Source organism: Halosimplex litoreum (genome assembly GCF_016065055.1).
Taxonomy (GTDB): domain Archaea; phylum Halobacteriota; class Halobacteria; order Halobacteriales; family Haloarculaceae; genus Halosimplex; species Halosimplex litoreum.
On record NZ_CP065856.1, the window covers coordinates 2343523 to 2399087 of the forward strand.

A 55565-nucleotide genomic window follows, 5' to 3' on the forward strand; every position below is an offset into this window, starting at 1 on the left:
CGGGGAACCACTCGGCGGCGTCGCCGAGGACGAGGAACCGTGCGTCGGCGGCGGTCTCGGCGGCCGCCCACTCGGCGGTCGCGACAGACTCGTCGTCGAGGAACGAGGGGGTCGTCGGGTCGGTCGTCGACGTGGTCTCCGCGGCCAGCGCCGTCCCGCCGGCGACGGTCGCCAGGAGGACGAGCGCCGCGGCGGCGGCGGCGCGGCGCTCGGGCGACGCGAGCGCGCTGCCCTCCCGTCGAGCGAGGCGGGCGGCGACGCCGAGACCGACGACCGCCGCGGCCAGCGCGGCGACGGCGTAGGCGAACCGGACCTGGAAGAACAGCAGCGTCGCCACGACGACCCAGGCCGCCACCGTCGCGTCCCGCCGGAGCGCCAGCGTCGCGGCGGCGACCGACAGCGGGAGAAGTCTGACCCACGAGGGACCGGCGAGCAGGGCGTCGAGCCCGCCGCCGAGGCCGCCGTGAGTCCCGGCGGCTGCGGTGAACACGCCGGGGCCGTGGGTCGCGACCACCCAGCCGAGCCAGGGGCTCGCCAGCGCGAGCGCGCCGCTGCCGACGGCCAGCCCGCGCGCGAGTCCTCCGACCGAGCGGTCGAGGCCGCCCCAGAGGACGAGGTAGCTCGCGACGACGAACAGCGCGTAGGTCGGGTGAGTGAGGCCGGTCAGCGCGACCGCGACCGCACCCCCCACCACTGCTCGCCGACCGCCGCCGCTGAAGACGTGATAGCCGGCGTATATCGCGGTCAGGGCGTACAGGAAGGCGAACCCGCGGACGACGCCGCCGGCGGAGACGTGCCACTCGACGACCTGCGGGTTCAGCGCGACCATCGCGGCCGTCGCGGTCCCGGCCGGGCGCGACCCGGTGTAGTCGCGGCCGAGCAGGTACGCCGGGAGCAGGCCAGCGACGACGGCGACGGAGGGCAGAAATCGGGTGACGGCCACGGGGTCGAACCCCAGATCGAGGAGTGCGGCGAAGACGTAGAACTGCAGCGGCGGGTACGCGAAGGGGACGGTGACGGCGTAGCCGTCGACCGTCGCGGGCGGCGCGTAGCCGTTGGCGGCGATCGCGGCGGCGATCTGCGCGTACAGCCCGCCGCCGTAGGCGGGGTAGGGGTTCGTCGCCAGGTAGACGCCGACGGCGACGACCCCCGGGACGAGCGCCAGGCCGAGCCAGCCCGCGTCGCGCCCGTCGAGCGGCGCTGCGCGTCGCAGTCGGGCGGCCAGTGCGAGCGAGCGGTCGCGGCCGACGGCGTCGGTCGCCGTCATTCTCGCTCGACTCGGAGCGGGTTCCGAACTCCGACGGACACGTTCGACCAGCGGTACTCCAGCCGAATCCAGAGCGGAACGGCGACGAGGAGCGCGACGACGGCGACCCCTTCGAGCGGGCCGACCCAGCGCGGGAAGGCGTAGGCGATGCCGTTGGCGATCGACGGCGGCAGCGACGCCAGCACGCTGCCCGAGACCGAGCGGTCCGCCGCGGTCGGCTCGCGGTCCGGCAGGTCGAGCGCGGCCGCGCTCTCCCCGCCCGCGCTCTCCTCGCCGGTCCCCAGCCGCTCGGCCTCGTAGGGGAACCCGATGGTGGCGCTCCACACCACTTCGCCCGTGCGGTCGACCTCCAGCACGCGGTCGCCGTTCGAATCGGTGACGAGCGTGTGGCCGTTGGGCAGGCGGTCGGCATCTCGCGGCCAGCCCAGACGGGCGTCGCTCCAGGTCCACGACCGGTTCCAGCTCCCGTCCTCGCGCTGGTACTCGACGACCCGACCGTTCTCGGAGTCGGCGACCAGCAGCGCCGGTCCGCCCCGCTCGGGCGGGATGTAGTCGGGGTTGTGCTGCTCGTAGAGGGTGTCGTGGTCGCCGTCCTCGCCGAGCGTCCAGTTCTCCATCAGTCCGCGCTCGAAGTCCACGAAGGCGACCTGGTCGTGGTTGCGGAGGCTGACCATCGCGGCGTCGCGGCCCTCGATCTCGACGTGTTCCACGTCGTTGAGGTGGGTCCAGTCGGCGGGGAAGGGGCCGCCGCTGTGGACGTCGAAGGCGGCCTGAGCGCCCCACTCCCAGGTGATCAGGTCGGTGGTCGTGTTGACGACGAAGACGCGGTCGCGGTCGATGTCGGCGACGAGCAGGCGGTGGTCGTCGATCCGGTCGACGTCGTGCCACCGGGTCGAGTGCTTGCCGGGCGTGACGCGGCTGAACACGTCGGTCGACTCGCCGGTGGTGAGGTTGACGCGTTCGACGCCGTTTCGCGTGCAGACCGATCCGTCGCAGGCCTCGGGCGTGAGATGGTCGGCGTAGACGAACTCGACGGTCGAGTTCGTCCCGGCGACGGGGTCGACGTCCCAGTAGCGGGTGTGGTCGTTCTCGTGGTAGTAGATCCCTCCGTCGGCGGCGAAGGCCACGAGTTCGGCTTGCGCACGCGGGCCGTCGTTCTCGTCGGCGACGAAGGCGTTGGAGTCGGTCGCGACCACGGTCCGGCCGTCCCGCGGGTCGACGACCGGCGACAGGTCACCCGAGCGCAGCGCCTGTTCGACCGAGGGGTCGCCGACGACGCGGTCGCTCGACCGCTCGGCCTCGACGTACCCGACCGCGACGATCCCGCTCGCGAGGACGACGACGAGCGCCAGCGACACTCGGAGAGTCCGGCGGTCGAGCATGCCCGGGGTGACGGGGGCGACCCACTAAGAGCGATCCCCGGCGATACCGTGGTCGTGCCCCGCCGCCCGCCGCCCGTCGCGGAGTCCGGTGGACTCGTCGCTCGCAGGCCGAAGGGACTTGACCGTCGCCACCCAACCGACGGGGGAGATGGGGGAGTCATTCGAACCGGCTTCGAGCCGACGCCGTACCCTCCTCCGGTCGCTGGCCGTCGGGGGGAGCCTGGCGACCGTCGGGTGCATGCGCCGACTGCGCGCGGCGTCGGGCTGGGAGTCGGTGTCGCCGGTGTCGATCGGGATCGCGACGCTCCCGGCGGACGCCGACCCCTACGCGTTGCGGGTCGCCCAGTCGGTCGCCGGGTGGTTCCGCGCGGCGGGCCTGCGAGTGACCGTCACGCCAGTCGCGCCAGAGGAGCTGTACCGCCGGGTGCTCATCCGCAACGACTTCGACGCCTTCGTCGGCCGCGTCCCCGCTCGCCTCCGCGAGGCCGACGGGCTCTACGCGCTGTTGCACTCGCGTTTTGGCTCCGAGCCGGGCTGGCAGAACCCCTTCGGCTACGCGAACCTCGACGTCGACGAGCGGCTGACCGAAGCGCGGTCCGCCACCGGCGAGGCCCACAGAGAGGCGATCGCCGCCGTCCAGCGCACCGTCGCCCGGACGCAGCCGTTCGCGCTGGTCGCGTTCCCAGACGCCGTCAGGGCCGTCCGCGGCGACCGCTTCGCCGGGTGGACCCGCCGCGACTACCGGTCGCCGCTGGGCTATCTCGCGCTCGACGCGTCGCCGGCGCGGGGCGACCGGCCGGGCGACGCGGGCGCGACTACCGGACCGACCCCCGACGGGCCGGCGGCCACACCGACCGACCGACCGACCGTCGCGGACGACCGGGCGACCACTCGGGCCGCCCCGGCGACGCTTCGCGTCGTCGTCACCGACCGGCGGCCGACGGAGAACCTCAACCCCCTGGCCGCGGAGTTTCGGTGGAGCGGCGCCCTGACGGGGCTGCTGTACGACCGGCTGGGACGCGAGACGGGCGACGGACGGATCGAACCGTGGCTGGCCGACGGCTGGGAGTTCGAGACCGTCGACGGTCGCCCGCGAGCGCGCGTCCGCCTCCGCGACGACTGCTCGTGGCACGACGACGAACCGGTGACGGCCGCCGACGCGGCGTTCACCTACGCGCTGCTCGCCGACGTGACGCTCGGCCGGACCGACGAATCGACCGAGACGCCGACCGAGAGCGACGCGGCCGTGGCCGCCCCCCGCTTTCGCGGCCGGAGCAGCCTCGTCGCCGACGCCGAGGCGATCGATTCGCGGACGGTCGAGATCCGGTTCGTCGAGTGCACTGCCGAAGTCGCGACGCGCGCGCTCGCGGTTCCGGTGTTGCCCGAACACGTCTGGCGTGACCGGACCGGCCCGGCGTCGGTCGGCGGCGTCGATTTCGGCGCCGCCTCGGAGGCGCTCGTCACGAACAACGTCCCGCCCGTCGGCAGCGGCCCGTTCAGATTCGAGCGCAACGTCCCCGGCGACCGTCTCGTACTCGAACGCGACGACGACCACTTCCTCGCCGACGCCGCACCCGCCGAGCTACCGGGCGACGCGGGCGGACTCCCACCGTACGAACAGATCGACGTGACCGTCGTCGGCGCCGACGAGACGGCCGTCTCGATGGTCACGAACGGCGACGCCGACGTGACCGGCACCGCGGTCGGCGCCGACACCATCCCACGGATCGGCCGGGCGGACGGCGTCGACCTGGTCGTCGGTCGGTCGCCCTCACCGTACGTCGTCGGCTACAACGCCCGCCGGCCGCCGCTGACGAACCCGCGGTTCCGGAACACGCTCGGCCACCTCGTGGACCGCCGGGTGCTGGTCGAGGACGTGTTCGACGGGTACGCCTGGCCCGCGGCGAGCCCGCTTTCCGGGACCGGCTCGGTCCCCCAGGACCTCCGGTTCGGGGACGACCATCCCGTGACGCCCTTTCTCGGCTCGGACGGCACCCTCGACGCCGCCGCCGCGCGGGCGACGTTCCGTGAGGCCGGCTACGAGTACGACGACGGCACCCTCGTGGAGCGCGACTGATGGGGCTCGCGACCGTCCTCGCCCAGCTGGCCACCGTCGTCGTCGCACTCCACCTCCTCGGACTGGCGGCGGTCGTCGGCCGTGACGGGCTGGCTGGCGCCCCGAGCCGGATTCAGGCGAACCTCCGGCGAGTCGCGCCCACGCTCGGCCTGCTCGTCGTCGTCCTCGCCGTCAACGGTATCGTTCGCGACGTGGGCGTCGAGATCTCGTGGCTCATCGGCGTCAACGTCACCGGCGCCATCCACGCGATCGAGGGGGGGTTCGTCGCCCGCCTCCAGTCGGTCGCCGCTCCGCCGCTGACCGCCTACTTCGGCGCCGTCTACGTCTTCGGCTACGCCTTCCTCGTCACGTTCCCGGTCGTCGTATACCTCGCCTGCGAGGACGACCGCCCGGTCCGGACGCTGCTTGTCGCCTACGCGGTCAACTACGCGCTCGGACTCGTCTGTTACGTCTGCTTCATCTCCTACGGCCCCCGGAACGTCACGCCCCAGGCGGTCGAGTCGCTGTTGTACACGAACTGGCCCCAGGCGCAGCTGCTGACCGGCCGGGTCAACCGGAACACGAACGTCTTCCCGTCGCTGCACGCCTCCCTGTCCGTGACGGTCGCGCTCGTCGCCCGCCGCTATCGCGATATCTTCCCCCGTTGGTACCCCGTCGCCGCCGCCCTCGCGGTCTCGATCGCCGTCTCGACGATGTATCTCGGCATCCACTGGGCGACCGACGTGGTCGCCGGCGGGGCGCTCGCCGCGGTCGCGGTCGCGGTCGGCGCCACCGTCGCCGAGGCAGCCGACGAGTCCCAGCCGGCACCAGGCGACCCGTCCGCGGGGTGGACCGACCGCGTCGTCGCGTGGATCCGGCGGTGACCCGCCGTGTCGCCCGCTCCTACCGCCGGGCCCGCCACCGGGTACTACCGCCCCGCGGTCAGAGCGTCACCACGATCGGGACCGGCGTGAAACACAGCGCGCCGAGCACGAGCGCGAGCGCCCCGACGGCCTGCCGCCGGCGGTCGACGGGCCGATCGTCCAGCGGCGTCGCGGTTCCGGCGCGACCGAGGACGAGCGTCAACAGGCCCCAGAGGACCCAGATGCCGACCGCCTGCCCGTCGGCGAACACCAGCAGCGCCGCCGCGAGTCCGAACAGCGCGAGCGGCAGGACGTACCGCAGCGCCGCGACGCGCTCGCCGACGAGCGCACGGGAGACGTGCGCGCCGTCGAGCTGTCCGACCGGCAGGAGGTTGAGGAACGTGACGAACGCGCCCACCCACCCACCGATCAGGACGGGGTTGACCGCCAGGCCGGGGTCGCCGTAGCGTAGCGGCTCGCCCAGCACCGCCGCGACGGCCTGGATCAACGGCGGGTAGCCCAGCTCGTACTGCGTCGCGTAAGCCAGCCCGCCCGCCCCGCTCACGTCGATCGGCGGCAACGAGACGCCGATCGCGGTCACGGCGACGGTCGCGACCAGCCCCGCCAGCGGGCCGGCGACGCCGATATCGAACAGCGCCTCCCGGTCGGGGATGTGGTCGCGCATCCGGATAACCGCGCCCAGAGTCCCGAGCGCGGTCGGTACCGGGATGAAGTAGGGCAGCGACGCCTCCACGTCGTGGTACCGCGAGGCGAGGTAGTGGCCGAACTCGTGGACCGCTAGCACCGAGAGGACGGCCGCCGCGAACGGCCACGCCGACAGCAGCCGCCCCGGCGCCGTTCCCAGGCCGTAGCCGTACCACCCCGTCCCCGCGAACAGCGTCGTCGCGAGCGTCGCGACGAACAGGGCGACGTTCGTCCACGGGACCCCCTCGACCGCCGTCGAGCGCTCCGTGGCGACGAGGACGTGTTCACCGGTCTCGCGGGCCAGCCGCACGCGGTAGCCCCGTTCGCGAAAGCGCCGCGCGAGCCGCTGTTCGACCGCCTCGCGCCCACCGTCCAGTTCGCCGTAGTAGCGCGCGCCGTCGTCGGTAGCCTCCACCTCGTACACGTCGAAGGACTCGCCGAGCGACCCCGGCTCGGGCAGGTCCGGCGACGGCGACGTGGGTGCGGACATCACCCTGCCTATGGACGGGATCCGCAAATACCTGACCACGCCGTGGGCGACGGCGTTTCCGCCGACCACGCGCCCGGTCGGGCCGTTCATGCCGGTCCGGCCCGTAGCGTCGCCGATGGCACGCCCACCGACACCGGACGCCGAGCCGGTCCTCGCCGATCTCGCCGACCGCGGCTACGAGACGACCCGGCTCGCGGGCACCGACCAGCCGGCGGCGGTCGCGACCGGCGGCGACCCGCCGGGCGCGGTGACCGACCGCCCGTTCTCGGTCGAGCCGCTCGCCGTCGCGACGCCGCTGGAGGTCGTCGCGAGGCTGGCCGCGGCCGCCACCGAGCGGCGCGCGACGCTGTTCGTCGCCGACCCCGAGACCGCGGCCGACGCCCGCGAGATACTGACCGAACCGTTCCTGCGTCGCCCCGACGCCGAGGAGTGCCGAGCGTTCTACTCGATCCCCGACCGCATCCGTCTGACCGACGGGACGCTCGCCGCCGCGCCCGCCGACGGCCCGCTTTGCTGGCGCGAGGAGCCCGCCACCCCCGGGGTCACCGGCGACGGCGGCGACGCTCCTCGCCTCCTGCTCGAAGCCGACGGCGACCTCCTCGCCGCGCTCCCGTCGGTCGACGGACTGGCCTGTCCCGGTCCCGACCCCGACGCCTTCCCGTATCGCTACGCGCGCGGAACCGACAGACGGATCCACGTCTCCGACCGCGACGGCGAGATCGGGAGTCTATCGAGTATCACCGCGATGAAATCCGACGGCTACCGTCCCGTCCCGCTTCCGCTCGTCCCCGAACACCACATCCGCGAGAACGCCTACCTCGCCCGCCGGTGGGCGATCGCCGTCGTCGACGACGGTGACGTGTCCTACCGCACCGCCTGATCGTCTCCGCCCCGAAAAGAGAGGTGAAAAGTGCGACTCGCTCGGCTCGACGCGGGGAACCGGCGGCCCCGTCGTCGGACACCGAACCTCGGCCTACCGCTCCTCGGAGTCGAGAACGCGGATCTGGTCGCCGCGGACCGTCACGGGGATCGGGACGGTCGCCTCGTACAGTTCGACGGTGACCTGGTCTTTGCCCTCGTCGATGCGCTGTACCTGGGCCTTCTCGCCCTTGAACGGGCCGGCGATGAGCTCGACGATGTCCCCCTCGGCGATACCCTCGACGTCGGGCTTGGGCGAGAGGAAGTGTTCGACCTCGGCGATGCCGGACTTGCCGGGGACGACGCCGCGCATGTGCGGAATCTCGTCGGAGATGCGCTCGAAGACCGCGGACTCGTCGGCCTCGACCATGACGTAGGAGGTCAGCGAGTCCGGCGCGAGCGCGGCGTGGATCGACTCCTCCTCGCGGTTCATGATCATATCGGCGACGGTGCGCTCCTGGCTGGCCGTGGTCTTGACGGCGAAGATACCCATCTCAGGGCACCCCACCCGGGACGAAGTTCATGATCACGAAGATCAGAAAGCCGAGGATGCCGACGAGGATGATGCCGGCCCCGGCGATCTTCGCGACTTGGGAGAACTCTTCCCACGACGGCGTGCTGGCCAGCTTCAGCACGCGGACGTAGGAGCTCAGGTCGTAGGGAACGTTCATGACCGGCAGTTGCTCCCGCGGGCTCTTCTATCTATTGATGCCGCTCGGCTCGGGCGCGGGATCCGTCGCAACCCCGGGCCGGGCTCCCAGAACCGTTTTACGCGACAGCGGTAACCAAGCGGGTATGAACACGTGGCAGCGCCGGTCGGTCATCTACACCGGCGTGCTCGCCCTCTCGATGTACGCCTTTACGGTCGTCTACCAGTACGGGATGGCGACCTTCGAGGGCGACCCCAAGACGTTCCTGGAGTCGTTCCAGTTCGTCGTCGAGACGTTCACGACGACCGGCTACGGCTCCCAGGCGGGCTGGGACGCGGCGGCGATGCTCGTGCTCGTGATCGTCATGGACATCACGGGGACGGTCATGATATTCCTCGCGCTGCCGGTGGTCGCGTTTCCCGCCTTCGAGGAGGCGCTGTCGACCACCGTGCCCACGGCGGTCCAGAACGGCCACGAGGACCACGTCATCGTCGCCACCTACACCCCCCGCGTCGAGACGCTCATCGGCGAACTCGACTCCCGCGGCGTGGACTGGGTGATCGTCGAACCGGACCGCGACCGCGCCACCGACCTCTACGAGGAGGGCTACGACGTGATCCACAGCGACCCCGACTCCGCCGACGGCCTCCGCGCCGCGAACCTCTCGGCGGCCCACGCCCTCGTCGCCGACGTGTCCGACCAGGTCGACGCCAGTATCGTCCTCACCGCCAAGGAGATCGACGAGTCGGTACGCATCGTCAGCGTCGTCGAGGAACCCGACCGCTCGCGCTACCACGAACTCGCCGGCGCCGACGCGGTGCTCTCCCCGCGCCCGCTGCTGGGCGAGAGCCTCGCCCGGAAGGTCTCCGCCAGCGTCTCGACGGATCTGGGTAGCAAGGTCGAGGTCGGTGAGGACTTCGATATCGTCGAACTCCCCGTCCACAGGGGCGCCGAAGTGGCCGGGCGCACGCTCGCCGAGAGCGGCCTCCGCGAACAGGCCGGCGTCAACGTCATCGGCGCCTGGTTCGACGGCGAGTTCGAGAGCCCGCCCCCGCCCGACTCGGTCATCGAGCCCGGGACGGTCCTGCTGATGACCGGCCGCGACGACCGGCTGGCAGCGCTCGCCGACCGCACCCGCTCGGAGGTGCGCCGGCACACCTCCGGCGAGACCGTCGTCGTCGGCCACGGCGAGGTCGGCCAGACCGTCACGGAGATCCTCGACGACGTGGACCTCCCCTACACCGTCGTCGACAAGGAGGACGGCCCGGGCGTCGACGTGGTCGGCGACGCGACCGACCCCGCGGTGCTCGAACGTGCCGGCCTCCGTGACGCCCGGTCGGTCATCCTCGCGATCCCCGACGACACCGCCGCGGAGTTCGCCACCCTCGTCGTCCGCGACGAGAGCGGGCAGGTCGAGATCGTCGCCCGCGCCGAGGAGGCCGAAGCCGTCCAGAAGATGTACCGCGCCGGCGCCGACTACGTCCTCGCGCTCGGGACCGTGACGGGACGGATGGTCGCCTCGGCCGTCCTCGAAGAGGAGGACGTGATCTCCCTGGACACGCAGGTCGAAGTCGTCCGCACCCGCGCGCCCGGCCTCGTCGGGACCTCCCTGGGCGACGCCGACGTGCGCGCCCGCACCGGCGTCACCGTCGTCGCCGTCGAGCGCGACGGCGAGGTCGTGACGGATCTGGGTCCGGACTTTCGCGCCCAGTCGGGCGACGAACTCATCGTCGCCGGCCCCGACGAGGCGACCAATCGGTTCACCGAAGTGTTCGGGTGAGCGGTCAGCGGCGGGCGTCGCCGCGGCGGGCCGCCAGCAGCACTGCACCGACGAGTCCCAGCAGTGTCGCGACCGCGCCGAAGCCGGGGCCGTCGCCGCTCGTCGCGGTCCGGCGGGCGGTGCTCGACGGGTCCGCGGTCGACTGCGGCGTCGGCGTTATCCCGTCGTCGATGTGGACGGTGACCGTCGACGGCGGCGGCGCGGTCGAGGGCTCGTGCGGCGTCGGACTCTGCGTGGTCGTCGGAGCGGGGGTCGTGGTCGGCGTGTCGGTCGGCGCGAGCACGGGGTCGACGTACCCTCGATACCCTTCCCCTTCTTCCCAGGAGTTCAGCGGGCCGAGTTGCGTTCCGTTCGACCGGACGCGGATGTCGAAGGTGGTCCTCGGCGCGGCCCCTCGGAGGTCGAACTCGGCGCGGAATCGGTAGCGCGCTCCCGCCTCGTTCTCGGGTGGACGCTCCCGCGTGACCCGAACCGTCTCGGTGACCGGGAACGGGTCCCCGGCGCCGTCCGATAGCGTGACCGTCACCGTCGACCCCGGCGCGAGGTTCGTCCACCCGGCGATCCCCTGGTTCGGTGCCGGCGCGAGCGGAACCGTCCCGCCTTCCTCCATCGGGAACGTGACGGTCGCGTCGGGTTGGAAGATTCTGATCTCCCCCGTCCGACCGCCTTCGGAGATGTCGCCCGGGTTCAGCCGGTGTTCACCGACGACGAGTCGGGGGACGTAGTCGGTCCCATCGACAAGAAAGGACTCGTCGAACGACCACTCGTCGACCTCGTGGTCGTGACTGGACCCCCACGGGAGCGCCGTCAGGTCGGCTGCGGCGTAGTAGGTGTCGTTGTCGGGGTCGGCGACGACCGTCGTCGTGTTCGCCCAGTCGAGCGAGAGGTGCTGGCGCGGACGCGAGGGACCAGGCATCCGCTCGCTCAACAGGAGCGACGCGTTCGACCCCGCGAGCAGCCGCCGGAAGCGAGCCTCGTCGGTCGCCCCCGACTCGTTCGCGACCGCACCGGCGACGCCGGGCACGGTCAGCCGCAGGACGAGGGTGTCGCTCAGGGCGACTTCGTTCGTCCGAGTAAGCCACCCGCGTTCCCGCGCTCGCTCGATCGCCGCCAGCGAGTCGAGGTGCTCGCGTGACCCGTTCGGCGCGACCATGACCGTGGCGTTGCCGAGGCCGGGTTCGGTCAGTGTGAGTCCCGCGGTATCGGCCGGCTCGCCGGTCCCGTTCGCGTACGCCGCGAGGCGGTACGACCCCGGCGGCAGTCGACCGGTGGCCTCGCCCTCGACCGACAGCCGGTCGCCCTCGCCGACGCCGTACACGTCGGTCACGGTCGCGTCTGGCCCGGCCAGGTAAGAGTTCAGCGCGAGCGCGATCCGGCCGTCACCGTCGGCATCGGTGAGATTCAGGCGGCGCTCGCCGCCCGCGCCGTCCACGACGACGGCGACCGACTCGCCGCTCGGAACCGAGAGCGCGAACCGCGCCACGTCGCCGGCGGCCTGTTCGACCGCGTCCTCCTCGATGGTGACGTGTGAGTCGACGGAACCGGAAACCACTGCAGCGAACGCGCCGGCCGAGACCGCGAGGAGGACGGCAATACCGACGACTGCGACGCGGCCGTCGGACGGGCGATCGACCGTCATCGATCGGTCCTCCGGTTCCGTCCGACCGCGAGCAGTCCGGCGACCAGTAGCCCCGCGAGTGTCGGCGCGGCGCCGAACCCGGGCCCGTCGCCGCTCGTGGTGGCCGCCGGTGCGTCCGTCGTCGCCGGGTCGGTCGCAGTCTGCGTCTCGGCGGTCGCCGTCGCGGTCGGCGTTGCCGTCGGGGCCGCCGACGTGGGCGTCGGCGAGCCGGTGGTCGTCGGCACGTCGGTCGGCGTCGCCGTGGCGGTCTCGGTCGGCGTCGCGGTCGACGCGGCGGTTCGCGAGACGGTCGCGCCGACCGCTCGCATCGAGTCGGCGTACGACCGGTCGGCTGACCGGAAGTAGTTCCCGTCGCCGTCGGAGTCGTGGGCGAGGTAGGCCCGGAGGCTTGCCTCGCCGGTCGAGGCCACCTCGCTGACGGTCACCCGCAGCCCCTCGTGCGTGCCGGGGTCGAGGTAGTCGGTACTGCCGACGACCGTGCCGTCGCTCGCCCGCTCGACGGCGACGAACCCGCCGTCGGGCAGAGTCGCGCGGTCGATCCGGATCGAGTCGTCGAGTATCGGGTCGGTGGAGAGATCTACCGCCGCACCCGAGGCGTCGATCGGCGCCCAGTACCGATCCAGTTCGTACTGGTCGCTGATGACTGTCCCGTTCGACGCGACGACCAGGCCGATTTCGGTTCCGGGCTCGACGCCGCTGAGGTTCAGCGCGGTCTCGAAGACGAACTCCGGGGGACCGTAGTCGTCGGAGTCGACCGTCCGGTCGGTGACTCTAGCGGTCACGTTCCGCGGCGTCTCGATGCCCGAGGCGTCGGTCACGCTGACGGTCACCGTCGACCCGGGGGCCAGCGTCGTGGTGCCGGCGACGGTCTGGTTCGACGTGGCGGCGAACCCGGGGGCGAGCACGCCGTCGGTATCGGCGCCGGAGAGCCATGCCTCGCGGCCGAGGACCTCGAAGCGCCCCGTCCGGTTCGGCTCGTCGACCGGCCCGGGATTCAGCCGGTGGTTCCCCTCGACGACGAGTCGCGGGACGAACTCCCCTCGGAGGTCGTCGATCCCCAGGCCGCCCGCGGCGTCGGAGACGGCCGTCAGGTCGGTCACGACGTAGTAGGTGTCGTTGGCGGGGTCAGCGACGACCGACTGGCCGCGCGACCCGTTCAGGAAGAAGAGATGGCGGGTCCCGTGAATGGTCTCGGGGCGCTGGACGAGCCGGAGCGACACGTTCTCACTCGCCAGCACCGACCGGAACCGCGCGCTGTCGGTGTCGCCGGTCGCGTTCGCCACCCGCTCGGCCATCCCGGGCAAGCGAAGTCGGAGCACCAGCGTGTCCCCGGCGGCGAGGACCGGCGACGGGGTTACCCATCCGGCCTCGCGGCCCCGTTCGACCGCCGCGACCGATGCGAGGCGGTCGACCGACCCACGGGGCGCGACCATGACCGTCGCGTTCGTCTCGTCCGAGACGGGTTGCGTCGCGACCGCGTCGCCGTCGAGTTGGTCGCTCGCTCCGTCGAGACTTCCGGTACCGAGCGCGGCGGCCGAACCGGCCGCCAGCGCCGCCGCGACCAGGGCGACTGCGGCGACGGTCGCGACCGCACCGTGGGAGGGCGAAGCTGTCATACTCTCCGATGATACTATCACGTTAAAAATGTTTTGTGGTGATCAAATACCGGACGAACGCTCACGCTCGCGAGAAGACAGAACGGAGAATCCCGAGCGGATTACTCGACGTAGTCGATGTCGTCGCCGAGTTCCTTGGAGGCGCGTTCCTGCTCGGCCTCCGATTTGCCGTAGATCTGGGGACTCTCGACGCCGGTGACGACGATCATCGTCTCCATCTTGCCCTCGAACTGGTTGTTGACGCTCGCGCCCCAGATGATGCGGGCGTCCGGGTCGATGCGGTCGTAGATCTCCTCGACGACGCCCTCGGCCTCCTCGATGGACATGTCGGGACCGCCGACGACGTTGACCAGCGCGGAGTTGGCGCCGTCGAACTCCACGTCGAGCAGCGGCGACCGGAGCGCCGAGCGGATGGAGTCCTGGGCCTTGTTCTCCGAATCGGACTCGCCGAGGCCGATCATGGCGACGCCGCCGTTCTCCATGATCGTGCGAACGTCGGCGAAGTCGACGTTGACGAGGCCGGGCTTGGTGATCAGCTCGGTCATGCCCTTGACCGAGCGCATCAGGACGCGGTCGCAGATCTTGAACGCGTCCTGCAGGGGCATCGACGGCGCGTAGTCGAGCAGGCGGTCGTTCGGCACGACGATGACGGTGTCCGAGACGGCGCGGAGCCGTTCGAGGCCGGCGTCGGCGTTGGCCCTCCGTCGCTCACCCTCGGCGGTGAAGGGAATGGTGACGATGGAGATGGTGAGCGCGCCCTGGTCCTGGGCGGCCTGGGCGACCACGGGGGCCGAGCCGGTGCCGGTGCCGCCGCCGAGGCCGGCGGTGACGAACACCATGTCCGAACCGTCGATGGACTGCTGGATGTCCTCGATGTTCTCCTGGGCGGCCTCCTCGCCGATCTTCGGGACCGAGCCCGCACCGCGACCGCCGGTGCGCTTGCGGCCGATGAGGATCTTCGTGTCGGCCTTGACCTCGTCGGCGAGGTGCTGGGCGTCCGTGTTGGCGGCGACGAGCTTCGCCCCGTGGATCCCCTCTTCCATCATCCGGCTGACGGTGTTCCCGCCGGCGCCCCCACAGCCGACGACGGTGATCTTCGTCTCCAGATCTTTGACGACGTCGGCGAGCTCCTCGTCGGACATCTGACCCGACGTGGACATCTCGTCTGTCCCCGTCGAACTCGCCGATTCTTGCCCCCCCTGCGGTTCCTGCTGGGCCGACTCCTCGCGCTCGGCCTCGGCCTCGTCGATCGCGTCGTCGATTATAGAGTCCATATTTTAAGTTTCCGTTGCTGGGCAACATTTATTAAGCTTCTCCCGCGCGTCAGACGCCTGACTGACGCGCGGTAGCACGTCCGTACTCTCCTCGTTTCCAGCGTAAGCGCCCCTTACTCCAACGAGTGGCCGTTCCGGTCGATCTCCAGGTGAAACGGTGCCACGGTCGGATACGCGCCGGGTACGTTTCGGATGCGTTCGAAGTCCGTATCGGATACGTACCGGATCGAAACGGGGCGCGGTCGCGAGCGGCGGCCCGCCGGCCGCCGAGAGAGGTCGTCGAGCCGCGGAGGCTCACTCCGTCGAGTCGCCGACGGGGAAGCGGTGTTCGCGCTCGACGTGGACGACCGAGGGGTCGATCTCGTCGCCGTCGACGGTGACGGGTTCGCCCTCGGCGAGGCGGCCGAGTTTCGGGCCGTCGGGGACGCCGAGCGTGCGGGCGCGGTCGGGGTCGAACGCCGACTCGCTGGCGACGACCACCCCGTCGGTCCGATCGACGGTCTCGTACTTCGCTTCGAGCACGGCCGCGAGGTCGTCGACGAGCGCCCGTCCATCGGGGTCGACGGCGAAGAACGACGCCGTGTCGGGGCCGGTGGCGCCCTCGACGAGCGCACGGCCCTCGGCGCGGGTCCCGCTCTCGCTCGTCTCGAAGGCGACCGTCGCCCGCTCGACCGCCGCGCGGGCGGCCTCGCCGTCGATCCCCTGCGCTTCGGCGAGGAGGTCGCCGGGGAGAGCGACGACTGCGAGGACGTCGTCCGCGTCCCCCTCGTGCCCGGTCGCGCGGTCGCCGAAGCGGACGCCCTCGTCGACGCTCCCAAGCCGATCCTCGGCGACCGCGACCAGATCCAGGGGGATACCGGTCGTCTCGCGGACCCACGTCTCGCTCACCGCGCGATAGCCCAGTTCGTCGACGACTCGCTCCAGGTCGGAACGGTCGCCCTCGACGACGGCGTAGTCGGCGGCGCTCGCCTCGAAGGCGCGGCTGATAACCTCGCGGTTCCGGTCGGGGTCGCCCATCGCGTCGAGCCCCCAGTCGGGTGCGACGTGGCCGACCGCCCAGTCCGTCTCGCCGATGATCCGCTCGAAACGAGGGGCGTAGTGGCCACCGCCCAACCCGACGAGCTGTCGGCGGGTGCCGTTCTCGCCGGGCGCGTCGGGGCCGGTGTCGGCGAGTGTGAGGATGGCACGGGCGACCGCCTCGGCGGCCGCTGGGTCCTCCCACTGCGGTTCGTCGCTGCCGACCTCGACGAACATCGAGGGGACGCCCACGTCGGTCGGCCCGTGGTGGGTGGCTTCCATGCCGACCTCGTAGCCGTCTGGGGCGTGCTCGCGCAGTGCCGCGAGGACCCGTCGGTGGGCGTTCGGACAGGCGCGGGCGAACGCGCCGGGTTCCCCGCCGTACTCGGCGGGGCCGACGTTGCCGGTGTGGTGGGCGGTCAGCAGCGGGCCGGTCTCGCCGGCGTGGCGGGAAGCGAAGACGAGCAGGTCGGGTTCGGTCCGCTCGTCGCCGCCGTCGACGCGACCGAAGGCGTCGGCGACGCCGTCGAGTTCGAGGTGCAAGTCGTCGAACTCGCGCAACTCGACGGTGTCGGTGCGATAGACGGTCCCGCCCCCGCTGGCGTCGGGCCGCGAGCTATCGGTGTGCTCCGTCCACTCGGTGATACCGCGCAGGCGCGCTCCGACGTGAGCCGAGGCCGAATCGGCGCGGGAGACGACGATAGCGAGCATCTCAGTCGGCGAACTCCTGGTGGACTGGGTCGCGGCCGACCGCGGTGCGGCCGGCGTCGGCGGCGAGGCCGAGCATCCCCTTCAGCGCGTCGCGCCGGACCCAGAACAGCGCCGCTCCGATCACGACGTAGGCGACGGCGTAGCCGATCAGCAACTCCTCGCTGGAGACCGGGATCGGCGCCAGGTCCTGGATGATGGCGAACTCAAGCAACACCTGCGAGATGAAGAGGACGAAGATCGAAAGCGCCTCGCGGACGCTGATCTCGAAGTCGACCAGCACGGCGAGCGCGAAGAAGCTCTGGGCGGCGGTGATCCAGATCTCGGCGGACTGTTTCGAGTCGAACGGGAGGACGCCGTACCCGCCGTAGGCCAGCGAGAACACCAGCGAGAGCGTCCCGATGAGCAGCGTCCACTGGTTGAGCTTCGAGGAGATCAGCGCGTTGAACCCGGCGGTCGAGCGGGCCTTGTTCACGAGGACGACCACGACGATGAGTTCGGGCGATTCGCTCGCCAGCGGCGCGATCCACTGGATCATGAAGAACTCGGGGATACCGAAGTCCTGGCCCAGCACCTCCAGGCCGTGGGCGAACGGTTCGACGGCCGTGAAGATCATCAGGCCGGAGTAGCCAAAGAGCGTGAGTACGGCCAGCGGGCGCCACGGCAGCGACCACGACTGGAAGTACTGGGGGACGCCGACGTGTTCCTCCTCGGCGTCCACGTCGCCGCGGATGATGACGACGATGTAGGTGAGATACAGGCCGACCAGCAGGGCTGTGTCGAGCGCGTCGATGCCGCCGCCCAGCGGGACGAAGAAGGCCCAGACGGTCGCCAGGAAGAGGAAGCCGACCTCGGTGGCGATGCCGCGGTCGAGCGTGACGACGTCGGCCAGCCACCCCTCGCGGGCCCGAACCGCGGGGTCGTTGGTCTGGCGCGCGCGGCGGACGGTGAAGACGGCGATGCCGGCCCAGCCGAGCCCGATGAGGATGCGGTTGGCACCGGTCATGTTCGCGACCGCGAGGTTGGCGCTCTCGCAGGCTTCGACGAGTCGCTCGGTCGCTCCGGGTCCTGCCGGACAGGCCGCCGTCGTCGCGCCGCCGGCCCCGGCGTTCCAGGCGTACAGCGCGTCGACGGCGTACTCGGGCGCGACCGCGAGGATGGCGAGGACGGCGATCGCGAACGCTCGCGGCACGTCTTTCTCGGCGGTCTCTGCGCCCCAGGCCAGCAGGAACGAGGCGCCCAGCACGGCGACCCCGGTGACGGCGACCTCGGTGAGAGTGCCGAAGTGGACCGGCGTCGCCCGGACGACGTCCCACCTGACGAGGAGATTGAACAGCCGCGTGGCCGTCCAGGGGACCGTCAGGGCGACGGCGTAGGCGACCTGGGCGAGCGGGTGACGGAGTCGGCTCACTACCGAGGGCACACCGTGTCCGTATGAAATAGTTGCGAATCCGGCGCGTTCGGTCGCTCGCGGAACAGATCCGTTATGTCGGCGGCCACGGTGGTGCCGATATGGACGTCTACGGACTCATCGGCAACCCGGTCGGCCACTCGCTGTCGCCCCCGATGCACGAGGCGGGCTACGAGGCGCTCGGCCTCGACGCCCGCTACGTCACGTTCGAACCGCCGGTCGAGGGCGCTGGCGCGGCGATCGAGGGCGCCGCGGATCTGGGCGTCGCCGGCCTCAACGTCACGATCCCGTTCAAACAGGACGCGCTGGCGGCCGTCGAGCCCGACCCGCTCGCTCGCCGTATCGGCGCGGTCAACACCGTCGACTTCTCCGGGGAGCGGCCGACGGGCCACAACACCGACGCCGTCGGCGCTACGCGGGCGCTCCGGGCCCACGACGTGAACCTGTCTGGGACGGCCGTCGTCGTCGGCGCCGGCGGTGCCGGCCGCGCGGTCGCGTTCGGCCTCGCCGACGAGGGGATGACCGTCCGGATCGCCAACCGAACCGAGGCGAAAGCGGACGCCCTCGCGGCCGACGTCCGCGGCGACGGGAGCGAGTCGGACGAGGCGGGGGGCGACGCGACGGGGCACGGGCTCGACGATCTGCCGGCGTTGCTGGCCGACGCGGACGTACTGGTCAACGCGACGAGCGTCGGGATGGAGGAAGACGCGACGCCGGTCCCGGCCGACGCGCTCCACGCGGGCCTGGGCGTGCTCGACGCGGTGTACCGGCCGCTGGAGACGCGACTGCTGTCCGACGCCGCCGCCGCGGGCGCGACGACCGTCGACGGCGCCTGGATGCTCCTGTATCAGGGCGTCGCGGCGTTCGAGCGCTGGACCGGCCGCGAGGCACCGGTCGAGGCGATGAACGAGGCGCTCCGCGACCGGCTCTGAGGCGGGTGCCGCCGCGGTCTCGACCGGACCGACGACCGGGCGACCGGCGCTCCGGGAACCGGGCCAGCGGTCGGCGCGGGACCGCTCCTGTCCGCGGGGAGCACGCAGAAAGACGTTAAGTGATGGGGTCCGCTATTGCTCCCTATGGGGCTCATCGAGCGTATCAAGTCTGCACTCGGGCTGGGCGCGTCTTCCTCGACTTCTCAGCCCGCGGCGTCCTCCACCGACGGCCCGTCGCCGGGTGACGACCCGGGGGCGGCCGGCGACGGCGCGTCCGACGACGGCGTCGACGTGACCGTCGAGCACGAACCCGCGACCGCCAGCGAAGACGCGGTCAAGGGGACCGACACCGCGACCGACAGCGGACCGCCGACCGCGACCGACTCGACCACCGACTCCGAGATCGATGCCGCGGCCGAAACGGGGGACGCGGCCAGCGACGAGGGCGACGGTACCGAAGTCGACGAATCCGAGGCCGACGAGTCTGCGTCGGGGGGCGCACCGACCGACCCGGCCCCGGACGCCGAACTCGAGGATATCAAGGGGATCGGGCCGACCTACGCCGAGCGCCTGCGTGAAGCCGGCGTCGACGGCGTCGGCGGTCTCGCCGAGGCCGACCCCGCGGCGCTCTCCGAAGAGACGGACATCGCCGAGTCGCGCGTCGAGAACTGGGTCGAGCAAGCGAAACTCTACTGACCGTTCTCCTTGCGGGGACCGAAAACCGGTTACCCTCCCCGTCCCTCTCACGACGTGATGACGACGCCGAGGGTCGCGACCGACCGGACTGCCTTCGAGCGCGCCGCGTCCGACGCGCCGGCCGGCGCCCGCGTCCCCGTCGAGGTCCGCGTGGCCGTCGCCGACCCCTTCGACGCCTACCGCCGCGCCCGCCACGGCCCCGGCGGCTTCCACCTCGAAACCACGGGCGGCCAGTCCGGGTGGGGCTACTTCGGCGTCGACCCGGTCGACCGCGTCACCGTCTCCGCCGAGGCAGCGGCCGGCGCCCCCGTCGGCGAGTCGCCGAGCGTCGACGCCCTGGTCGACCGACTCGCCGCCGAGTCGCTCGTCCGCGGCGACTGCGACGTGCCCTACCCCTGCGGCGCGGTCGGCTGGCTCTCCTACGACGTCGCCCGCGAACTGGAGGCGCTCCCCGAGTCCGCCGACCGCGACCGCGAGCTGCCGCGCCTCCAGCTGGGCGTCTACGACCGGATGGCCGCCTGGGAGGAACCCCGCGGAGGCGAGGAGACGACGCTGCGGATCACGGCCTGTCCCCGGGTCGACGGCGAGGGCGGCGCTGTGGCCGATGCTGGCGGCGCCGACGCCCTCGGTGACGCCTACGACCGCGGCCGCGAACGGGCGCTCGACCTCGCCCGCGCCGCCGTCGAGGGCGATCCCGAGGTCGGGGACCCACCGGTCGAGACCGACGAGGCCCGCTTCGAGAGCGACTGCGGCCGCGACGCGTTCGCCGACCGCGTGCGCCGGGTCAAGGCGTACGTCCGCGACGGCGACACCTTCCAGGCGAACGTCTCCCAGCGGCTCACCGCGCCGGCGGCGGTCCACCCGGTCGCCGCCTTCGACGCGCTCCGGACCGTGAATCCGGCCCCGTACTCGGCCCTGCTCGAGTTCCCCGGCGTCGACCTGGTGAGCGCGAGTCCGGAACTGCTCCTCCACAGGGAGGGCGACCACCTCCTCACCGAGCCCATCGCCGGCACGCGACCGCGCGGCGAGACGCCCGAGGAGGACGACTTTCTGGCCGAGGACCTGACGAGCGACGAGAAAGAACGGGCCGAACACGCGATGTTGGTCGACCTCGAACGCAACGACCTGGGGAAGGTCAGCCAGTACGGCTCCGTCGAGGTCAGCGAGTACCGCCGCGTCGACCGCTACTCGGAGGTGATGCACCTCGTCTCCCTGGTCGAGGGCCGGCTCAGGTCCGAACGCGACCTGGGCGACGCCGTCGCGGCGGTGTTCCCCGGCGGGACCATCACCGGCGCGCCCAAGCCCCGGACCATGGAGATCATCGACGAGGTCGAGGCCACCCGAAGAGGTCCCTATACGGGCTCTATCGGGATATTCGGGTTCGACGGCCGGGCGACGCTGAACATCGTCATCCGGACGCTCGTACGCTACGGCGAGGAGTACCACCTCCGCGTGGGGGCGGGGGTCGTCCACGACTCGGTGCCCGACCGGGAGTTCGAGGAGACGCTCGACAAGGGTCGCGCGCTCGTGACCGCCGTCGACGAGGCGCTGGGTGACCGCGCCGCCTTCACCGTGGGGGACCATGACTGAGCCGTCCGCCCCGGGCGTCGGGAGCGTCCCGTCCGTCGACCCCGACACCGGCGCCCCCGCCGACGACGACCGCCTCGCCGCCGACGCCACCGCGGCCGACCGCGTCGAGGGGATGACCGTCCTCGTCGTCGACAACTACGACTCGTTCGCCTACAACCTCGTCCAGTACGTCGGGGAAGTGGTCACGACGACCGACTGGCTCCCCGAGGTCGCCGACGGCGAGGTGGTCGTCCGCCGCAACGACGCGGTCGATATCCCGGGGATACGCGAGATCGACCCCGACGCGATCGTGGTCTCCCCGGGTCCGGGGACGCCCCAGGAGGCCGGCGTCTCGATGCCGGTCTTCCGGGAGCTGTCGTATCCGACCCTCGGCGTCTGCCTCGGTCACCAGGCGCTGTGTGCGGTCGCCGGCGCGCCCGTCGGCCACGCCGAGGCGGTCGTCCACGGCAAGCCCTCGACGATCGACCACGACGGTCGCGGGGTCTTCCGGGCGCTTCCCGACCGCTTCGAGGTCGGCCGCTACCACTCGCTGGCCGTCGAACGGGCGGACCTACCCGACGTGCTCGAAGAGTCCGCCCACACCGCCGAAGAGGACGACGTGGTGATGGGCGTGCGCCACCGCGAGCGTCCCCACGTCGGCGTCCAGTTCCACCCCGAGAGCATCCTCACCGAACACGGCAAACGGATGGTCGAGACGTTCTGCCGGATGGCGCTGGAGGGGTCGCTGTGAGCGACGACTCCTCGGACGCCGCCCTCACCTACCACGTGAACGGCGACCTCGTCCCCGCAGACGAAGCGACCGTCTCCGTCCGCGATCGGGGGTTCATGTACGGCGACGGCGCCTTCGAGACGTTGCGGATCTACGGCGGCGCCCCCTTCGAGTGGGCCGCTCACCGCGACCGCCTCCACAGGACCGCCCAGACGCTCGGGTTCGCCGACGCCGTCCCCGAAGACCTGCGCGAGCGAGTCGACGCGACGCTGGCCGCCAACGATCTCGACGAGGCCTACTGCAAGGTGTCGGTGACCCGTGGCGTCCAACCGGGGAAACTCACGCCCGACACCGACGTGGACCCGACGGTCGTCGTCTACGTCGCGCCGCTGGGACGGGGCGGCGTCGAGGGCTCGCCCGTCTGGGACGAGCCGGCGACGGTCCAGACCGTCCGAACTCGGCGGCCGCCCGCCGAGTCGCTGCCAGCCGACGCGAAGACGCACAACTACCTCCCCGGGATCCTCGCTCGCCTCGAACTTCGACGGGCGGCCACCGACGACTTTTCGGCAGACGAGGCGGTGATGCGAACGACCGACGGCCTCCTCGCCGAGGGCGCGACGAGCAACCTCTTTTTCGTCGACAGCGGGACGCTGAAGACGCCCAGCGAGGACGTGCCGATCCTCCCCGGCGTGACGCGGTCGGTCGCGATCGAACTGGCCGAGTCCGAGGGGTTCTCGGTCCGGACGGGGAAATACACGCTCGACGACCTGCGCGACGCCGACGAGGTCTTTTGCACCAACTCAACCTGGGAGATCCGACCCGTCACCAGCGTCGACGGCATCGACGTGCGCGTCGGTCCGATGACGCGGCTGCTCTCGCGGCTGTTCGACGAGCGCGTCGAGCGCGCCCACTACGGCGGCGTCGACGGCGAAGGCGCTGAAGGCGAGAGCGGCGGCGAGGGCGCGTAGCCGGCTACGACCGCTCCTCGACGGGTTCGTCGGTCCGCTCGACGCCCTCGATATCGAGGATCAGGTCCGGGCCGAACGCGCCCGCCGGCGTCTGAAAGCCGGTCGGCGCCTCGCCGGCGACGACGCGTTCGGCGATTTCCGCGGCCGTCAGTTTCGTCAGTCGGTAGGTTTCGGGCGCGACGAGCCGCGAGACCGCTCGCTCGCCGTCGTCGGTCTCGGCCTCCCCCCAAACGTGGCTCGTCCCCTCCCTCCGCACGCGCTCGTCGGGACCGTCGACGCGCGCGTCGACCAGCGACTCCAGCAGCGACCGGACCGGGCCGGCACCGGCCAGGGGCCCGAGAATACTGCCGAGCCGGGCCGCTCGCGGGACCCACGACGGGACGGCGGTGTAGACCGCGATATCGCCGACCCCGGTCGTCCGGTAGGCCGTGGACACGTCGCCCCACGGGACCGCCATCGCGGTCCGCTCCCCGCGGCCGAAGTCGATCCGGCGCGTCTCGCCCCCGATGGAGCTCGACTCGATGCGACCGTTCCGCCGGACGGCCCCGCTCCCGCCGAGCGCGCGGACGGCCGTCTTCGCCGTCCCCGGCGAGATCCCGCCGGCCGCCTCGAACCCCAGCGCGAGCCGGTCGGCGTCGGGGAGTCGCTCGACGAGGTGCGCCGCCAGGCAGTCCGTCGGGACGACGTCGAACCCGACGCCCGGGAGGACCGTGACCCCCTCGTCGTCTGCCCGCTCGTCCTCGGCTGCGAGCCGCTCGAACACCTCGATCTCGCCGGTGATGTCGAGGTAGTCCGTGCCGGTCCGGAGACAGCCCTCGACCATCGGGTCGGCGGTCTCGACGAACGGCCCGGCGCAGTTGAGAACCGCCTCGACCGCTTCCAGCGCCAGATCCAGCAGTCGCGGCTCGTCGAGGGCGAACACGCGCTCCTCGCAGCCCCGTCGGATCGCCTGGTTCTCGACGGCGTTGCGGTCTCGGCCGGCGACGACCACGTCGAGGCCGCGGTCGGTCGCCTCCTCGACGATCAACCGCCCGGTGTAGCCGTAGGACCCGTAGACGAGCAGGTCTGCCATACCTCCGAGTTCGCCGGAGACTCTGAAAAGGGTAGGGGTCGGCGGTACGTGACGGGACCTATATCACCGCCCGGCCGCTACAGTGAGGCGATGGGTCACCACACGTTCCCGGCCGAGGAGGCCGACCGACTGGAAGACGCCGCGCGCCGGTATCGTAGCTGTTCGGCGGAGGAACTGCTCTGGGCGCTCGACCCCGCCCCCGACGACGCGGTCGTCGACCTGGGGAGCGGGACGGGCTTTTTCACCGACGACGTCGCGCCCCACGCCGGGACGGTCTACGCCCTCGACGTGCAGGAAGCGATGCACGACCGCTATCGGGAGAAGGGCGTCCCCGAGAACGTCGAACTCGTCACGAGCGGCGCCGACGAGCTACCGTTCGACGACGACGCGCTGGACGGCGCGTTTTCGACGATGACCTACCACGAACTCCCCGCCGAGACGGTCGGCGAACTCGCACGCGTCCTACGACCGGGCGGCCGGGTCACGATCGTCGACTGGACCGCCGAGGGGGCGGGCGAACGCGGTCCGCCCGTCGACGAACGCTACGACGCCGACCACGCCGCCGCCGCGTTCGAGGCGGCCGGCTTCTCCGTCGACTTCCGGGCGACCCGTTCGGACACCTTCCTGTTCGTCGCGACGCTGGATGGAGAGTGACGGCGGGATTGGACTGACGCCCCGTCAGCCCAGGTTCTCGCGGACCTCGGCCTTGACCTCGTCGGCGTAGGCGTCGGCGAGCCTGGTGGGTTCGGGGAGCTTGTAGCCGTCGGCGCAGGCGAGCACCACGTCGGCGGCGGTGTCGGCACTCACGCGGTGACCGGGGCTGACGATCAGGGGGTTGACGTACCGGTCGGAGTTCTCGAACTGTCGGGTCTGGACGGCGTCGCCGATGCGAGTCCCGGGCTCGGCGGTCTCTACGTCCGCGTCGGCCTCGATGGCGACGCGGGAACCCCGGGGGAGCTTCCGGTCGAGCGATTCGCGAGGCGTGCCACAGAGCAGATTCTTGGCGACGCCCACCGTCGGCAGGTCGAGGGTGACGCCGACGTGGGTCGCGATGCCGGCCTCGCGGAAGTGGATGCGCCCGCTGCCGTCGACGAGGGCGACGTCGGGCTCGCGGGAGAGGGCGTCGAACGCCGAGAGGATCGCCGTCCCCTCCCGGAAGCTCAGCAGCCCCGGGATGTACGGGATCGCGACGGGTTCGACGGCGTAGACGCGCTCGACCACCGCGCCGCCGCGCAGGCAGACGACGGCGCTGACGGCGTGGTCGTCGACGAACGCCTGGTCGACGCCGGCGACCAGCGGCGGCTCGCCGGTCGCGTCTGCGGCTCCGTCCCCGCTGTCGGTCGCGTCGGCGAGGCTGGTCTGTGCGTCGTCGGTGACGGTGTCGTCGTCCCTATCGCCGCCACAGACGGTCGCGGCGTCGAACGGAAGATCGTCTTCGAAGACGGACGTCTCGGCTATCTCTCGCTGGAGGGTCTCCATGTCCCCCCGCGAGAGCGAGGCGTCGGGGACGAACTCGGAGCGGACGATCTTCACGGAAAGACCACCGTCAGAACGGGCCGCGGCCGCCGGGACCGCCGGGGCCACCCGGACCGCCGGGGCCGCGGCCGCCGGCGCCGAACTGTAACTGGTCGGGGACGCGACGCCGGCCCTTGACGTGCTGGCCGTACAGCAGGCCGATCCCGAGCCCGAGGAGGTGGGCGAGCTGTGCGGTGCCGCCGGCGCCGATGCCGGTCGAAAGGATCTGGAAGACGGTGTAGCCGGTGTAGCCGACGGTCAGCAGCCACAGCGGCACCGGGAGCAGGAAGTACAGGTACACCGTGAGGTTGGGGTTGAGAACGGTGAGCACGGCCATGATGGCCAGCCCCGCGCCGCTGGCGCCGATGACGCCGGCGACACCAGGGCCCGGCGCGGGGATCCCGCCGTACTGGTAGATCTGGAAACCCACCTGACCGAGGCCGGCGAGCGCGCCGCTGCCGAGGAAGAGGAGGGTGAAATCGCGCGACCCGACGTAGTCCTCGACGATCCGGCCGAAGAAGAATATCACGATGCTGTTGATGGCGATGTGGCCGAAGCCGCCGTGGGCGAAGATGGAGGTGAACCACGTCCAGACGTACTCGGGGTGGGCCGGTGAGAGTACGAAGATCGGTTCGACGAGTTCCGGCGCGATCAGGTCGACCACCAGTTGCAGGAAGAACGTGACCCACATGAGCCCGAGGAAGGCGTAGGTCATGTTCCCGCGGAAGTAGCCCAGCGGGCCGCCGGGACCGGTGTCGATCCCGAGGCGGTCGCTCAGGCCGCCGCCGCCGGAGTCGTCGGCGACGCTGTCGTCGAAGCCGCTATCGAAGACCCCGCCGGGGTCGTCCCAGCTGTCCAGCCCCGGACAGCCGTGGTTCTCGGGGAGGCGGTGTTCAGCACAGTAGGTGCCGCCGCAGTGGCGACACTGGTACGGCATGTTCTCCTGCTTGCCGCACTCGTCGCACCTCGACATTACCCGGTCTTGGAAGGGTACCGGCAAAGGGATTGTGTTTGGCCACCCCTACCGACGGCCCAACCGGGACGCCTGGCTCGGCCGGTCACCGTCGAGAGCCGCCTTGCGACCGACCCGGCCGACGCGCCCGGCCGTCGAACCGACCTGACCGCCCGCGACTCGCGGTGGCGTCCCGAACCCTTCGCTCCACGCGGACCGCCTGTAGAACGCCTGATACTCGGCGACAGTTGGTCGGCACCCACGCACTTACATAGGATCGCCGCATCAGATCACGGCGTGAACGAGACGAGCACCGAGCCGCGGGTCCTCATCGTCGACGACGAAGCGGAGGTCGCCGACGTCTACGCGCTGCGCCTCCGCGACGAGTACGACACCGAGACGGCCTACGGAGGCGAGGAGGCGCTCGAAGCCGTCGACGAGGCCGTCGACGTCGTCCTGCTCGACCGCCGCATGCCGAAAGTATCGGGTGACGACGTGCTGTCGACGATCCGCGACCGCGGACTCGATACGCGAGTCGTCATGATCACCGCGGTCGACCCGGACTTCGACATCGTCGACATGCCCTTCGACGACTACCTCTGCAAACCCGTCCAGAAAGAAGACCTGGTCGCGGCTATCGAACAGCAGCTCACCGCCGGCCGTTACGACGACCGACTCACCGAGTACCTGGAAGTCACCTCCAAGATCGCCCTCCTCGAAGCCGAGAAGACCGAGGCCGAACTCGACGATAGCGAGGAGGTCGCCCGACTGCGCGACCGCGCCGCGTCGATCCAGGCCGAGATGGACGAGGCGCTCGCCGAGTTCGACGACTTCCAGGCCGCGTTCAACGAGATCAGCCGCCACGCGGAGTGACCGACGCTTTTCCGAGCCGTTCGGACGTCCGCGACCGCCCGGTGAACGCTTCGAGCGCGAACTGGGGTCGCTCGACCGCGAACCCGAGATCGCTCGACCGCGTTCAGCAGACGTCGACGGTTACGAACACGTCGTTTCGGCGGGTGATCTCCACGCCGACGCCGACCTCGTCGGCGTTCGGGTAGCTCAGTCGCGGTCGGTACGTCGAGGTGTTCCACCACGAGTCGACGATCGCGCGAGCCACCGCGCTCTCGTCGCCGTTGAACCGACGGGTCCCGTTGTTGCGGTAGGGCTCGCCGGCGATCGTCCGCCCGACGGCTTCGAGGGCGTTGTCGTCGGCGGTCCGGAGCGTGTTGCCGTCCGGTGACGACCAGCCACAGCGGTCGTAGAGTTCGTAGTCACGGTAGCGCTCGGCGCTGGTCACGCCGTCGACTCTGTGGATCGCCTCGCCCTGGTCGGCCATCTGGACGCTGTGGCCCCGGGCCATCTCGGTGAGTCGGTCGGCCCCCTGGCCCTCGACGCGCAGCGGATCGAGCCCCGCGCTCGCCCGGCGGTCGTTGATGTACTCGCCGACGAGGCGTTCGATCTCCCGTTCGTCGAACGCGTCGGCCGGCAGGTCGGTGAGCGCGGGCGTCGCGGTCGGCGTGGGCGTCGGTGTCGGTGTCGGCGTGAGCGTCGGGTACGGCGTCGGCGTCTCGGTCCCCGCCACCCCCGTCGTGGTTCCCACTGCCGTCCCCGCCGCAGTCGGTTCCAGCGTCGGCAAGTCGGTCGCGTCGACCGCGGTCGCCGTCGAAGGATCCCCCGTCACCGGCGCGTTCGGCTGGCTCAAGGCGGCGCCGACGAGCACCGCGACGACGACCAGCACGACCGCGCCGCCCCCCGCCACCAGCAGCGTCGGCTTGTTCACGTCTACGTCCACCATAGTCGGGAATCTGTACGCCCGCCAATAACTGTTGTGTCCACGAGCCGAACGCGAGTGGTCCCCTTCCCCTGCCTCCCGACGCGCCCGCGAGCACGACTCGGCCTCAGTCGTCGGCCGAGGCGGGGCCGTCGAGCGCCCGTCGCACCCCGAGCGCGACCGTCTCCGGCGTCGCCCGCGCGGCGGCGTCGACCGTCGGGGAATCGCGCTCGGGGGACCCTCCCGCGCGTGGTCGGCCCGGCGAGCCGGCGTCTCTGTCCCCGTCGCCGCCGAGTACGGTCGTCGCGCTCGCGTCGTCGGCAGCGACGCGAACGACCGGCTCCCGGCCGCGGACGAGCGACCGGAGCGCGTCGGGCAACGGACCGACCGCGACGATCGCGTCGGCCGCCGCCAGGTGGTCGCGAGCGGCCGCCTCGGTCTCGACGTCGAGCCCGCCGAAGGGGGGTGCAGTCACCACCTCGGCGGCGAGTTGCCGGGCCGTCTCGGCGGCCACGTCACCGTCTGGAAGCGCGCCGACGGTCACAGTCGTGCCTGCGGTCACCAGCGTCGAGACGACTCGGGCGGTGGCCGCGCCGGTGCCGACGACGTGGACCCGCAGGTCCGACTCCCCCGGGTTCGGAAGCGGTGTCACGGCCGGCGTCCCCGTCACCGGGTTCGCCAGGACGGCGGCGTCGGTGTCGAAGGCGGCCCCCACGGTCTCGGCGGTCAGCACCTCGCTGGGCGGACCGACCGCCAGCAGGTCGCCGTCGGCGAGGACGGCCAGCCGGTCACAGAAGCGGGCCGCGAGATCCAGGTCGTGGATCGCCGCCAGCGCCGCCGTCCCCTCGCCGTCGACCAGGTCGGCGACGAGTTCGAGCGTCCGGACCTGGTGGTTCACGTCGAGGCTCGCCGTCGGCTCGTCGAGCACCAGGGCGGGCGTCTCCTGGGCGAGCGCGCGGGCGAGGACGACCCGCTGGCGCTCGCCGCCGCTGAGCGAAGCGACCGACCGGTCGCGAAAGCGCGCGGTCTCGGTCCGTTCGAGCGCGCGGTCGACCGCCTCGGCCGCGTCGGGGTCGCCGCCGAACCGCCCGTGATACGGCGTCCGTCCCATCTCGACGATATCCTCGACGGAGAAGTCGAAGGCGACCGTCGTGTCCTGGGGGACCGTCGCGACCAGCCGACTCGCCGCTCGCGAGGACAGGTCCGCGACGGTCTCGCCGCCGACGCGGACCCGGCCCGACTCGGGTTCGAGGACCCCGTTGATCGCCCGCAACAGCGTAGTCTTCCCGGCGCCGTTCGGCCCGACGAGGCCGACGAACTCGCCCGGTTCGACGAACAGCGACATCTCGGAGAGGACCGACAGGTCGCCGTAGGACAGCGACAGGTCCTCGACCGCGATCAAGGGGCCGCCGGACCCGCTCGCACGGTCGGCGTCGGTCGCGGAAGTCCCGTCGGACTCACCGCCGTCGCCGAGAAGTCCGTCGAGCGCGGACAGCGCGTCGGTCGCGACGTCGGGCGTCACAGCGAGTGCACCTCCCGGGTTCGGAGGAGATAGAGGAAGAAGGGTGCACCGAGCGCGGCGGTGACGATGCCGACGGGGACCTCGACGCTCCCCGAGCGGGCGACGGTGTCGGTCGCGACCAGGAAGGCGCCGCCGGCGACGGCGCTCGTCGGCAGCAAGATCCGGTGGTCGGGGCCGACGAGCAGCCGCATGATGTGAGGGACGACGAGGCCGACGAAGCCGATCGAGCCGGCGACGGCGACGGCCGCGGCGGTGGCGACGCTGGAGACCGCCAGCAGGATTCGCTTGGTGCGCTCGACCTCGATGCCGAGCGTGTGGGCGTCGGTCTCGCCGAGCAGGAGGACGTTCAGGTCGCGACCGTAGGCGAGCAGGACGGCGAAACAGCCCGCGGCGACGGGGACGGTCACCGCCACGTCCGTCCAGGCGGCGTTGCGGAGCAGCCCCCCCATCAGCCAGTACAGCGCCTGTTCGAGGCTCTCACCGGCCCGCAGGAGGAGATAGGAGACGACCGCGCCCAGCAGCGTCTGGATCGCGACGCCCGCGAGCAGGAGCGTCGCAGTGGGCGTCCGTCCGCCCTCGGTGGCGACGAGGTAGACGACGAACGCGCTGACGACGGCGCCGACGAAGGCGGCGGTCTGGAGGGCGTAGGGCCCCGAAAAAGAGAGGGCGATGGTCGCGACGGCGCCGACGGCGGCGCCCGAGGAGACGCCGATGATGGAGGGGTCGGCCATCGGGTTGCGGAAGAAGCCCTGCATCACGGTGCCGGCGGCGGCCAGGGCGAACCCGACCGTCGCCGCCAGCGCGATCCGCGGCAGGCGGATCCGTCGGACGATCGTCTCGCTCGTCGCCTCGACCGGGAACGAGAACAGGTAGGTGTAGGAGACCTCGGGAACGGGCACCGTCGCCGAGGCGCCGAACAGCGCGACGGTCCCGCTGCCGACGCCCAGCCCCGTCGGGACGCCGACGGCGTTGAGCGCCGCTCTCGCGACCGTCGGCAGCGGGACGCTGACCGGACCGACGGTGGCGCTGACGAGCGCGACGGCCACCAGCAGGCCGGTCAGCCCCGCCGACCACCCCGCGGTCCGCGTCCGGACTGCCATGTTGGAATCAAGTCTGGTTGCAGTAGGTAAATATTTATTGCAAAGGGCCGCACGCCCGGACGCCAATGAGAGACGCGACGGCAGTCGTCGGTGCGGCGCTGGTCGTGCTGGCGGCGGTGGGCGCGGTGCCCGCCGCGGCCGGTGCCGGCGCGCCAGCGAGTGCGTCGGATACGGGAGCGGGTGCGGCGAGCGCGGGTGCGCTCGCGGACACCCACTGCACGTACCCGATGACCGTCACCGACGCGACGGGAACGGAGGTACGGATCGACGAGGACCCCGACCGACTCGCCGCGCTCGCACCGAGCGCCGCCCAGATCCTCTGGAGTATCGGCGCGGACGACGAGACGGTCGCGATCCCACAGGACTACTACGTCGACTATCTGAACGACACCGAGGGCAAGACCGACGTGGTCAACGACGACGGCTCGATCGTCACCGAGGCGGTCGTCGGCGCCCAGCCCGACCTGGTGCTCGCACCGAACGTCGTCCCCAACGAGACCGTCGAGACGCTGCGCTCCAGCGGCCTGACGGTCTACAAGTTCGACGCGGCGTCGGACCTCGAAGACGTGGCAGCCAAGATCGAGCTGTTCGGCCAGCTCACCGGCAACTACGAGGCCGCGGGGCAGACGAGCGCCGAGATGCGCGGGCAGGTCCAGGCGGTCCGTGACGCCGTGAGCGGCGAGGACAACCCCCGGGTGTTCTTCTCGCTCGGCGCCGGGTACACCGCCGGCGAGGATACGTTCGTCGGCCAGATCGTCGCCGCGGCGGGCGGCGACAACGTCGCCGCCGGCGAGATCGACACCTCCAACGGCTACGGCACGCTCAGCAGCGAGGTCGTCACCCAGAACGACCCCGAGTGGATAATCCAGAACGGCCAGTTCGGCACCGTTCCGAACACCGCGGCGTTCAACGGGACCACGGCGGTCCAGGAGGGCAACGTCGTCCGCGTGAACCGGAACTTCATGACCCAGAACGGCCCGAAGAACGTCCAGGCGCTGAAGACGATCGCGCAGGCGCTCCACCCCGAGGCCTACGAAGCCGTCGACTTCTCGGCCGTGGAGACGCCCCAGCCCGCGACGTGTTCGACACCGACGCCGACCGCGACGCCGACCCCGGCCCCGCCGACGGACAGCACGCCCGAGAGCGAGGGCGCGATGGACACCGACGGGACCGCGACCGCGACGACGATGGACACCGACGGGACCGCGACCCCGACCGCCGAGTCCGAGAACGGCGCGGGGTCGCCCGTCGGAACGACCACCAGCGGCGACGGCCCCGGCTTCGGCGCGGCGACGGCGCTCGTCGCCCTGCTCGCGGGCGCGCTCGTCGCTCGGCGTGATCGGTAAGAACGTACCTGAACTCTGATTTTTTCGGCGAGAGTGCGCGAGTACTGCGACGACTCTGCGCAACCGCGACCGCAGACAGCGCGAACTACCGGGGCGACAGCTCGCGAGCCACTGCGACCGCAGACTGCGTGAAAGCCCCGGCCGTCTTCGGTCGAGGGTAGCGAGGGACCGAAGATCCCTCGGACAGTCGGGCGACTCCGCCGCCCGACGATCTCGCTGCGCGTTTCGCTCCCTGCGGTCGCTCCAGTGCTTATTCCGAGAGAGCAAGCTCTCTCGACGTTCGCCTCACTACGTTCGGCTCACCGTCGCCCGTCTTCCCGAAGACGGCCGCCCGTTTCATTCCCGCCCGCGCAGACTGTCCGGCCAGCCGATACGGGTGGGAATGAAAGGGGCGACGCGCTCGACGAACCCCGGTGAAGTAAGCACCGCAGGGAGTGGAACGACCGAGGAGCGTGGTTCGAAAGACGCCGCCGGCGTCTTTCGTCATCACGAGAGAGCTTCGTTCTCTCGAACGACAGCGAACCGCGGGAGTCGAGCGCGTCGGGGCTTTCACGCTGTTCGCGGTGGTGAAATCGCCATCGGCTGCGGTCGAGCACGTCGCTCCCGAAACCGCTCCGAGCGATCGACACCGCACGTCCCATCGCGGCGACCGGAAAGACCCTTACGTAGCCCGGTTCTCAAGTGCGCGTATGGTCGAGAACGTCATCTGGCCGGCGGCGCTCGACGCCTCCTGCACGCGCAGCGAGGGGCGTCGGGTAGCGAAGGACCTCGCCGTGTCGGAGCCGACGGTCGACGAGATCGCACAGGCCGTCCAGCAGGTGGGCTACGACGCCGTCATCGAGCGCGACATGACCTACCCCCGCGAGTACGAACCCCGCGGGCGCGTCCTCGTCAAGGACGCCGACGACGCGAGCAAGAGCGACCTGCTGGGCGCTGTCGCCGCGTATCTCGGCGTCATCCGGGAGTGAGTTCCGTGGAGGGTCCACGGTGAAACGCGTCGGCGAGGTCGTCCGGATCGCCCAGCACCTCGCGGTCGTCCGCGCCCCCGACGCCGACCACGTCGACATCGGCACGCCCGTCGTCGACGAGAACCTCGACGACCTGGGGCGGGTCGTCGACGTGTTCGGGCCGGTCGAACGACCGTACCTGGCGGTCACGACCGACGACGACGTCCATCTCCCGGCGCTGGTCGGGTCGGCGCTGTACGCGCGCTGAGCGGACCGTCCGGTGGACGAACCGTGGACCGAGACACGTCGACGGAAGGGCAGAAAACCGTTCTGGCGCGAAAAAGGCCGTTTAGAGGCTGTTCAGGCGCTCGGGGACCCCATCTCCGTGGGTTCCTCGCGGGTCATCATGCCGCCGATGGCGCCGCCGAGCGTGGCCGGGATGGCGCCGAGGGCGATGAGCACGAGCGCGGCGAGCGCGAAGCCGACGGTCGCGAAGACGCCGCCGAGCGACAGCGTGACGACGGAGGTCACGAGGCCGAGCACGGTCAGCGCCGCGAGGACGACGATGGAGCCGATGGTGCCGGCGAGGAACCCGTTCCAGGCGCCGTTGGCGACGCCGGTGTGAGCGAGGTACCCCGCCATGAACCCACCGATGACCGCGCCGAGGGCGGTCCCGAACACCGCGAGCGGTCCGACGAATGCACCGACGAGGCCCAGCACGATGATGGTGATGAAGCCGGCTCCGACGGCGCGCCAGTTAGTTGCTACCATAGTGTCTAGAGAATGGCGTGGAGAGGCAATAAACGGGTATTGACCGTTGCTGTGGGATACGTGCCGATATTCGAGAGATGCTGAACAGTTCAGTACGGGCGACGGTTCCCCGAGCGTCCGGGAGGCCGAAACCGCGCTCGTTCGAGCGTCGCGCGCGGCCGCCCTGCCGCTGTCGCCACACTGCTTACACGGCTCCGGCCACAACGGGGGACGGATGCGACTCGTTTCGAACGGGCGCGGCGTCGGCGTCACGGAAGCGATCCACGAGCTGGCGGCGTGGCCGGTCGTCCTCGTGTTCGGGCTGGTCACCCAGCTCGGTGACGGCTGGTTCCTGTTCGTCCTCGGCGGCGCGCTGTTGGTCGCCGGCGAGGAGTTCCCGGTTCTGGGGGTCGACCGACGGCGCGCGGTGTTCGTCTTGGCCCTCGCGCTGACGTACGTCGCCGTCGTCGGGGCGCTCAAGGGCTACTTCGGGCTCGACCGGCCGCCCGGCGCGACCGAGCCGCCGGCGCTGGTACGGTCGCCGGCGCTGTCGTGGGTCCCGGGAGCGCTGTCGGCGCTGCTGGAGCGCGCCACGACGGCCGAGGGGCCGGGGTTCCCGAGCGGTCACGCGCTCGGGACGACGATGGTCTGGGGTGGGCTGGCGCTGGTCGTCGACCGGGGGACGGCCCGTCAGCGCGCGGCCGGTGCCGTCGCGATAATCGGGCTCGTCTCGCTCTCGCGGCTCGTCCTGGGCGTCCACTACCTCGTCGACGTGGTCGCGGGCGTCGCGGTCGGCCTGGTCCTGCTCGGTGCGCTGTACCGGTTGGCCGACGGGGGAACCGAGCCCGGACGGGTCCTCGGAGTCGCGGTCGCGACGGGGATCGCGGGGCTGTTCACCGGAGTCACGTTCGACAGCGTGGCGGCGACCGGCGGCGCCGTCGGCGGCTGGGTCGTCTGGCGGGCGGTCGCCGATTCGACGCCGGCTCACCCGACGAACAGCGGGGAGATCGTCGCGGGGTTCGCCGTCCTCGCGGGTGCTGGAGCCCTGTTCGCCGCGCTCGAAGCGGTCGAGCCGTCGCTCCCGGTCGCGTTCGTCGGGGCCACGCTGGCGGTCGGCGGCGCCGTCGGCGCGCCGCTTTTGGGCGAGCGCGCGGTGTGAGATTGCGTAACTCTCAAACGCGTCGTGACCGAGGTGTCGGCATGGATCAGCGGTCGCGCGCGTACGTCGCTTCGGGGGCCATCGTCGGCATCTTCCTGCTCGTCCAGCTCGGGGCGCTCGCGCTGGTCGGCCCGTTCCAGTCGGCCGGCTACCAGGCGACCGCCGACCCCCAGGACCCGACGAACAGCCTCGTCTACGTCGCCTTCATCCTCGTGATGACCGGCGTGATGCTGGCGATCATCCGCTTCGGCGTCGACTGGCTGCTCCGGCTCCTCCTTGTGGGGACCGGCGCCTACGTCGGCCTGTTCGTCTTCCGGGTGCTCGTTCCACCCGTTCTGACGATACCCGTCGGCGGCGTCCCGCTCAACGCCGTCGCCTGGGCCGGTGGACTCCTCCTCGGGGTCGCGCTGTGGGTTCACCCGGAGTGGTACGTCATCGACGCCGCAGGGGTCGTGATGGGCGCCGGGGCGGCCGCCCTGTTCGGCATCAGCTTCGGCGTCCTCCCGGCGCTCGTCCTGCTGACCGTGCTCGCCGTCTACGACGCGATCAGCGTCTACGGCACCGAACACATGCTGACGCTGGCCTCCGGCGTGATGAAACTCAAGGTCCCGATCGTCCTCGTGGTCCCGCTGTCGCTGTCGTACTCCTACCTCGACGCCGGGACGCCCGCCGCGGTCAGCGAGGAGGGAGACGGCGACGAGCCAGCGACGCCGGCTGCCAACGGCGGTGAGTCGGCCGAGCCGTCGGCGGTAGACGAGTCCACTGCGGACGCCGATGCGGCCGGAGGCGTCGACGAGGAGATCGAACTCGACCGCGAGGCGCTGTTCATCGGGCTCGGCGACGCCGTGATCCCGACGGTGCTGGTCGCGAGCGCGGCCTTCTTCGCGCCCGCGACGGTCCCGACCGTCGACCTGCTGGTGGTCTCGGCGGCGCTCCCGGCGCTGACCGCCATGGTCGGGACGACCGCCGGGCTCGTCGTCCTGCTGTGGATGGTCCTGAAAGGTCGCGCTCACGCCGGCCTCCCGCTGCTCAACGGCGGCACTATCGCCGGCTACCTCCTCGGCGCCGTCGCCAGCGGGCTCTCGCTGGCCCAGGCGACCGGCGTCACTCCATACCTGTGAGGCCAAACGTCGATCCCCGAACGGTCGGTAATTTCCGTCCAAACCGATCTATAGTGTGCAAGTCTGCCGAAATGGGGGAGATATATACAGAATATTAGGGTGTTCGGTGACGTATGTCCACAACGTTTTAGAGGGTGTGTGAGACGATATCAGATAGGATGAGCAAGAGCGAACCGTCGACCCCGGCGACTCCGAAGTGATCGGCCGCGCCGCGACTCAGCTTCCGCGCCGGGAGCGACCGCGGGTGTCCCCACTGCGGCGACGTGGCGCTGGCGTTCGACCCGAGCGCGGACCGCGCCCGGTGTCGGAGTTGCGGCGAGACCGCCTGACCGGCATCCGCCGCGGGCATCGGTGACCGACCGCCCGACCGCGTCGGTCGCCGACTGACCCGTCGGACCGTCCGGCCGTCCGTGCTGTCTACTCCTCGAACGCACGGCTCGCGGGCAGGAACTCGACTTCCCGACCCAGCCCGGCGTCGACGGCCTTCTGGTAGAGCACGTGGGCGGCGGCGACGGTCTCGATGGCGGTGCCGCCGCTGTCGAACAGCGTCACTTCGTCCTCGTGTGTGCGGCCCGGTTCGACGCCGGCGACGACCTCGCCGAGTTCGGCGTGGACGTGGTCGTCGCCGATCGCGCCCGCCTCGCGGGCGAGCAGGAAGGCGCCGGCGTCGCGCTCGACCCGGTCGCGCAGATCCGGCACGTACGTGGCCCGGGCGACGGTCTCGCTGTCCACCTCGCGCTTCTCCGGGTCGTACTGTCCCATACAGGTGACGTGGGCGCCGTCGGGCAGGTGCTCGCCGTCGAACACGGGCTCGGAGGCGGTCGTGGCGGTGATCACCACGTCCGCGTCGACGACCGCCTCGGTGCTCGAATCGACGGCGCGGACCGTGGGGTCGAGTTCCGCGTCCATCGCCTCTGCGAACGACTCCCGGTTCTCGGGCGACGGCGAAAAGACGCGGACGGTCTCGAAGTCGCGGACGGTGACGGCCGCGCGGAGCTGGCCGCGGGCCTGCGAGCCGCTGCCGATCACGGCGAGGTCGGTCGCGTCTCCCCGGGCGAGGGCGTCGATACCGACCGCACCGGTCGCGCCCGTCTTGAACGGGTTGAGGCTGGCGCCGTCGAAGACAGCCAGCGGCGCGCCGGTGTCGGCGTCGAACAGCGGGAGGACGAAGTGGGCGTCGCCCGACCCGAAGCCGCCGGTGTACATGTAGCCGCCCATCGCCCCGGTCTCGGGCAGGATAGCGCTGTAGCCGGTGAGCATCCCCGGCGGGTCGCCGCCGGTGAGTCGGGTGCGCGGGCGGGCCGGTGCCCCCTCGCCGCGCTCGCGGTACCCCTCGCGGACCGCGTCGACGTACTCCTCGGCCGTCGCGAGCCCGCTCACGTCGTCGCTGGTCAGGAACAGCGCCGTGTCGTCCGTCATAGCTCACGGTAGGGTTAGCGACGGCTTATGGATGTGGGAACGCGAAGGAGCGGGGAGAAACCGAGAGACCGCGAAGCAGACGAAGAAACGGAGAGCGGACGTCAGTCGGCGGCCTGAAACCCGCCGTCGTCCGCCGGAGTCGAGGCCGGCGTCGAGTCGACGGGGCCGTTGACGAACATCGCGTGACCGATGAGGCCGACGGCCACGACGGACGCGACCGGGATGGCCGTCGTGAGCGCGAGACCGAAGACGCTGAGCAGCGCCGTGATGCCACCGAGCGCGAGCGGGATGAGGCCGAGAACGAGGTCGTAGTATCCAGTCATAATCTATCATAAACTACAGGGTAGTAATACATAAGCGTTCCCCAAAATGAGCCGATACCATTCTATATTACCCCTGTATATTTGCTCCGTCGCCACCGGATAACTAACGAAAACTATTCCTATAACTTATGAAACGAGATCGGGTGTGCGCGCCCCACGAGCGCCGCGAAATCGGCAGCAAGCGGTTTGGGCGTCGGTCTCGCGGCTTCTGACCGCGGTGGAGTGACCCCTGACCGACGTCGAGTCGACGGTCGGGCCCGGCGAACGGTCACCGTCGGATCGGGCGGTCGGTCACCGGGCCTCGCCACTACACACCGGACGCGGCCTACTATCACGATCGATAATCACGGCGGTGAGTGGCGGACCGGTCGATCGCCCGGTGCGGGAAGTCAAACGCGATGGTCGCCCGTTAGAGCGCGTCTGCTACCTATTATCTCGTGTGATACTCCGACACATGCACTTATGTTCGGGTGTCGGCAAGGTGTCGGTGGAGGTCGAGGCGGCACGCGCCGGCTCAGGATACAATGACGCCAGACGCAACGGACGACCCCGACGGACGGACCGGATCGGACGAGCAACGGCGACGGTACGCCGAGCTCAGCATCGGTGACGAGGAGTTCGTCATCTACGACCGCGAGAACCACCAGGCGTGGCTCCAGTCGACAGTCGCCGTTCCGGTCGAGGAGTCCCAATGACGACGGATCTCGACGGGGTCGCCCCCGGCGCGGACGTCCCCCTCCGGTATCGCGAGACGAACTGACCCCACATCCACCCACCGCTGCGGTCCACCCCCTGCGTTCACTCACACCCCTGTGCGGTACTGTCGGGCGCGGTCGTCGACCGCGCCGCTTTCGCGTTTCACTCCACAGCGACGCTGCACACGCTCGTGACGCGAGCGGGTCAGCGGTCCGACGCGAGGACGCTCACCGCGACGCGCCACGGGACCAGCAGCGCGAGCGTGACGACGACCGAGACGACGAAGAAGGTCGCCGCGGCCCCGCCCGGGACGACCGCGGTCGCTCGGAGCGCCTGCGCGACCAGCGCCGCACCGACCCAGGCGGGCACCGTCAGCGCGACCGCTCGCTTCGCCGAGCCGTAGGTGTCGGCCGCGTAGAGCCCGCCGAGCGGGGCGGTGACGGCCCAACCGGCGGCGAACGTGAGCACCGTGGCCGCGACGCGACCGGGGTTCGCCGTCGGGTCGATGCTCTCGTGACCGACCGTCACGCCCAACAGGACGAACGCGGCGATACAGATCAGGTCGCCGAGCGCGACCAGCGCGGTGAACGGCACGGGTTCGACGCGGAGGGCGAGCGCCGTGCGATCGGATGTCATTACTCGAAGGGAGGCGTCGCCGCCCCTTCACTGGTTCGATGGGTCGGCGACGTCGCGGCCGTCGCCGTCGGCTGGGCCGGTCGCAGGCACGGGTTTGACGCCCGCGACCGTGTAACCGAACCCGCGGTCGGGGACCGACGCCCGGAAGCCCGCCGCCGCGACCCGGTCGGCCAGGGCGTCGGCGGCGAGAAACCGGGAGTCGAAGCCGACGAGGTGTTCGGCCGCGACCAGTCCCCGACCCCGAATCGTCGTCGGGTCGAACTCCCGTATCACGAGCGCGCCACCGGGCCGAAGCGCACGATGGGCTGCCGCCACCACGTCGTCGGCGTCGGCCATGTGGTGCAACGCGTCGACGACCAGCACCGCGTCGACCGACTCGTCTGCGACCGGGAGTCTGGCGGCGTCGCCCTGGACGGTCTCGAGTCCGTGGCCTCGTGCCTCCCGAAGCATCCCCCGGGCCGCGTCGACGACGACCGGTCGCGGCACGTCGAGCGCGCGCGAAGCGCGCCCGGTCCCGCCGCCCACGTCCAGCAGGCGCTCGACCGGTCGCTCGGCCCGCTCCAGCCCAGCCGTCAGCGTCTCCGGGTCGGCCGCGTACATCGCCCGGTCGTACAGCCGCGCGAACCGGTGGAAGACGCCCACGTCGCCGAGTGTCATACGTCCGAATACGGGTGCCTGCGGCATAACGGTGGCCGGGAACGAGACCGGAGTCCGGTCGCATCGGTCCACCGCGTCCTACAAGAGGCCGCGCCCGGTAGCCGCGAGCGATGGAGTACGTCCTGCTGGGGTGGCCCGAGTCCGGGCCGACGCTGACGCTGGACTGGCAGCGGTTCAGCTACGCCGGCAAGTTCGTGATGTCGAACACGGGGAAGGCGCTCGTCCGGACCGACGACGGGCCGGGGCCGCCGGTGACCGACGACGGCGACGCCGCCGCCGACGTCGTCGCCGCGGCGGCGTTCAACGAGGACCGCACCGACCCGTCGGTCTGCTGGATCCGCTACATCACCGTCCGCGAGGACCGCCGCGGCGACGGGATCGGTCCGGATCTCGCCGCGTTCGTCGCCGCCCGCGCTCGCGACCGGGGCTACGACCGCGCCCGCATCGCCGTCAACAACCCCTTCGCCTACCAGGCGCTGTACCGCGCCGGGTTCGCGTTCACCGGCGAGGAGACCGGTGTCGCCGAACTCGTCCTCGACCGGCCGCTGGGCGAGGGCGACGACGTCGCGGGGCCAGCCGGCGACCGCACGCGCGAGACCTACCAGGCCGGGCTCGACGTCTATCGCGAGCGCGCCGGAGCCGACGACGGCCCGGACCTCTCGGCGGACGAACGCGAGTTCTTGACCGAGACGGAGGGCGTCGACCCACCGGACCCCGTCGACCCGCCCGCCTGAGGGCGCTTCCGACCGGCTCCGCCCGCGGCGACCCGCACGGGTCAGACGGCGACTTCCTCGTCGTCGACTGGTGACTCGAAGACGCGGGCACCGCAGTCGTCGCAGGTGACCGCGGCGACGGTGCGACTGGTACAGCACGACTCGACGGTCTCGGTGCCGAACGAGACCGGGCTCCCGCAGTCGGGACAGGTCTCGAGGAAGATCCGCAGGCCGTTGCAGACCTGTCCGCGCTCCCGGGCCGACAAGCCCGCCCAGCCGGACAGGCGGTCGGCCAACAGCGTCGCCGCCGCGAGGTCCGCGTGGAACGCCGCCCGGGACTCCCAGGCGCCGACCCGCCGGCCGTCGACGCTGACCGCGAAGGAGTTGCCCACCTCCTTCGTCGTCACCTCGCCGTCGTCCAGACCGAACCGGTCGAGCCAGGGGCCGAGGTCCTCGTCGTCGGCCCGAATGGCGTCGATCTCGTCGCGCCACGCCCCCTCGAAGTCGCCGGTCAGACAGCGATCGTCGCCGCGACACGGCTCGATCGCCCCGGCGCGTTCGAGCAGCGCCTCCGGGTCGACCGGTTGGGCGTCGGCGGGCACCGCGGCGTCACCGTCGGCACCGCCGGCTTTCGTCCCCTCGTCGCCCGCGTCCGCGTCCGCTCCGGCCCCGGCGGCGATCCCCTCGGGCGACGACTCGGGGGTCTTCCCGAAGGCCGCCAGCACCGACGCCGGCAGGTATCGCTTCGTCAGCGTCGGCGTCCCGGGGACGAGATACCCCCGCAGCCAGATCGCCGCCAGCGAGACGGCGAGGACGCCCGTCGCGACGCCGAGGGCGACCGTCGAGTAGCCGGCGGCGACGATCCAGGCCGCGAGCAGCGTCGACCCCACCGACGCGATCCCGACGTTGAGCACTGTACACGGCAGACAGCGGTTCTCGCCCGTGTACTCCGGGCGGCGCAACCGCGTCACGAGTGACCCCAGCATACCACTCCGTTCACACCCCACCGAATTGAATGTGACGGACGACTGAAACCACGTTCGTGGTACGCAACTGATCGGTTGCCGTGCGGTCACGACCCTCCGCGGGTGAGCAGGCGGTCGGGCGAGGTGGTCGGGCGAGGCGGTCGGGGGATTCAAATCGGGGCTGGACCTATCGAGCGGTGATGGGAAACGCAGACCTCCGGGACCTGGCCGCCATCGACGAGGTGCCGTTCGACGACCTGTCGGGGTCGGTCGTCGCCGTCGACGCGCACAACTGGCTCTACCGGTACCTGACGACGACCGTCCGCTGGACGAGCGACTCGATCTACACGACCGCCGACGGCGAGGAGGTCGCCAACCTCGTCGGCGTCGTCCAGGGGCTCCCGAAGTTCTTCGAGCACGACATCACGCCCGTGTTCGTCTTCGACGGCGACGTCGTCTCGCTCAAGGACGACGAGGTCGAGCAGCGACGCGCCGAGCGGGAGCAACGGGAGGAACGGCTCGAAGCGGCGCGTGAGGAAGGGGACGCGGTCGCCGTCGCTCGTCTCGAATCGCAGACCCAGCGGCTCACCGAGACGATCCTCTCGACAACTCGCGAGGCCCTCGAACTGCTCGACGTGCCCGTCGTGCAGGCGCCGGCCGAGGGCGAGGCCCAGGCGGCCCACATGGCCCGGGAAGGCACGGTCGACTACGTCGGGACGGAGGACTACGACGCGCTCTTGCTCGGGGCGCCGCTGACGCTGCGCCAACTTACCAGCAAGGGCGACCCCGAACTGATGGACTTCGAGGCGACGCTGGCCGCGCTCGACGTCACCTGGGAGCAACTCGTCGACGCCGCGATCCTCATGGGCACGGACTTCAACGAGGGGGTCTCCGGCTACGGGCCGAAGACCGCGGTGAAAGCCGTCCGCGAGCACGGCGACCTCTGGGGCGTCTTCGAGGCCGACGACGTCTACGTCGACCAGGCCGACCGCATCCGCGACCTGTTCTTAGAGCCCGCCGTCACCGACGACTACGCGTTCGACCGCGAGATCGAACCCGACGTCGAGGCAGCGCGAGCCTACGTCTGCGAAGAGTGGGAGGTCGCTCCCGACGAGGTCGAGCGCGGCTTCGAGCGCATCGAGCAGTCGGTCGTCCAGACCGGCCTCGACCGCTGGACCTGAGTCGGGCGGGCACGGCGACCGGACCCGGCACGGACTCGCCCGGTCGGTTCCACCGGTGGTTAGCCGGTGGACCGTCGCCGGCTTCGTTCGTCCGCGCTCAGACTGCGTCGGCCTCGTCGATCGTCGCCTCCTCGTCGGCCTCGAGGCGGAAGCGGTCGACGAGGTCGTGGACGTCGTCGCTCATTACGTTCAGATGTTCGGCGGAGTGGGCGACCTCGTCCATCGCGGTCGCCTGGTCGTCGAGCCCGGTGGAGATCTGTTCGACCGAGGCGGCGATCTCCTCGGCCAGCGCCGTGTTGTCCTCGACGATGGCGCTGACCCGTTCGGCGTCGTCGGCCTGGGTCTCGACGGCGTCGGTGATCTCGGTGACGCCCTGGCTAGTGGTCTCGATCCGGTCGCGGATCTCGCCGAGGCGGTCGCCGACGGTCTCGACGGCGTCGGCGCCGTCCTCGACCCGCCGATTGGCCTGGCGAATGCTCCCGACCAGTTCGTCGGTCTGCTGCTGGACCTCGTCGATGATCCGCGCGATGTCCTCGGCGGAGTCCTGTGACTGCTCGGCGAGGCTCTTGACCTCCTCGGCGACGACGGCGAACCCTTCGCCGGCCTCGCCGGCGCGGGCGGCCTCGATGTTGGCGTTGAGCGCCAGCATGTTCGTCTGGTCGGCGATCTCGGCGATCATCTCGACGATCTCGCCGACCTCCGCCATCGACGCCTCCAGTGAGTCGATCCGCTGAGCCACGTCACCGGTCGCGTCGGTCGCCTCGCGGATCTCGCCGACGGCGTCGTCGACCTCCGTGACGCCCTCCTCGGCCATGTCGGCGGCCTCCGCCGAGCGCTCGTCGATCACGCCGACGGTGGCCGTTATCTGCTGGAACGACGCCGACAGGTCCTCGACGGTGGCGCTGGCGCGCTCGGACCGGTCGGCCAGGTCGTCCGCGCCGTCGGCCAACTCCGCGCTCGAGGCGTCGATCTCCTCGATCGAGGCGGTGGCTTCCTCCGAGGAGGCCGCCAGTTGGTCGCTGGTCGCGGTCAGGTCGTCGGACTGGTCGGTCAACGACTCGATCACCTGCCGGATGTTGTACACCGCCCGCCCCAGGTCGTCGTTCATCGCGTCGAACTCCTCGTGCATCGCCCGGATCGCCTCGAACTCCTCGTCGGGTTCGGGCACGCTTGGGTCGACGGTGAGGTCGCCCTCGGCCAGGCGAGCCAGCTTCTCCCGGAGGTCGTCGAGCACCCGTTCCTGGTAGGCCTCCAGGGCCCGCTTGCGACGCCGCTCGCGGCGTCGCTCGGTGATCTCGTCGTAGACGGCCAGCGCGCCGACCCGGTCGCCGTCGTCGTCGGTCAGCAGCGTGACCGTCCGGCTGACCGGCGTCTCCTCGCCGCCGATCGTCAGCGTCGCCTCGTCGTCCTGCACGTCCGTGCCCTCGGTCAGCGCCGTCGTGACCGTGTCCTCCACGTCCGAGTCCCAGAGGTCGTGCGGGCGGGCGCCGACCGCCTCGGCGTCGGTCGTCTCGAACAGCGAGCGAGCCTGACTGTTGAGGTGGGTGATCGCTCCGTCCGTGTCGACCACCACGGTCGGCTCGGTCAACCCATCGAGGATACTCCCCACCAGCGCGGCGGCGTCGGCACCGGCGCCGTCGCCGACCGCCTCCGATCCGTCCGCGGGTTCGACAGATTCGGTCTGCTCGGTCGACTGACCCCCCGTCTGCGCCCGTGACGCGAGTAGCGAGAACATAGCTCCACCGTGTGGGCGACTACCAAAGAGCGATTCTCCTAACGGCATTGGGCGGATCCGTGGCCGCCCCAATACAGATTGGGGTGGCGCGACCGGTCGAATATCGTGCCTGAAAACGGGCCGACGGCCCGTCACTCCTCGAGCAGCGAGCGCAGGAGGTTCGCTTGCGCGCGTCGGAGGTGTTCGGCGAACGTCGGCTGGGCGACCGACAGGTCGGCGGCGACCTTTTCGCCGGAGCTGTGGCGGGGCCACTCGAAGAAGCCGGCGTCGTAGGCGGCGAGCAGGGCGGCCCGCTGGCGTTCGGTGAGCGCGTCGAACGGGTCGGACTCGGCGACGGTCGGGTCCGTCCGCTGTGCGAGCACCGTCGCCTCGCCGTCGCCGCCCAGCCGCCCGGTCAGTTCTCGCACGTCGGTCTCGGGCCGGACGCGAGCGACCAGTCGGGCGTGCCCGTCGGTGTGGACGAGCCGGACGATCCGCCCGCCGGCGCCGCGGACCGCGTCGGCGGCCGTGCGGTCGACGGTCCGCAGTTCGAAGCGCGTCCGGTCGGCGGACGCGGAGACGACGCGACCGTCGGCGACCCCGGCGGCGGCCGCCAGCCCGTCGGCGACGGCGTCGGCGTCGGCCGCGGTCTCCGCGTAGAGGAGACACGTCTCGTCGGCTGCCGGGACGGCCCGAGTGACGGTCACGTCCGCGCCGAGTTCGTTCACCAGCGGTCCGATCGGTGCGAGACTGGAGTCGATGCGCACGACCAGTTCGACCTCGTCGTCGGCACTGGCAGCCAGGCGTCGCTTGGCAGCCCCGCTCGCCTTGGCGACCATGTCGGCCAGTTCGACCAGCACCGTCACCGTCTCCTCGTCGAAGGCGTCGGGCGCGCCGGCACAGACCGTGAGCACGCCGTGGGGGACCCCGTGGTGGACCAGCGGGAACGCGGCCACCGACCGGAAGTCCCGCGACAGCGCTTCCTGCCGCCAGGCCTCGCCGCGGAAGTCGCTGGCGACGCGGTCGACGACGACCGGCTCGCGCGTCCGCCTCGCCCGCCGCGTCGGATTCTCCGCCCCGCCGCCGGCGTCCGCGACGGTCGCCTCGACCACCTCGAAGTAGCCATCGCCGCGACCGGCGACCGCCTCGACCGTCGGCTCGTCGCCGCCCCGGTCGCGGGTCGAGAGCGCGACGAGCGAGAACTGCTCGACGGCCGCCAGCCGCTCGCAGACGAGGTCGGCGATCTCCGCGGGCGTCTCCGCGCCCACCAGCGCGTGACCGATCCGCCGGACGCGCTCGTTGATCTCGTCGAGTCGTTCGAGCCGGCGGTGCTGGCGCGACAGTTCGGCGTCGCGCTCGGTCAGCGCCCGCTTTCGAGCGACGGTGTCCAGCGCCGCCTCGGCGTTGGCCGCCAGCAGGTCCGCCAGCTCGACCGTCCGGTCGTCGAAGGCCGCGACCGCCGTCGACCCGGCGAGCAAGATTCCGTGCTCGCCCATCGGCACGAACAGCTCCGACCGGACCGCTGTCTCCGGATTGTACACCGCTTCGGCGGCCCGGACGTCGTCGAAGACGGCGACTTCGCCGCGCATGAACGCCTCCCAGGCGACGCCCTCGCCCGGGCCGAAGGTCGGTACTTCCTCGACGACCTCGTCGGCGCCGGCGTTCCGTGCTGCGGGTTCGAGGACGTTCGCCGCCTCGTCGAACAGGAACGCGCCGACCACCTCGATGTCGAGCAGGTCCGTCGTCGCCGCGACCACCCGCTCGCAGATGGCTTCCTCGCTCTCCAGCGGCAGCAGTTCTCTCGTCACGTCGTGCAGCGCCGTCAGCGTCTCCTCGTGGTCTCGGTAGTCCGAGACGTCCCGGCCGACGCCGGCGAACCCGACCACCTCGCCGTCCGCGTCGGTGATCGGCGCGCCGTTGAACTCGTAGGGGACCGCCTCGCCGTCGCGGGTCACCAGGTCGGCTTCGACCGCCCCCGGAGCCGACTCCGCGCCGATATCGCCCAGCGCCTCGGCGACCCGCGCCCGGTCGGCCACCGCCACGAAGTCGAGCGCCCCCATCGTCGCGATCTCCCCGGAGTCGTACCCCGTGACCCGCTCCAGACCGTCGTTCCACTGGACGATCCGGCCGTCCGCGGAGAACGCGTACAGCACGTCGGGGACCGTCTCCAGCAGCGTCTCTGTCAGCGCTCGGTCCGACCACTCGCGACCGTCGCCGCGGCCGGCGAGTTCGCCCGCGAGGAGGTCCGCGACGCCGTCGACCACCGTCCGAGCGGTCGAGCGGTCCCGCGCAGCCGCCCCCTCCCCGACGAAACAGACGGCCCCGAACGGATCGCCGTCGACTGTCACCCGTCTTCCTGCGAACCACTCGCTCGACGCGTCGTCTCCTCCCGTCTCGACCGTCGGATCCGGACTGCCGACGGTCGCCCGTATCCGACGGTCCGAGACGGCGAACCTCGACGCATCGTCCTCGGTCGCAGCGGTGTGGACGACCCACCCGTCCGTACCGACCTGCACCAGCGCGCCTGCTGTACAGCCGAGCGCTACGCGCCCGAGTTCGACGACCGTCGCTATCCCGTCGTCCTCGCGTCCGTACTGGACGCGTCCGCTCGCCGGTCGGTGTCCCGCTCGCCCGGGGCCGTCGTCGCCCGGGTCCTCGACCGGTCGATCGGCCGCCGGCTGTGTGTCCTCTCCCATCTCTGATCCGGGGTGGGTCCCGTCTGTCCGTCTCCAAGGAACAGTATCGTATAAGCGTCCGGGGGTAAGTATCAGCCGAAAGATTCCGGGATCGACGGGCAGAAACGAACTCACCCGCCGGGACAGCCCGTTTCCCACGTCTCCTCGTCGAGGATCACGGGCACGTCCACCGACAGCTCGGAGTCGTAGCCGGCGAAACGCGTGTCGATAGACGCGCTCGCCGAACTCCCGCCCTGGCTCACTTCGAAGCGGACCGCCGACCGCAGCGGGCGACTCGTCTCGGCGTCGAGCCAGACCCGCACCGTCGCGTTCTCGACGCTCGGCCCGCCGAGCAGCGACCGGTCGCGTCGTTCCTGATACCTGGTGAGCGCCTCCGTCGTCGGGCGGCCGACGAGCAGGACCGCCTTCTCGCCGTCGACGGTGCGAGTGCCGTTGTGGGAGAGCGACCCCGATTCGAGCAGCGCGAGCTGGCGCGCGGCCGGCGTCGTCGTCCGCCAGTCGTCGGCAGTCACGTTCTCGACGCCCCACATGTCCATCCCCATCGGCCCGCCGCACTCCCGGTAGGCGGTCCCGTCGATCACGTACGCTTCGTGCGCCTCGCCCTCGTGGACGCTCGTCGAGTGCATCCGCCGGTCGGCGGCGTCGACGGTGCCGTTCGTCCCTACCGCGACGCGCTCGGTCTCGCCGTCGGCTGTCGCGACGACGCGCAGGTCCCCGTCGAAGCGGTAGGTGTCGGTGGCGTTGACGGCGTCACGGGCGTCGGCGAGCGCGGAGGCGGCGCGCTCGTCGCGGGAGTGGTCCGGGCCGAGCACGGAGCACCCGGCGAGGACGAGACAGACGGCTATGACGAGGTGGAGGGCCGGCCGGTCCATGGTCGGGCGATGGACCGCGGGTGCCAAGTGTCTTCGGTGGGTTTTACGCCTCTCCCTGCGACGCTCCGGGTATGTCAGACGACGAGTTCCGAACGGAGGAGGACAGCCTCGGTGAGATGCAGGTCCCGGCGGACGCCTACTGGGGCGCCCAGACCCAGCGCGCCGTCGAGAACTTCCCGATCAGCGAGGAGACCTTCGGCCGGCGGTTCGTCCGCGCGCTCGGCGTCGTCAAGAAGTCCGCGGCGCTGGCCAACGACGACCTGGGCCTCGTCGAGTCGGAGAAAGTCGAGGCCATCGTCGAGGCGGCCGACGAGGTCATCGCCGGCGAGCACGACGACCAGTTCCCCGTCGACGTGTTCCAGACCGGCTCGGGCACCTCCTCGAACATGAACGCCAACGAGGTCATCGCCAACCGCGCAAGCGAGATCTACGGCGCCGAGATCGGTTCTCGGACGATTCACCCCAACGACCACGTCAACTACGGCCAGTCGTCCAACGACGTGATCCCGACCGCGATGCACGTCGCGAGCCTCGAAGCCGTCGAGAAGGACGTCCTCCCGGCGCTTTCGACGCTCGCCGACGCGCTCGGCGAGAAGGAGGGGGAGTTCGACGACGTGGTCAAGACGGGTCGCACGCACCTCCAGGACGCGACGCCCATCACACTCGGTCAGGAGTTCTCCGGGTACCGCACCCAGGTCGAGAAGGGCATCGAGCGCGTCGAGAACGTCACCGACCACCTGAGCGAACTCGCCCTGGGCGGCACCGCCGTCGGCACGGGTCTCAACACCCACCCCGAGTTCCCCGCCACGGCCGCGGAGTACATCAGCGAGGAGACCGGCGTCGAGTTCCGCGAAGCGGACAATCACTTCGAGGCTCAGGCCGCCCACGACGCGATGAGCGAGGCCCACGGCGCGCTGCGGACCGTCGCCGGGAGCCTCAACAAGATCGCCAACGACCTGCGGCTGCTGGCGTCGGGTCCCCGGAACGGCCTCGGCGAGGTCGACCAGCCGGAGAACCAGCCCGGTTCGTCGATCATGCCCGGGAAGATCAACCCGGTCGTCGCCGAGGCGGTCAACCAGGTCCACAAGCAGGTCGTCGGCAACGACGCCGCCGTCTCCGCGGGCGCCGCGGAGGGCCAGATCGACCTCAACCTCTACAAGCCGGTGCTGGCGAACGACTTCCTCCAGTCGGCACGGCTGATCTCGAACGGCAGCGAGGTCTTCGCCGAGAAGTTCGTCGCGAAGCTCGAAGCCGACCGCGAGCACTGCGAGGAGCGCGTCCAGCAGTCGATGGCGCTGGCGACGGCGCTCAACCCCGCGATCGGCTACGACAAGGCCAGCAAGGTCGCCAAGCAGGCCATGGCCGAGGGCAAGACGATCAAGGAGGTCGTCGTCGCCGAGGGCTACCTGAGCGAGGAGGAGGCCGACGAGGTGCTCGACCCGGCGAAGATGACCGAGCGTGTGATCCTCGGGGACGAGTAGGGAGATTCGAGCGGAGCGAGAATCTCCGTAATGCGAGCGGCGAACGCGGTGAGCCGCGAGCAGCCCGGTTCGAACAGCGGTCATCCCGGAGTGCGGGCGGTTGCGTTGACGGACGGTGTAGCGCGGTCTTCCTCGCCGACGGCGGCGCGGGCCTCGGGCAGCCACTCGGGGGGTGAGACGGTAGCGTTCCCCACCTGCCGATAGGCGAACTCGTACTCGATACGGGTGGGCGTCCCGCGCCGTTCGGTGGTGTAGGTGACCGAGAGCCGGCGGACGAACCCGTCGGCGGTGACGACGGCGCCGACGGAGAGGTTCGCGGCGTACTCGCCGTCGACGACGCCGCCGCCGCGGTTCTCGACCCAGTAGCGCCGCTCGCCGTCGATCCGGCCGACCGAGACGGAGACGTTCCTGAGCGACAGGTACGACTGGATCCGGTTGGCGGCGATCAGCGCGACGATCTGGCTGTCGTTGGTCGCGGGCCGGGCGCGATAGAGGGGCCCGTCCACGTCCTGTTCGCGGACGTAGCGCCGTTCGCCGTCGGCGTACCGCTCGATCGCGGGCTGGTAGCCGAGCGTGAGGCCGGTCCAGACGACCCGCCGGGAGCGGCTCCAATGGTAGGTGTCGCCGGCTTCGAGCCGCACGGTTCGCGTGCGGTTGCGCGCCTCGGTCCAGTTGCCGTCGCCGGTCGCCGTCAGCGTCCGCCGGCGCTCGGCCCAGACGTACGACTGACCCGTCACTTCTCGCACGTGCGCGGACGCGAGGGCGCTCGGACTGATCCGACCCCGTGTCGTCACGCCCGGCGGGAGCGGCGAGGGGTCGGCCGTGTCGGTCGGCGCGGTCGTCGGTACCGGCGCGGGCGTCAGCGTCTCGACGGGGCTCTCGGACTCGCCCCCGTCGGCGACGATCGAACAGCCCGCGAGCACGACGAGGCCGACGACGACCAGCGCGCGCCCGTCCATGGGGCCACGTTCGGTCCGGACGGCCAAAACACCTCGGCGCCGGTCCGGGCGGGCGCCGTCCGATCGAGCCGTTCACCGACCGAACCGACGAACGAGGCGATGGGCCACGTACGCGGTCGCCGCGCCGACGGCCGCGGCCGAGAGCAGGTAGCCCGGCGTGAACGGGGTCAGGCTGGCGACGACCGTTCCGACCACCGCACCGACCGCACCGCCGACCGCGCCGGCCGTCTCGTCGTAGCTGTCGTCCGTACCCGAGCGTGATCCGAGCGACGGTTAGTCGTTGTCCCGAGCGCTCCGACCCCGTGACCGCGTCCAGCCGTCGAGACGGAGTCCTTTTTGTCCACCCGGTCACACACACGCTCAATGAGCGACGCCGACTACGACTACGAGGACCTGGGGCTGGTGGCAGGGCTGGAGATCCACCAGCAGCTGGACACGGCATCGAAGCTGTTCTGCCCGTGTCCGACGGAGCTCCGCGAACCCGAGGAGGCCGGTCGGACCTTCACCCGCTATCTCCACCCGACCAAGAGCGAGCTCGGCGAGATCGACGAGGCCGCCCTGGAGGAGAGCATGGTCGACCGGCAGTTCGAATATCTCTCCTACGACACCACCTGTCTCGTCGAGGAGGACGACGAGCCGCCCCACCGCGTCGACCGGGAGGCGATGGACGTGACCATGGAGATCGCCCAGCTGCTCGACGCGAGCGTCGTCGACCAGGTCCACGTCATGCGGAAGATCGTCGTCGACGGCTCGAACACCACGGGCTTCCAGCGGACGATGCGCGTCGCCGGCGAGGGCGCCATCGAGACCGACGACGGAACCGTCCGCATCGAGGACCTCATGCTCGAAGAGGAATCGGCCCAGCGCGTCGAGGAGACCGATTCGGGCGTGCAGTTCTCGCTCGACCGTCTCGGGATCCCGCTCGTGGAGATCGGGACCAAACCCGATATTCGCTCGCCCGAGCAGGCCCGCGCCGCCGCCGAGCGCATCGGCATGCTGCTGCGCTCGACGGGACAGGTCAAGCGCGGCTTAGGTACCATCCGCCAGGACGTGAACGTCTCCATCGCCGAGGGCGCCCGCGTCGAGATCAAGGGCGTCCAGAGCCTCGACGACATCGACGACATCGTCCGCAACGAGGTCCGACGGCAGGTCGAACTCCTCGATATCGCCGACGAACTCGACGGACGGGGCGCCGCCGTCGGCGAGCCTGAAGACGTGACCGAAGTCTTCGAAGACACCGACTCCGGTGTCATCGGCGGCGCGCTCTCCAGTGGCGGTAACGTGATGGCCGTCCGTCTGGACGGCTTCGACGGGCTCGTCGGCCGGGAGATCCAGCCCGACCGCCGGCTGGGGACGGAGTTCTCGGACCACGCCAAGCGCCACGGCGCCGGCGGCATCTTCCACACCGACGAACTGCCGGCCTACGGCGTCACCGAAGCGGAGGTTTCGGACCTGCGCGAGGCCGTCGGCGCCGGGCCCGAGGACGCCGTCGCGCTGGTCGCCGACGACCCCGAGACGACCGAGCTGGCCATCGAGGCGGTCGTCGAGCGCGCCGAGGCGGCGATGGACGAAGTCCCCGAGGAGACCCGCGACGCCACCGAGGAGGGGACGACCCGCTACCTGCGACCGCTGCCGGGCGCGGCGCGGATGTACCCCGAGACGGACGTGCCGCCGGTGGAACCCGACCCGTCGGAGGTCGACCAGCCCGAACTGCTCACCGAGAAGGTCGAGCGCTACCAGGCCGAGTACGACCTCGGTTCGGGGCTGGCCGAGCAGGTCGCCTACGGCGAGTCCATGCCGCTGTTCGAGCGGGTGGTCGGGGAGGGCGTCGACCCGACGCTGGCGGCCACGACGTTCGAATCGACGCTGACCGAACTCCGCCGGGACGACGTGGCCGTCGAGAACCTGACCGACGACCACCTCGCCGACGCGCTCGCGCTGGTCGACGAGGGCGAGGTCCCTCAGGAGGGCCTGGACGACCTGCTGCGGGCGCTTTCGGCCGACCCCGCTCTCACGGCCGAGGAAGCCGTCGAACGGGAGGACCTGGGCGGTGTCGGCGACGAGGAGGTGCGCGAGGCGGTCGTGCGGGTCGTCGAGCGCAACGCCGAGCAGGTCGAGGCCGAGGGTATGGGTGCGTTCTCCGGGCTGATGGGCGAGTGCATGGGCGAGCTGCGCGGGAAGGCCGACGGCGACACGGTCAGCAGCGTCCTCCGCGAGGAGATCCAGGAGCGAGCGTAACATGGAGGCGACCCGGCGCCGCGGGCTGGCCGCGCTCGTCGCGACGGTGCTACTGGGAGCGGCGACACTGGCGCTGGCGTCGGTGCCGCCGCGGCCGCTCCGGAGCGTCGTGGCGCTCGTCGGCTCGCTGGGGCTGCGGGTCGCGGCCGACTGGCTGGCCGTCGTGGCGCTGCTCGCGCTGGCCGAGCGCGTCGCCAGCGGCGACGGCTCGGTGACGCGGAGTGGCGTCCGTCGACTGGTCGGCGCCGTCTTCGTCGGCGCGGTGGCCATCGACGCGTCGCCGCTCGCGCGGCTGATCGTCGCGCCCGACCCCGTCGCCACGGCGGCCCTCGCAGAGGGGGTCGCGGGCGCGGTCCAGAGCGGGCTGTTCGCGGCCGGACTGGTCGCCGCGACCGCGGCGGGCGGCGCGACGCTCCGTGACGCGCTCGGCGACGAAGCCCGAGCGGGTCTGCCGATGGCGCCGAGCGAACGCCGACTCCCACGGGTCGAGCCGCGGGCGGTCGTCAGTGTCGCGCGGGTGCTCGGCGTCGCCGCGGCGCTGTGGCTGAGCGTCGAACTCGCGACGCGGCTGGCGCTGGGCGTCCCGTACGTCTGGCTGGCCGTCGTCGACGGGGCCGTCGCCGCGCTTGGGGGCGCAGTCGACTACGGCGTGCTGGCGGTGGCGTTCCTCGTCCTCGCGGTCGACGGGGCCGACGCCCGGACGGTCGTCGGCGGGACGGCCGTGGTCTGGCTGGTCCTCGTCGTCGGCGGCATCGCGGTCGCGGTCCTGAGCGCCGGTCTCGGTGTGGCGCTCATCGGCGCGACCGTGACGCCGATGGGCGCCGTCGAGGCCGCCGGGATGGGGCTGTGGCCCGCGCCGGACTCGTGGACGCAACTGCTCGCGACCGGCGCGTTCCTCGCCGGCGCGGTCGGCCTCTCGGTCGTCCAGCGGACCGTCTCCGACTCCGCCTCCGAGTCCGTCGGTGCCCGGGCCGACGACTCGGGGACTCCGCGATGAAGTCCTCGGCCCACGGGGCCATCTCGCTGGCCGTCGGGCTGGCGGCCGTCGTCGTGGCACCGCCCCCGATCCCGGCCGTGGCGGCTGTCGCGCTCGCCGTCGCGGTGGGCGTCGGCATCGACTTCGACCACTTCCTGCTCGCGCGGTACAACACCGGCCACTGGGGCGCCGCCGTGCGCTGTCTCCGCGACCCGCGGATCGTCTTCCTCGACCAGGACGCCATCTTCGAGGCCGGCGACGTGGGGTCGCTGAACCGCCTGCTCACGCACGTCCTCATCGGCGGAGTCGCGGTGCCGCTGGCGTACGTCTGGGACCCCTACGTGGGCGCGCTCGTCGCGGCGTCGCTGTACGCGCACCTCCTCGCGGACTTGGTCGCGGCCGCGCGGACGAGCGTCGTCGTCGAGCGGTCGTCGCTCGACGCCGAGCGCAGCGCCGACGGCGGCCACAGCGAGCGCGACCCGCCGCGGTAGATCGAGGGGCGGCCGTTACAGGTCGACGCTGGCCGCACCGATCGCGTCGGTCCGCTCGCGGTGCCACTCGACGTCGTCCCACATCCCCTCGAACTGCGGACCGCAGAAGTTGCTCGTCGAGATGGCCGTCCAGCGGCCGGTCTCGGCGGCCCGCTGGGTGCCGAACGCGCAGACCTCCTTGAGCCACGCCCAGTCGAGGCCGGGCCAGTCCTTGTAGTGGATGAGCGCCCACGACTCCGTGGTCGCGAGCGGGAGGCCCGTCTCGCGGGACCACTCGGCCGCGGCGTCGATGGCGTCGCCGAGTGCCGCCCGCCAGCGGTCGGGATCGTCGCGGTAGCGCTCTTCGGCGTGCTCGACGACCCACTCGTAGTGCTCTGCACTGTCGATGTCACCACCGTCGCGCTCGAAGTCGTAGTAGTCGGTGGCGTTCATCAGCCAGACGTGCGGTTCGAGGAGATCCATCCCGTCGGCGGGCTCGCGGCCCCACACGTCGGGGTCGACCGTCTCCGAGAGACAGTACTCTTGGTTCGGATACGCCTCGCGCACGCCCGCGATGGAGTCGGTTATCCACCGCCGACCCGCCGGGGAGTCCCGCGGCGTCCGGGGCTCGTCGGGGTCGTTGAAGTACGGCGCCCACTGGTGGAGCGGGAACTCGTTACAGAGGTCGACCCAACAGAGGGTGTCCAGCAGGCCCGCGTCGGCGATCCGATCGAGCGTATCGACCCAGACCGACGCCAGGTCTGCCGGGGTTCGGATCCCCATCCGGGCGCGGCTCTCGTCCTCGCGGAACCACGACGACAGCGCGACCGACACGTCGCGGTCGGCGCAGGCGCCGACGAACTCCGTCAGCGCGGGGGTCACCTCGACGCGACAGGTCGCGGGCGCTCCCCAGTCGCAGGCGTCGAAAGCCGGCGGGAGCGTCCACTCGCGGTCGGGGTCGGTGCCGACGAAGTGGGGATAGGCGTCGATCCGGACGGCGTCGTAGCCTCGCTCGACGAGTTCGTCGAGCGCCCGGTCCCAGTCTTCGTAGCCGCCGCCGGGATACCGCCGTTCCAGCCAGGAGAAGTCCCACATCGCTATCGCCAGCGGCGCGTCGCGGTCGACGAGTGTCATGGGACCCGCTCGGCGCCGGGGTACTTAATGGTAGCTCCGACGGGCACCCTCCGGGCCGCCGTCCGGTGGCGGTGGTGGCCGAACTGTCGGGTCGACACTACGACCGCGGGGCAGGATGGCGGAACACTTGTATCCGGGGGACACCTCCCGATAGCAATGTACGTTCTGGGGCCGCCGCTGTGGAACGAGTCAGTCGGTGAGGGGACGACGCTGCTCGTTCGCGGGCGGACCATGACCCGGAAGACGGACATGACGACGCAACTGCTCGCGGGCGACGACGACGGCGACACAGGTACGGTGCTGGTGACGACCGACGAACGACCGGCCTCGCTCTGGGAGCGATACCGGGGCCTCGCACCGAACGCCGACCCGAGCAGGGTCGGGATCGTCGACGCGACCGGTGAGGCGGGCGGCGGGGACCGCCCGGTCACCGACGCGACCGAGGGCACCACGTTCTCGGCGGACGGCGTGGGGACGCCGGCGGTCGGGTCGGTCAACTCGCCGGCCGA

Annotated in this window: 51 protein-coding genes and 1 pseudogene (2 of these 52 only partly in view); 24 read left to right on the forward strand and 28 right to left on the reverse strand. The window is 71.3% G+C overall.

From position 1 onward, the window contains the following. Both I7X12_RS11670 and I7X12_RS11675 read right to left on the reverse strand, forming a co-directional pair. Positions 1 to 1267, reverse strand: the 5' portion of a protein-coding gene (locus I7X12_RS11670) for a glycosyltransferase family 39 protein (RefSeq protein ID WP_198060256.1). It extends 317 nt beyond the left edge of the window; the window shows 1267 of its 1584 coding nt (coding positions 1-1267); the start codon lies at positions 1265 to 1267; its stop codon lies beyond the left edge, outside the window. Then, the gene (locus tag I7X12_RS11675) at positions 1264 to 2649 is read right to left on the reverse strand and encodes an arylsulfotransferase (asst) (protein ID WP_198060257.1); all 1386 of its coding nucleotides are present in this window, start codon (positions 2647 to 2649) and stop codon (positions 1264 to 1266) included. Before I7X12_RS11675 ends, I7X12_RS11670 begins: the two co-directional genes overlap by 4 nt. Positions 2650 to 2797: 148 nt before the next feature. Here I7X12_RS11675 and I7X12_RS11680 point away from each other — a divergent pair, with 148 nt between their 5' ends. Both I7X12_RS11680 and I7X12_RS11685 read left to right on the forward strand, forming a co-directional pair. Further along, on the forward strand, positions 2798 to 4726 hold the full coding sequence (locus I7X12_RS11680; RefSeq protein WP_198060258.1) for an ABC transporter substrate-binding protein: 1929 nt from the start codon (positions 2798 to 2800) through the stop codon (positions 4724 to 4726). Then, on the forward strand, positions 4726 to 5589 hold the full coding sequence (locus I7X12_RS11685; protein ID WP_198060259.1) for a phosphatase PAP2 family protein: 864 nt from the start codon (positions 4726 to 4728) through the stop codon (positions 5587 to 5589). The genes I7X12_RS11680 and I7X12_RS11685 overlap by 1 nt, the downstream gene beginning before the upstream one ends. A gap of 58 nt (positions 5590 to 5647) precedes the next feature. Here the strand turns inward: I7X12_RS11685 and I7X12_RS11690 are convergent, their stop codons facing one another. Then, positions 5648 to 6763 carry a site-2 protease family protein gene (locus I7X12_RS11690; protein ID WP_198060260.1) on the reverse strand — a complete coding sequence of 372 codons (1116 nt, stop codon included), beginning with the start codon at positions 6761 to 6763 and terminating at the stop codon, positions 5648 to 5650. A 115-nt stretch (positions 6764 to 6878) separates the two neighbouring features. Between I7X12_RS11690 and I7X12_RS11695 the strand changes: the two genes are divergently transcribed. Further along, positions 6879 to 7643, forward strand: a complete 765-nt coding sequence (locus I7X12_RS11695) for a hypothetical protein (protein ID WP_198060261.1) — start codon at positions 6879 to 6881, stop codon at positions 7641 to 7643. Between the two features lie 93 nt (positions 7644 to 7736). Here the strand turns inward: I7X12_RS11695 and I7X12_RS11700 are convergent, their stop codons facing one another. After that, positions 7737 to 8174: a transcription elongation factor Spt5 gene (locus tag I7X12_RS11700; RefSeq protein ID WP_006882825.1), complete on the reverse strand. Its 438-nt coding sequence runs from the start codon at positions 8172 to 8174 to the stop codon at positions 7737 to 7739. Between the two features lies 1 nt (position 8175). Continuing rightward, entirely contained in the window at positions 8176 to 8352 is a 177-nt protein-coding gene (locus I7X12_RS11705) for a protein translocase SEC61 complex subunit gamma (RefSeq protein ID WP_198060262.1), read from the reverse strand. Between the two features lie 124 nt (positions 8353 to 8476). Between I7X12_RS11705 and I7X12_RS11710 the strand changes: the two genes are divergently transcribed. Next, the gene (locus tag I7X12_RS11710) at positions 8477 to 10111 is read left to right on the forward strand and encodes a potassium channel family protein (RefSeq protein ID WP_198060263.1); all 1635 of its coding nucleotides are present in this window, start codon (positions 8477 to 8479) and stop codon (positions 10109 to 10111) included. A gap of 4 nt (positions 10112 to 10115) precedes the next feature. Here the strand turns inward: I7X12_RS11710 and I7X12_RS11715 are convergent, their stop codons facing one another. From I7X12_RS11715 to I7X12_RS11735, 5 genes are all read right to left on the reverse strand, one after another. Continuing rightward, complete coding sequence (locus I7X12_RS11715; RefSeq protein ID WP_198060264.1) at positions 10116 to 11750, reverse strand: PGF-CTERM sorting domain-containing protein; 1635 nt, start codon at positions 11748 to 11750, stop codon at positions 10116 to 10118. After that, a complete protein-coding gene (locus tag I7X12_RS11720; protein WP_198060265.1) occupies positions 11747 to 13366 on the reverse strand; it encodes a DUF7282 domain-containing protein in 1620 nt (539 codons plus the stop codon). The genes I7X12_RS11715 and I7X12_RS11720 overlap by 4 nt, the downstream gene beginning before the upstream one ends. A gap of 101 nt (positions 13367 to 13467) precedes the next feature. After that, positions 13468 to 14640 (reverse strand): cell division protein FtsZ, encoded by a 1173-nt coding sequence (gene ftsZ / locus I7X12_RS11725; protein ID WP_198060266.1) that lies wholly within the window; start codon positions 14638 to 14640, stop codon positions 13468 to 13470. 294 nt (positions 14641 to 14934) lie between these two features. Then, the gene (locus I7X12_RS11730; protein ID WP_198060267.1) at positions 14935 to 16368 is read right to left on the reverse strand and encodes a D-aminoacyl-tRNA deacylase; all 1434 of its coding nucleotides are present in this window, start codon (positions 16366 to 16368) and stop codon (positions 14935 to 14937) included. A gap of 1 nt (position 16369) precedes the next feature. Further along, positions 16370 to 17701 carry a sodium:calcium antiporter gene (locus I7X12_RS11735; protein WP_394355629.1) on the reverse strand — a complete coding sequence of 444 codons (1332 nt, stop codon included), beginning with the start codon at positions 17699 to 17701 and terminating at the stop codon, positions 16370 to 16372. A 176-nt stretch (positions 17702 to 17877) separates the two neighbouring features. Between I7X12_RS11735 and I7X12_RS11740 the strand changes: the two genes are divergently transcribed. From I7X12_RS11740 to I7X12_RS11760, 5 genes are all read left to right on the forward strand, one after another. Beyond that, positions 17878 to 18708: a shikimate dehydrogenase gene (locus I7X12_RS11740; RefSeq protein ID WP_198060269.1), complete on the forward strand. Its 831-nt coding sequence runs from the start codon at positions 17878 to 17880 to the stop codon at positions 18706 to 18708. Between the two features lie 144 nt (positions 18709 to 18852). Continuing rightward, positions 18853 to 19404, forward strand: a complete 552-nt coding sequence (locus tag I7X12_RS11745; protein ID WP_198060270.1) for a helix-hairpin-helix domain-containing protein — start codon at positions 18853 to 18855, stop codon at positions 19402 to 19404. Between the two features lie 57 nt (positions 19405 to 19461). Continuing rightward, a complete protein-coding gene (gene pabB / locus I7X12_RS11750) occupies positions 19462 to 20994 on the forward strand; it encodes an aminodeoxychorismate synthase, component I (RefSeq protein WP_198060271.1) in 1533 nt (510 codons plus the stop codon). Next, a complete protein-coding gene (locus tag I7X12_RS11755) occupies positions 20987 to 21724 on the forward strand; it encodes an anthranilate synthase component II (protein WP_394355605.1) in 738 nt (245 codons plus the stop codon). Before pabB ends, I7X12_RS11755 begins: the two co-directional genes overlap by 8 nt. Beyond that, positions 21721 to 22671 (forward strand): aminotransferase class IV, encoded by a 951-nt coding sequence (locus I7X12_RS11760; RefSeq protein ID WP_198060272.1) that lies wholly within the window; start codon positions 21721 to 21723, stop codon positions 22669 to 22671. Before I7X12_RS11755 ends, I7X12_RS11760 begins: the two co-directional genes overlap by 4 nt. Positions 22672 to 22675: 4 nt before the next feature. Here the strand turns inward: I7X12_RS11760 and I7X12_RS11765 are convergent, their stop codons facing one another. Next, positions 22676 to 23743, reverse strand: a complete 1068-nt coding sequence (locus tag I7X12_RS11765) for a saccharopine dehydrogenase family protein (RefSeq protein WP_198060273.1) — start codon at positions 23741 to 23743, stop codon at positions 22676 to 22678. Positions 23744 to 23833: 90 nt separating this feature from the next. Between I7X12_RS11765 and I7X12_RS11770 the strand changes: the two genes are divergently transcribed. After that, positions 23834 to 24397: a class I SAM-dependent methyltransferase gene (locus I7X12_RS11770; protein ID WP_198060274.1), complete on the forward strand. Its 564-nt coding sequence runs from the start codon at positions 23834 to 23836 to the stop codon at positions 24395 to 24397. A gap of 24 nt (positions 24398 to 24421) precedes the next feature. Here the strand turns inward: I7X12_RS11770 and I7X12_RS11775 are convergent, their stop codons facing one another. Beyond that, positions 24422 to 25276: an endonuclease V gene (locus I7X12_RS11775; RefSeq protein ID WP_232342807.1), complete on the reverse strand. Its 855-nt coding sequence runs from the start codon at positions 25274 to 25276 to the stop codon at positions 24422 to 24424. Between the two features lie 13 nt (positions 25277 to 25289). Beyond that, a complete protein-coding gene (locus I7X12_RS11780; RefSeq protein ID WP_198060275.1) occupies positions 25290 to 26231 on the reverse strand; it encodes a rhomboid family intramembrane serine protease in 942 nt (313 codons plus the stop codon). 276 nt (positions 26232 to 26507) lie between these two features. Between I7X12_RS11780 and I7X12_RS11785 the strand changes: the two genes are divergently transcribed. Next, complete coding sequence (locus I7X12_RS11785) at positions 26508 to 27083, forward strand: response regulator (RefSeq protein WP_198060276.1); 576 nt, start codon at positions 26508 to 26510, stop codon at positions 27081 to 27083. 103 nt (positions 27084 to 27186) lie between these two features. On the opposite strand, the gene I7X12_RS11790 is transcribed toward I7X12_RS11785, so the two are convergent. From I7X12_RS11790 to btuC, 3 genes and pseudogenes are all read right to left on the reverse strand, one after another. Then, positions 27187 to 28005: a CAP domain-containing protein gene (locus I7X12_RS11790; RefSeq protein ID WP_198060277.1), complete on the reverse strand. Its 819-nt coding sequence runs from the start codon at positions 28003 to 28005 to the stop codon at positions 27187 to 27189. Between the two features lie 103 nt (positions 28006 to 28108). Beyond that, positions 28109 to 29323: pseudogene (locus tag I7X12_RS11795) on the reverse strand (ATP-binding cassette domain-containing protein); the annotation flags it as partial. A gap of 176 nt (positions 29324 to 29499) precedes the next feature. Beyond that, entirely contained in the window at positions 29500 to 30603 is a 1104-nt protein-coding gene (gene btuC, locus I7X12_RS11800; RefSeq protein WP_198060279.1) for a vitamin B12 ABC transporter permease BtuC, read from the reverse strand. Positions 30604 to 30668: 65 nt separating this feature from the next. Here btuC and I7X12_RS11805 point away from each other — a divergent pair, with 65 nt between their 5' ends. From I7X12_RS11805 to I7X12_RS11815, 3 genes are all read left to right on the forward strand, one after another. After that, complete coding sequence (locus I7X12_RS11805) at positions 30669 to 31949, forward strand: PGF-CTERM-anchored ABC transporter substrate-binding protein (protein ID WP_198060280.1); 1281 nt, start codon at positions 30669 to 30671, stop codon at positions 31947 to 31949. Between the two features lie 689 nt (positions 31950 to 32638). Then, positions 32639 to 32917: a signal recognition particle subunit SRP19 gene (srp19, locus tag I7X12_RS11810; protein WP_198060281.1), complete on the forward strand. Its 279-nt coding sequence runs from the start codon at positions 32639 to 32641 to the stop codon at positions 32915 to 32917. 19 nt (positions 32918 to 32936) lie between these two features. Next, positions 32937 to 33164, forward strand: coding sequence for an H/ACA ribonucleoprotein complex subunit GAR1 (locus I7X12_RS11815; RefSeq protein WP_198060282.1), 228 nt, complete (start codon positions 32937 to 32939; stop codon positions 33162 to 33164). Positions 33165 to 33256: 92 nt separating this feature from the next. On the opposite strand, the gene I7X12_RS11820 is transcribed toward I7X12_RS11815, so the two are convergent. Then, entirely contained in the window at positions 33257 to 33667 is a 411-nt protein-coding gene (locus tag I7X12_RS11820) for a DUF5518 domain-containing protein (protein ID WP_198060283.1), read from the reverse strand. 214 nt (positions 33668 to 33881) lie between these two features. Here I7X12_RS11820 and I7X12_RS11825 point away from each other — a divergent pair, with 214 nt between their 5' ends. Continuing rightward, positions 33882 to 34805 (forward strand): phosphatase PAP2 family protein, encoded by a 924-nt coding sequence (locus I7X12_RS11825; protein WP_198060284.1) that lies wholly within the window; start codon positions 33882 to 33884, stop codon positions 34803 to 34805. 41 nt (positions 34806 to 34846) lie between these two features. Continuing rightward, a complete protein-coding gene (locus tag I7X12_RS11830; protein ID WP_198060285.1) occupies positions 34847 to 35926 on the forward strand; it encodes a presenilin family intramembrane aspartyl protease PSH in 1080 nt (359 codons plus the stop codon). Positions 35927 to 36343: 417 nt separating this feature from the next. Here I7X12_RS11830 and I7X12_RS11835 read toward each other — a convergent pair whose 3' ends face one another. Beyond that, complete coding sequence (locus I7X12_RS11835; protein ID WP_198060286.1) at positions 36344 to 37345, reverse strand: ornithine cyclodeaminase family protein; 1002 nt, start codon at positions 37343 to 37345, stop codon at positions 36344 to 36346. Positions 37346 to 37446: 101 nt separating this feature from the next. After that, positions 37447 to 37668, reverse strand: coding sequence for a hypothetical protein (locus tag I7X12_RS11840; protein ID WP_198060287.1), 222 nt, complete (start codon positions 37666 to 37668; stop codon positions 37447 to 37449). A gap of 524 nt (positions 37669 to 38192) precedes the next feature. On the opposite strand from I7X12_RS11840, the gene I7X12_RS11845 reads away from it, so the two are divergent. After that, complete coding sequence (locus I7X12_RS11845; protein WP_198060288.1) at positions 38193 to 38363, forward strand: DUF7331 family protein; 171 nt, start codon at positions 38193 to 38195, stop codon at positions 38361 to 38363. Between the two features lie 205 nt (positions 38364 to 38568). Here the strand turns inward: I7X12_RS11845 and I7X12_RS11850 are convergent, their stop codons facing one another. After that, on the reverse strand, positions 38569 to 39000 hold the full coding sequence (locus I7X12_RS11850; protein WP_198060289.1) for a DUF3054 domain-containing protein: 432 nt from the start codon (positions 38998 to 39000) through the stop codon (positions 38569 to 38571). A 27-nt stretch (positions 39001 to 39027) separates the two neighbouring features. Then, positions 39028 to 39657, reverse strand: coding sequence for a class I SAM-dependent methyltransferase (locus I7X12_RS11855; RefSeq protein WP_198060290.1), 630 nt, complete (start codon positions 39655 to 39657; stop codon positions 39028 to 39030). A 110-nt stretch (positions 39658 to 39767) separates the two neighbouring features. Here I7X12_RS11855 and I7X12_RS11860 point away from each other — a divergent pair, with 110 nt between their 5' ends. Next, entirely contained in the window at positions 39768 to 40391 is a 624-nt protein-coding gene (locus tag I7X12_RS11860) for a GNAT family N-acetyltransferase (RefSeq protein ID WP_198060291.1), read from the forward strand. 41 nt (positions 40392 to 40432) lie between these two features. Here I7X12_RS11860 and I7X12_RS11865 read toward each other — a convergent pair whose 3' ends face one another. Further along, positions 40433 to 41356, reverse strand: coding sequence for a hypothetical protein (locus I7X12_RS11865; protein WP_198060292.1), 924 nt, complete (start codon positions 41354 to 41356; stop codon positions 40433 to 40435). A gap of 179 nt (positions 41357 to 41535) precedes the next feature. On the opposite strand from I7X12_RS11865, the gene fen reads away from it, so the two are divergent. Continuing rightward, the gene (gene fen, locus I7X12_RS11870) at positions 41536 to 42516 is read left to right on the forward strand and encodes a flap endonuclease-1 (protein WP_198060293.1); all 981 of its coding nucleotides are present in this window, start codon (positions 41536 to 41538) and stop codon (positions 42514 to 42516) included. A 97-nt stretch (positions 42517 to 42613) separates the two neighbouring features. Here fen and I7X12_RS11875 read toward each other — a convergent pair whose 3' ends face one another. From I7X12_RS11875 to I7X12_RS11885, 3 genes are all read right to left on the reverse strand, one after another. After that, positions 42614 to 44251 (reverse strand): methyl-accepting chemotaxis protein, encoded by a 1638-nt coding sequence (locus I7X12_RS11875; protein ID WP_198060294.1) that lies wholly within the window; start codon positions 44249 to 44251, stop codon positions 42614 to 42616. Between the two features lie 131 nt (positions 44252 to 44382). Next, on the reverse strand, positions 44383 to 46926 hold the full coding sequence (locus I7X12_RS11880; RefSeq protein ID WP_198060295.1) for a GAF domain-containing protein: 2544 nt from the start codon (positions 46924 to 46926) through the stop codon (positions 44383 to 44385). 110 nt (positions 46927 to 47036) lie between these two features. Continuing rightward, the gene (locus tag I7X12_RS11885) at positions 47037 to 47798 is read right to left on the reverse strand and encodes a hypothetical protein (RefSeq protein WP_198060296.1); all 762 of its coding nucleotides are present in this window, start codon (positions 47796 to 47798) and stop codon (positions 47037 to 47039) included. A gap of 71 nt (positions 47799 to 47869) precedes the next feature. On the opposite strand from I7X12_RS11885, the gene I7X12_RS11890 reads away from it, so the two are divergent. Next, positions 47870 to 49279 carry a class II fumarate hydratase gene (locus I7X12_RS11890; RefSeq protein WP_198060297.1) on the forward strand — a complete coding sequence of 470 codons (1410 nt, stop codon included), beginning with the start codon at positions 47870 to 47872 and terminating at the stop codon, positions 49277 to 49279. Between the two features lie 80 nt (positions 49280 to 49359). Here I7X12_RS11890 and I7X12_RS11895 read toward each other — a convergent pair whose 3' ends face one another. Together I7X12_RS11895 and I7X12_RS20695 are read right to left on the reverse strand one after the other, a co-directional pair. Continuing rightward, positions 49360 to 50238 carry a DUF7537 family lipoprotein gene (locus tag I7X12_RS11895; protein ID WP_198060298.1) on the reverse strand — a complete coding sequence of 293 codons (879 nt, stop codon included), beginning with the start codon at positions 50236 to 50238 and terminating at the stop codon, positions 49360 to 49362. 72 nt (positions 50239 to 50310) lie between these two features. Then, a complete protein-coding gene (locus I7X12_RS20695; protein ID WP_269750310.1) occupies positions 50311 to 50433 on the reverse strand; it encodes a hypothetical protein in 123 nt (40 codons plus the stop codon). A 168-nt stretch (positions 50434 to 50601) separates the two neighbouring features. Between I7X12_RS20695 and gatE the strand changes: the two genes are divergently transcribed. From gatE to I7X12_RS11910, 3 genes are read left to right on the forward strand one after another with little or no spacing between them, the layout of a single operon-like run. Continuing rightward, complete coding sequence (gene gatE / locus I7X12_RS11900) at positions 50602 to 52476, forward strand: Glu-tRNA(Gln) amidotransferase subunit GatE (RefSeq protein WP_198060299.1); 1875 nt, start codon at positions 50602 to 50604, stop codon at positions 52474 to 52476. A 1-nt stretch (position 52477) separates the two neighbouring features. After that, entirely contained in the window at positions 52478 to 53473 is a 996-nt protein-coding gene (locus I7X12_RS11905; RefSeq protein WP_198060300.1) for a hypothetical protein, read from the forward strand. Then, entirely contained in the window at positions 53470 to 53943 is a 474-nt protein-coding gene (locus I7X12_RS11910) for a hypothetical protein (RefSeq protein WP_198060301.1), read from the forward strand. The genes I7X12_RS11905 and I7X12_RS11910 overlap by 4 nt, the downstream gene beginning before the upstream one ends. Before the next feature lie 15 nt (positions 53944 to 53958). Here the strand turns inward: I7X12_RS11910 and I7X12_RS11915 are convergent, their stop codons facing one another. Next, on the reverse strand, positions 53959 to 55056 hold the full coding sequence (locus I7X12_RS11915; RefSeq protein ID WP_198060302.1) for a cellulase-like family protein: 1098 nt from the start codon (positions 55054 to 55056) through the stop codon (positions 53959 to 53961). 156 nt (positions 55057 to 55212) lie between these two features. On the opposite strand from I7X12_RS11915, the gene I7X12_RS11920 reads away from it, so the two are divergent. Continuing rightward, a protein-coding gene (locus tag I7X12_RS11920) for a DUF7504 family protein (protein ID WP_198060303.1) crosses the window boundary here: on the forward strand, positions 55213 to 55565 show its 5' portion. The gene runs 1153 nt beyond the window's last position; the window shows 353 of its 1506 coding nt (coding positions 1-353); the start codon lies at positions 55213 to 55215; its stop codon lies off the right edge, out of view.

What these genes read in the sequence shown, in the direction of transcription:
- I7X12_RS11675 (WP_198060257.1), bottom strand. Translation starts at nt 2,649, where the DNA reads ATGCTCGACCGCCGGACTCTCCGAGTGTCGCTGGCGCTCGTCGTCGTC.
- I7X12_RS11680 (WP_198060258.1), top strand. Translation starts at nt 2,798, where the DNA reads ATGGGGGAGTCATTCGAACCGGCTTCGAGCCGACGCCGTACCCTCCTC.
- I7X12_RS11685 (WP_198060259.1), top strand. Translation starts at nt 4,726, where the DNA reads ATGGGGCTCGCGACCGTCCTCGCCCAGCTGGCCACCGTCGTCGTCGCA.
- I7X12_RS11690 (WP_198060260.1), bottom strand. Translation starts at nt 6,763, where the DNA reads ATGTCCGCACCCACGTCGCCGTCGCCGGACCTGCCCGAGCCGGGGTCG.
- I7X12_RS11695 (WP_198060261.1), top strand. Translation starts at nt 6,879, where the DNA reads ATGGCACGCCCACCGACACCGGACGCCGAGCCGGTCCTCGCCGATCTC.
- I7X12_RS11700 (WP_006882825.1), bottom strand. Translation starts at nt 8,174, where the DNA reads ATGGGTATCTTCGCCGTCAAGACCACGGCCAGCCAGGAGCGCACCGTC.
- I7X12_RS11705 (WP_198060262.1), bottom strand. Translation starts at nt 8,352, where the DNA reads ATGAACGTTCCCTACGACCTGAGCTCCTACGTCCGCGTGCTGAAGCTG.
- I7X12_RS11710 (WP_198060263.1), top strand. Translation starts at nt 8,477, where the DNA reads ATGAACACGTGGCAGCGCCGGTCGGTCATCTACACCGGCGTGCTCGCC.
- I7X12_RS11715 (WP_198060264.1), bottom strand. Translation starts at nt 11,750, where the DNA reads ATGACGGTCGATCGCCCGTCCGACGGCCGCGTCGCAGTCGTCGGTATT.
- I7X12_RS11720 (WP_198060265.1), bottom strand. Translation starts at nt 13,366, where the DNA reads ATGACAGCTTCGCCCTCCCACGGTGCGGTCGCGACCGTCGCCGCAGTC.
- ftsZ (WP_198060266.1), bottom strand. Translation starts at nt 14,640, where the DNA reads ATGGACTCTATAATCGACGACGCGATCGACGAGGCCGAGGCCGAGCGC.
- I7X12_RS11730 (WP_198060267.1), bottom strand. Translation starts at nt 16,368, where the DNA reads ATGCTCGCTATCGTCGTCTCCCGCGCCGATTCGGCCTCGGCTCACGTC.
- I7X12_RS11740 (WP_198060269.1), top strand. Translation starts at nt 17,878, where the DNA reads ATGGACGTCTACGGACTCATCGGCAACCCGGTCGGCCACTCGCTGTCG.
- I7X12_RS11745 (WP_198060270.1), top strand. Translation starts at nt 18,853, where the DNA reads ATGGGGCTCATCGAGCGTATCAAGTCTGCACTCGGGCTGGGCGCGTCT.
- pabB (WP_198060271.1), top strand. Translation starts at nt 19,462, where the DNA reads ATGACGACGCCGAGGGTCGCGACCGACCGGACTGCCTTCGAGCGCGCC.
- I7X12_RS11755 (WP_394355605.1), top strand. Translation starts at nt 20,987, where the DNA reads ATGACTGAGCCGTCCGCCCCGGGCGTCGGGAGCGTCCCGTCCGTCGAC.
- I7X12_RS11765 (WP_198060273.1), bottom strand. Translation starts at nt 23,743, where the DNA reads ATGGCAGACCTGCTCGTCTACGGGTCCTACGGCTACACCGGGCGGTTG.
- I7X12_RS11770 (WP_198060274.1), top strand. Translation starts at nt 23,834, where the DNA reads ATGGGTCACCACACGTTCCCGGCCGAGGAGGCCGACCGACTGGAAGAC.
- I7X12_RS11780 (WP_198060275.1), bottom strand. Translation starts at nt 26,231, where the DNA reads ATGTCGAGGTGCGACGAGTGCGGCAAGCAGGAGAACATGCCGTACCAG.
- I7X12_RS11790 (WP_198060277.1), bottom strand. Translation starts at nt 28,005, where the DNA reads ATGGTGGACGTAGACGTGAACAAGCCGACGCTGCTGGTGGCGGGGGGC.
- btuC (WP_198060279.1), bottom strand. Translation starts at nt 30,603, where the DNA reads ATGGCAGTCCGGACGCGGACCGCGGGGTGGTCGGCGGGGCTGACCGGC.
- I7X12_RS11805 (WP_198060280.1), top strand. Translation starts at nt 30,669, where the DNA reads ATGAGAGACGCGACGGCAGTCGTCGGTGCGGCGCTGGTCGTGCTGGCG.
- srp19 (WP_198060281.1), top strand. Translation starts at nt 32,639, where the DNA reads ATGGTCGAGAACGTCATCTGGCCGGCGGCGCTCGACGCCTCCTGCACG.
- I7X12_RS11820 (WP_198060283.1), bottom strand. Translation starts at nt 33,667, where the DNA reads ATGGTAGCAACTAACTGGCGCGCCGTCGGAGCCGGCTTCATCACCATC.
- I7X12_RS11825 (WP_198060284.1), top strand. Translation starts at nt 33,882, where the DNA reads ATGCGACTCGTTTCGAACGGGCGCGGCGTCGGCGTCACGGAAGCGATC.
- I7X12_RS11830 (WP_198060285.1), top strand. Translation starts at nt 34,847, where the DNA reads ATGGATCAGCGGTCGCGCGCGTACGTCGCTTCGGGGGCCATCGTCGGC.
- I7X12_RS11835 (WP_198060286.1), bottom strand. Translation starts at nt 37,345, where the DNA reads ATGACGGACGACACGGCGCTGTTCCTGACCAGCGACGACGTGAGCGGG.
- I7X12_RS11840 (WP_198060287.1), bottom strand. Translation starts at nt 37,668, where the DNA reads ATGACTGGATACTACGACCTCGTTCTCGGCCTCATCCCGCTCGCGCTC.
- I7X12_RS11845 (WP_198060288.1), top strand. Translation starts at nt 38,193, where the DNA reads ATGACGCCAGACGCAACGGACGACCCCGACGGACGGACCGGATCGGAC.
- I7X12_RS11850 (WP_198060289.1), bottom strand. Translation starts at nt 39,000, where the DNA reads ATGACATCCGATCGCACGGCGCTCGCCCTCCGCGTCGAACCCGTGCCG.
- I7X12_RS11855 (WP_198060290.1), bottom strand. Translation starts at nt 39,657, where the DNA reads ATGACACTCGGCGACGTGGGCGTCTTCCACCGGTTCGCGCGGCTGTAC.
- I7X12_RS11860 (WP_198060291.1), top strand. Translation starts at nt 39,768, where the DNA reads ATGGAGTACGTCCTGCTGGGGTGGCCCGAGTCCGGGCCGACGCTGACG.
- I7X12_RS11865 (WP_198060292.1), bottom strand. Translation starts at nt 41,356, where the DNA reads ATGCTGGGGTCACTCGTGACGCGGTTGCGCCGCCCGGAGTACACGGGC.
- fen (WP_198060293.1), top strand. Translation starts at nt 41,536, where the DNA reads ATGGGAAACGCAGACCTCCGGGACCTGGCCGCCATCGACGAGGTGCCG.
- I7X12_RS11875 (WP_198060294.1), bottom strand. Translation starts at nt 44,251, where the DNA reads ATGTTCTCGCTACTCGCGTCACGGGCGCAGACGGGGGGTCAGTCGACC.
- I7X12_RS11880 (WP_198060295.1), bottom strand. Translation starts at nt 46,926, where the DNA reads ATGGGAGAGGACACACAGCCGGCGGCCGATCGACCGGTCGAGGACCCG.
- I7X12_RS11885 (WP_198060296.1), bottom strand. Translation starts at nt 47,798, where the DNA reads ATGGACCGGCCGGCCCTCCACCTCGTCATAGCCGTCTGTCTCGTCCTC.
- I7X12_RS11890 (WP_198060297.1), top strand. Translation starts at nt 47,870, where the DNA reads ATGTCAGACGACGAGTTCCGAACGGAGGAGGACAGCCTCGGTGAGATG.
- I7X12_RS11895 (WP_198060298.1), bottom strand. Translation starts at nt 50,238, where the DNA reads ATGGACGGGCGCGCGCTGGTCGTCGTCGGCCTCGTCGTGCTCGCGGGC.
- gatE (WP_198060299.1), top strand. Translation starts at nt 50,602, where the DNA reads ATGAGCGACGCCGACTACGACTACGAGGACCTGGGGCTGGTGGCAGGG.
- I7X12_RS11905 (WP_198060300.1), top strand. Translation starts at nt 52,478, where the DNA reads ATGGAGGCGACCCGGCGCCGCGGGCTGGCCGCGCTCGTCGCGACGGTG.
- I7X12_RS11910 (WP_198060301.1), top strand. Translation starts at nt 53,470, where the DNA reads ATGAAGTCCTCGGCCCACGGGGCCATCTCGCTGGCCGTCGGGCTGGCG.
- I7X12_RS11915 (WP_198060302.1), bottom strand. Translation starts at nt 55,056, where the DNA reads ATGACACTCGTCGACCGCGACGCGCCGCTGGCGATAGCGATGTGGGAC.